At 31.5% G+C, this 57,671-nt stretch carries 50 protein-coding genes (2 of these 50 cut by a window edge); 36 read left to right on the forward strand and 14 right to left on the reverse strand.

Features of this window, described 5'->3' with window-relative positions:
• The 4 genes from ACWOBP_RS05230 to ACWOBP_RS05245 form a co-directional block, all read left to right on the forward strand.
• Positions 1 to 1,578, forward strand: the 3' portion of a protein-coding gene (locus tag ACWOBP_RS05230; protein WP_455337787.1) for a glucosaminidase domain-containing protein. It extends 210 nt beyond the left edge of the window; only the last 1,578 of its 1,788 coding nucleotides appear in the window; the start codon falls outside the window, past its left edge; the stop codon is at positions 1,576 to 1,578.
• 61 nt (positions 1,579 to 1,639) lie between these two features.
• Positions 1,640 to 2,656 (forward strand): glycosyltransferase family 2 protein, encoded by a 1,017-nt coding sequence (locus ACWOBP_RS05235; RefSeq protein WP_455337788.1) that lies wholly within the window; start codon positions 1,640 to 1,642, stop codon positions 2,654 to 2,656.
• On the forward strand, positions 2,649 to 4,163 hold the full coding sequence (locus ACWOBP_RS05240; protein ID WP_455337789.1) for a hypothetical protein: 1,515 nt from the start codon (positions 2,649 to 2,651) through the stop codon (positions 4,161 to 4,163). Before ACWOBP_RS05235 ends, ACWOBP_RS05240 begins: the two co-directional genes overlap by 8 nt.
• A gap of 119 nt (positions 4,164 to 4,282) precedes the next feature.
• Positions 4,283 to 5,686: a CHAP domain-containing protein gene (locus ACWOBP_RS05245; protein ID WP_455337790.1), complete on the forward strand. Its 1,404-nt coding sequence runs from the start codon at positions 4,283 to 4,285 to the stop codon at positions 5,684 to 5,686.
• A 152-nt stretch (positions 5,687 to 5,838) separates the two neighbouring features.
• Here the strand turns inward: ACWOBP_RS05245 and galE are convergent, their stop codons facing one another.
• Complete coding sequence (gene galE, locus ACWOBP_RS05250; protein ID WP_455337791.1) at positions 5,839 to 6,861, reverse strand: UDP-glucose 4-epimerase GalE; 1,023 nt, start codon at positions 6,859 to 6,861, stop codon at positions 5,839 to 5,841.
• A 203-nt stretch (positions 6,862 to 7,064) separates the two neighbouring features.
• Here galE and ACWOBP_RS05255 point away from each other — a divergent pair, with 203 nt between their 5' ends.
• From ACWOBP_RS05255 to ACWOBP_RS05290, 8 genes are all read left to right on the forward strand, one after another.
• A complete protein-coding gene (locus tag ACWOBP_RS05255; protein ID WP_455337792.1) occupies positions 7,065 to 8,471 on the forward strand; it encodes an N-acetylmuramoyl-L-alanine amidase in 1,407 nt (468 codons plus the stop codon).
• A 189-nt stretch (positions 8,472 to 8,660) separates the two neighbouring features.
• Positions 8,661 to 11,090, forward strand: coding sequence for a leucine--tRNA ligase (leuS, locus tag ACWOBP_RS05260; RefSeq protein WP_455337793.1), 2,430 nt, complete (start codon positions 8,661 to 8,663; stop codon positions 11,088 to 11,090).
• 10 nt (positions 11,091 to 11,100) lie between these two features.
• The gene (locus ACWOBP_RS05265) at positions 11,101 to 11,325 is read left to right on the forward strand and encodes a KH domain-containing protein (protein ID WP_003144479.1); all 225 of its coding nucleotides are present in this window, start codon (positions 11,101 to 11,103) and stop codon (positions 11,323 to 11,325) included.
• 180 nt (positions 11,326 to 11,505) lie between these two features.
• Positions 11,506 to 12,207 (forward strand): peptidoglycan editing factor PgeF, encoded by a 702-nt coding sequence (gene pgeF / locus ACWOBP_RS05270; RefSeq protein WP_455337794.1) that lies wholly within the window; start codon positions 11,506 to 11,508, stop codon positions 12,205 to 12,207.
• Between the two features lie 26 nt (positions 12,208 to 12,233).
• Positions 12,234 to 12,767 (forward strand): hypothetical protein, encoded by a 534-nt coding sequence (locus ACWOBP_RS05275; RefSeq protein ID WP_455337795.1) that lies wholly within the window; start codon positions 12,234 to 12,236, stop codon positions 12,765 to 12,767.
• A gap of 1,237 nt (positions 12,768 to 14,004) precedes the next feature.
• Complete coding sequence (locus ACWOBP_RS05280) at positions 14,005 to 15,309, forward strand: S1C family serine protease (protein ID WP_455337796.1); 1,305 nt, start codon at positions 14,005 to 14,007, stop codon at positions 15,307 to 15,309.
• 254 nt (positions 15,310 to 15,563) lie between these two features.
• Positions 15,564 to 16,439, forward strand: coding sequence for a UTP--glucose-1-phosphate uridylyltransferase GalU (gene galU / locus ACWOBP_RS05285; protein ID WP_455337797.1), 876 nt, complete (start codon positions 15,564 to 15,566; stop codon positions 16,437 to 16,439).
• A 57-nt stretch (positions 16,440 to 16,496) separates the two neighbouring features.
• Positions 16,497 to 16,967: an NUDIX hydrolase gene (locus tag ACWOBP_RS05290; protein ID WP_455337798.1), complete on the forward strand. Its 471-nt coding sequence runs from the start codon at positions 16,497 to 16,499 to the stop codon at positions 16,965 to 16,967.
• A gap of 129 nt (positions 16,968 to 17,096) precedes the next feature.
• Here ACWOBP_RS05290 and ACWOBP_RS05295 read toward each other — a convergent pair whose 3' ends face one another.
• From ACWOBP_RS05295 to ACWOBP_RS05305, 3 genes are all read right to left on the reverse strand, one after another.
• Positions 17,097 to 17,219, reverse strand: coding sequence for a hypothetical protein (locus tag ACWOBP_RS05295; protein WP_455337799.1), 123 nt, complete (start codon positions 17,217 to 17,219; stop codon positions 17,097 to 17,099).
• 56 nt (positions 17,220 to 17,275) lie between these two features.
• Positions 17,276 to 17,671: a sulfurtransferase gene (locus ACWOBP_RS05300; RefSeq protein WP_455337837.1), complete on the reverse strand. Its 396-nt coding sequence runs from the start codon at positions 17,669 to 17,671 to the stop codon at positions 17,276 to 17,278.
• 231 nt (positions 17,672 to 17,902) lie between these two features.
• A complete protein-coding gene (locus ACWOBP_RS05305) occupies positions 17,903 to 18,385 on the reverse strand; it encodes a rhodanese-like domain-containing protein (RefSeq protein ID WP_455337800.1) in 483 nt (160 codons plus the stop codon).
• 392 nt (positions 18,386 to 18,777) lie between these two features.
• On the opposite strand from ACWOBP_RS05305, the gene prdC reads away from it, so the two are divergent.
• The 8 genes from prdC (at position 18,778) to ACWOBP_RS05345 (ending at position 26,382) form a co-directional block, all read left to right on the forward strand.
• Positions 18,778 to 20,097, forward strand: a complete 1,320-nt coding sequence (gene prdC, locus ACWOBP_RS05310) for a proline reductase-associated electron transfer protein PrdC (protein ID WP_455337801.1) — start codon at positions 18,778 to 18,780, stop codon at positions 20,095 to 20,097.
• A gap of 20 nt (positions 20,098 to 20,117) precedes the next feature.
• Positions 20,118 to 22,046 (forward strand): D-proline reductase (dithiol) proprotein PrdA, encoded by a 1,929-nt coding sequence (gene prdA, locus ACWOBP_RS05315; RefSeq protein ID WP_455337802.1) that lies wholly within the window; start codon positions 20,118 to 20,120, stop codon positions 22,044 to 22,046.
• A gap of 26 nt (positions 22,047 to 22,072) precedes the next feature.
• Positions 22,073 to 22,360, forward strand: a complete 288-nt coding sequence (locus ACWOBP_RS05320) for a CBO2463/CBO2479 domain-containing protein (RefSeq protein WP_455337803.1) — start codon at positions 22,073 to 22,075, stop codon at positions 22,358 to 22,360.
• Positions 22,361 to 22,378: 18 nt separating this feature from the next.
• The gene (prdB, locus tag ACWOBP_RS05325; protein WP_455337804.1) at positions 22,379 to 23,104 is read left to right on the forward strand and encodes a D-proline reductase (dithiol) protein PrdB; all 726 of its coding nucleotides are present in this window, start codon (positions 22,379 to 22,381) and stop codon (positions 23,102 to 23,104) included.
• A 114-nt stretch (positions 23,105 to 23,218) separates the two neighbouring features.
• On the forward strand, positions 23,219 to 23,956 hold the full coding sequence (gene prdD, locus ACWOBP_RS05330; RefSeq protein ID WP_455337805.1) for a proline reductase cluster protein PrdD: 738 nt from the start codon (positions 23,219 to 23,221) through the stop codon (positions 23,954 to 23,956).
• Between the two features lie 14 nt (positions 23,957 to 23,970).
• Positions 23,971 to 24,444 carry a glycine/sarcosine/betaine reductase component B subunit gene (locus tag ACWOBP_RS05335; protein ID WP_455337806.1) on the forward strand — a complete coding sequence of 158 codons (474 nt, stop codon included), beginning with the start codon at positions 23,971 to 23,973 and terminating at the stop codon, positions 24,442 to 24,444.
• Between the two features lie 23 nt (positions 24,445 to 24,467).
• Positions 24,468 to 25,487, forward strand: coding sequence for a proline racemase family protein (locus ACWOBP_RS05340; protein ID WP_455337807.1), 1,020 nt, complete (start codon positions 24,468 to 24,470; stop codon positions 25,485 to 25,487).
• A gap of 13 nt (positions 25,488 to 25,500) precedes the next feature.
• Entirely contained in the window at positions 25,501 to 26,382 is an 882-nt protein-coding gene (locus ACWOBP_RS05345) for a TSUP family transporter (protein WP_455337808.1), read from the forward strand.
• Positions 26,383 to 26,428: 46 nt separating this feature from the next.
• On the opposite strand, the gene rarD is transcribed toward ACWOBP_RS05345, so the two are convergent.
• A complete protein-coding gene (gene rarD / locus ACWOBP_RS05350) occupies positions 26,429 to 27,346 on the reverse strand; it encodes an EamA family transporter RarD (protein WP_455337809.1) in 918 nt (305 codons plus the stop codon).
• A 593-nt stretch (positions 27,347 to 27,939) separates the two neighbouring features.
• Between rarD and ACWOBP_RS05355 the strand changes: the two genes are divergently transcribed.
• Positions 27,940 to 29,310 carry an APC family permease gene (locus tag ACWOBP_RS05355; RefSeq protein ID WP_455337810.1) on the forward strand — a complete coding sequence of 457 codons (1,371 nt, stop codon included), beginning with the start codon at positions 27,940 to 27,942 and terminating at the stop codon, positions 29,308 to 29,310.
• A 48-nt stretch (positions 29,311 to 29,358) separates the two neighbouring features.
• On the opposite strand, the gene ACWOBP_RS05360 is transcribed toward ACWOBP_RS05355, so the two are convergent.
• Positions 29,359 to 30,051, reverse strand: a complete 693-nt coding sequence (locus ACWOBP_RS05360; RefSeq protein WP_455337811.1) for a GTP pyrophosphokinase — start codon at positions 30,049 to 30,051, stop codon at positions 29,359 to 29,361.
• Positions 30,052 to 30,490: 439 nt separating this feature from the next.
• Here ACWOBP_RS05360 and nrdD point away from each other — a divergent pair, with 439 nt between their 5' ends.
• Together nrdD and ACWOBP_RS05370 are read left to right on the forward strand one after the other, a co-directional pair.
• Positions 30,491 to 32,641: an anaerobic ribonucleoside-triphosphate reductase gene (gene nrdD, locus ACWOBP_RS05365; RefSeq protein ID WP_455337838.1), complete on the forward strand. Its 2,151-nt coding sequence runs from the start codon at positions 30,491 to 30,493 to the stop codon at positions 32,639 to 32,641.
• A gap of 176 nt (positions 32,642 to 32,817) precedes the next feature.
• Positions 32,818 to 33,495, forward strand: coding sequence for a hypothetical protein (locus ACWOBP_RS05370; RefSeq protein WP_455337812.1), 678 nt, complete (start codon positions 32,818 to 32,820; stop codon positions 33,493 to 33,495).
• 104 nt (positions 33,496 to 33,599) lie between these two features.
• Here ACWOBP_RS05370 and ACWOBP_RS05375 read toward each other — a convergent pair whose 3' ends face one another.
• Both ACWOBP_RS05375 and ACWOBP_RS05380 read right to left on the reverse strand, forming a co-directional pair.
• Positions 33,600 to 34,025: an HIT family protein gene (locus ACWOBP_RS05375; protein ID WP_455337813.1), complete on the reverse strand. Its 426-nt coding sequence runs from the start codon at positions 34,023 to 34,025 to the stop codon at positions 33,600 to 33,602.
• Between the two features lie 15 nt (positions 34,026 to 34,040).
• Positions 34,041 to 34,865, reverse strand: a complete 825-nt coding sequence (locus tag ACWOBP_RS05380) for a purine-nucleoside phosphorylase (RefSeq protein WP_455337814.1) — start codon at positions 34,863 to 34,865, stop codon at positions 34,041 to 34,043.
• Between the two features lie 266 nt (positions 34,866 to 35,131).
• Between ACWOBP_RS05380 and ACWOBP_RS05385 the strand changes: the two genes are divergently transcribed.
• The 7 genes from ACWOBP_RS05385 (at position 35,132) to ACWOBP_RS05415 (ending at position 43,960) form a co-directional block, all read left to right on the forward strand.
• Positions 35,132 to 36,247, forward strand: coding sequence for a BMP family lipoprotein (locus ACWOBP_RS05385; RefSeq protein ID WP_455337815.1), 1,116 nt, complete (start codon positions 35,132 to 35,134; stop codon positions 36,245 to 36,247).
• Between the two features lie 420 nt (positions 36,248 to 36,667).
• On the forward strand, positions 36,668 to 37,771 hold the full coding sequence (locus ACWOBP_RS05390; protein ID WP_455337816.1) for a BMP family lipoprotein: 1,104 nt from the start codon (positions 36,668 to 36,670) through the stop codon (positions 37,769 to 37,771).
• A gap of 436 nt (positions 37,772 to 38,207) precedes the next feature.
• Positions 38,208 to 39,314, forward strand: a complete 1,107-nt coding sequence (locus ACWOBP_RS05395; RefSeq protein WP_455337817.1) for a BMP family lipoprotein — start codon at positions 38,208 to 38,210, stop codon at positions 39,312 to 39,314.
• A gap of 308 nt (positions 39,315 to 39,622) precedes the next feature.
• Positions 39,623 to 41,134: an ABC transporter ATP-binding protein gene (locus ACWOBP_RS05400; protein WP_455337818.1), complete on the forward strand. Its 1,512-nt coding sequence runs from the start codon at positions 39,623 to 39,625 to the stop codon at positions 41,132 to 41,134.
• A gap of 12 nt (positions 41,135 to 41,146) precedes the next feature.
• Positions 41,147 to 42,211: an ABC transporter permease gene (locus ACWOBP_RS05405; RefSeq protein WP_455337819.1), complete on the forward strand. Its 1,065-nt coding sequence runs from the start codon at positions 41,147 to 41,149 to the stop codon at positions 42,209 to 42,211.
• Complete coding sequence (locus tag ACWOBP_RS05410) at positions 42,212 to 43,132, forward strand: ABC transporter permease (protein WP_455337820.1); 921 nt, start codon at positions 42,212 to 42,214, stop codon at positions 43,130 to 43,132.
• A gap of 99 nt (positions 43,133 to 43,231) precedes the next feature.
• Complete coding sequence (locus ACWOBP_RS05415) at positions 43,232 to 43,960, forward strand: hypothetical protein (protein WP_455337821.1); 729 nt, start codon at positions 43,232 to 43,234, stop codon at positions 43,958 to 43,960.
• 218 nt (positions 43,961 to 44,178) lie between these two features.
• Here ACWOBP_RS05415 and ACWOBP_RS05420 read toward each other — a convergent pair whose 3' ends face one another.
• Positions 44,179 to 44,502 carry a YSIRK-type signal peptide-containing protein gene (locus tag ACWOBP_RS05420; protein WP_455337839.1) on the reverse strand — a complete coding sequence of 108 codons (324 nt, stop codon included), beginning with the start codon at positions 44,500 to 44,502 and terminating at the stop codon, positions 44,179 to 44,181.
• Between the two features lie 411 nt (positions 44,503 to 44,913).
• Between ACWOBP_RS05420 and ACWOBP_RS05425 the strand changes: the two genes are divergently transcribed.
• Together ACWOBP_RS05425 and ACWOBP_RS05430 are read left to right on the forward strand one after the other, a co-directional pair.
• A complete protein-coding gene (locus ACWOBP_RS05425) occupies positions 44,914 to 45,939 on the forward strand; it encodes a hypothetical protein (RefSeq protein ID WP_455337822.1) in 1,026 nt (341 codons plus the stop codon).
• A 673-nt stretch (positions 45,940 to 46,612) separates the two neighbouring features.
• Positions 46,613 to 46,717 carry a putative holin-like toxin gene (locus tag ACWOBP_RS05430; protein ID WP_081450717.1) on the forward strand — a complete coding sequence of 35 codons (105 nt, stop codon included), beginning with the start codon at positions 46,613 to 46,615 and terminating at the stop codon, positions 46,715 to 46,717.
• Positions 46,718 to 47,374: 657 nt separating this feature from the next.
• On the opposite strand, the gene ACWOBP_RS05435 is transcribed toward ACWOBP_RS05430, so the two are convergent.
• Together ACWOBP_RS05435 and guaA are read right to left on the reverse strand one after the other, a co-directional pair.
• Positions 47,375 to 47,845, reverse strand: coding sequence for a GNAT family N-acetyltransferase (locus tag ACWOBP_RS05435; RefSeq protein WP_448905503.1), 471 nt, complete (start codon positions 47,843 to 47,845; stop codon positions 47,375 to 47,377).
• A 414-nt stretch (positions 47,846 to 48,259) separates the two neighbouring features.
• Positions 48,260 to 49,804 carry a glutamine-hydrolyzing GMP synthase gene (gene guaA, locus ACWOBP_RS05440; RefSeq protein ID WP_455337823.1) on the reverse strand — a complete coding sequence of 515 codons (1,545 nt, stop codon included), beginning with the start codon at positions 49,802 to 49,804 and terminating at the stop codon, positions 48,260 to 48,262.
• Positions 49,805 to 50,107: 303 nt separating this feature from the next.
• Between guaA and ACWOBP_RS05445 the strand changes: the two genes are divergently transcribed.
• On the forward strand, positions 50,108 to 51,124 hold the full coding sequence (locus ACWOBP_RS05445; RefSeq protein ID WP_455337824.1) for a lactonase family protein: 1,017 nt from the start codon (positions 50,108 to 50,110) through the stop codon (positions 51,122 to 51,124).
• A gap of 70 nt (positions 51,125 to 51,194) precedes the next feature.
• Here ACWOBP_RS05445 and ACWOBP_RS05450 read toward each other — a convergent pair whose 3' ends face one another.
• Both ACWOBP_RS05450 and ACWOBP_RS05455 read right to left on the reverse strand, forming a co-directional pair.
• Entirely contained in the window at positions 51,195 to 51,482 is a 288-nt protein-coding gene (locus ACWOBP_RS05450) for a YutD-like domain-containing protein (protein ID WP_003144636.1), read from the reverse strand.
• 2 nt (positions 51,483 to 51,484) lie between these two features.
• Positions 51,485 to 52,684, reverse strand: a complete 1,200-nt coding sequence (locus tag ACWOBP_RS05455; protein WP_455337825.1) for a hypothetical protein — start codon at positions 52,682 to 52,684, stop codon at positions 51,485 to 51,487.
• Positions 52,685 to 52,936: 252 nt separating this feature from the next.
• On the opposite strand from ACWOBP_RS05455, the gene ACWOBP_RS05460 reads away from it, so the two are divergent.
• Both ACWOBP_RS05460 and ACWOBP_RS05465 read left to right on the forward strand, forming a co-directional pair.
• Positions 52,937 to 54,082 carry an NAD(P)/FAD-dependent oxidoreductase gene (locus ACWOBP_RS05460; protein ID WP_455337826.1) on the forward strand — a complete coding sequence of 382 codons (1,146 nt, stop codon included), beginning with the start codon at positions 52,937 to 52,939 and terminating at the stop codon, positions 54,080 to 54,082.
• A 121-nt stretch (positions 54,083 to 54,203) separates the two neighbouring features.
• Positions 54,204 to 55,130, forward strand: coding sequence for an alpha/beta hydrolase (locus ACWOBP_RS05465; protein ID WP_455337827.1), 927 nt, complete (start codon positions 54,204 to 54,206; stop codon positions 55,128 to 55,130).
• 75 nt (positions 55,131 to 55,205) lie between these two features.
• Here ACWOBP_RS05465 and ACWOBP_RS05470 read toward each other — a convergent pair whose 3' ends face one another.
• Positions 55,206 to 56,285: a M24 family metallopeptidase gene (locus ACWOBP_RS05470; protein ID WP_455337828.1), complete on the reverse strand. Its 1,080-nt coding sequence runs from the start codon at positions 56,283 to 56,285 to the stop codon at positions 55,206 to 55,208.
• Positions 56,286 to 56,466: 181 nt separating this feature from the next.
• Between ACWOBP_RS05470 and ACWOBP_RS05475 the strand changes: the two genes are divergently transcribed.
• A protein-coding gene (locus ACWOBP_RS05475; protein ID WP_455337829.1) for a peptide MFS transporter crosses the window boundary here: on the forward strand, positions 56,467 to 57,671 show its 5' portion. Its footprint extends 184 nt past the window's final position; 1,205 of the gene's 1,389 nt are visible here — the first part of the coding sequence; the start codon lies at positions 56,467 to 56,469; its stop codon lies beyond the right edge, outside the window.

Below are 57,671 nucleotides of genomic sequence, written 5' to 3' on the forward strand. Positions count from 1 at the left end.
ACCGGAACACACTATTTTTATAATGGGAAATATGCGAACTGGTGGTACAATGACGGACAAGCGTGGTATTTTTTTCAAAACGGTAAGAAGCTAACAGGATATGGAAAAGATGGCGCGGGAACACATTATTTTGTAAATGGAAAATATGCGAATGGAAAAATAGGGAATAAAGATTATAAAGATGGGAAAGAAGTTTCTGTAGAGAACAAAGTACCAATAAGAGGTTATGCGAATGGAGTATACTATGTAGATAGTAAACCAGCGAATTGGTGGTATAATGATGGTCAAGAATGGTATTTTTTCCAAAATGGAAGAAAATTAACAGGTTATGGGAAAGATAATAAGGGAACGCATTATTTTGTAAATGGTAAGTATGCAAATTGGTGGTATAGTGAAGGCCAAGATTGGTATTTCTTCCAAAATGGGAAAAAATTAACAGGATATGGAAAAGATAATAAGGGAACACATTATTTTGTAAATGGTAAGTATGCAAATTGGTGGTATAGTGAAGGCCAAGATTGGTATTTCTTCCAAAATGGACAAAAACTAACAGGATATGGAAAAGATAATAAGGGAACACATTATTTTGTAAATGGTAAGTATGCAAATTGGTGGCATAGTGAAGGTCAAGATTGGTATTTCTTCCAAAATGGACAAAAACTAACAGGTTATGGAAAAGATAATGCAGGTTCACATTACTTTGTAAATGGAAAGTATCAAAAAAATGATAATAATAGTTATTCGGGCTATTATAAAGTAACAGCATTATATATACCGGTATATGATGCAAATGGTCGTATCTTGTCTCATGTTTCTAAAGATACTGTACTATTTAGAGATAATAGAGTTTCTGTAAATGGTAGAATCCCTGTCCAAGTAGCAGGACTTACTGGTTATGTTAATCCAAGTCAAGTGATTGCAGTTAGCCATAGTGATACTTTTATCCCAGATTATGTGAGTGATGGAAGATATGTATATCATAGATATTCTCCATATGCTAAGGTGATGGTTGCTTATCATAATAAAAATATGCAAGTAGGTAAGTCATATTACTCTGCAGATGGCATCAATTTTGGAACGTTTAAATTAGATCATCCATTCCAATTCTCTAATTTAAAATCCAAAACAAACTATACAGCTTCTGATATTAATAGATTGTATAATTTGATGGGGGCTAGTGATAGTAGATTAGCAGGAAAAGGTGAAACATTTAAAGCTGCTGAGAAAAAATATGGTGTAAATGCGTTATACTTAGTAGCGCACAGTGCTCTGGAAAGTGCATGGGGAAGAAGTAAAATAGCTAGAGATAAAAATAACTTTTTTGGCATAAGCGCGTATGATGATACGCCATATACTTCTGCAACTAAGTTTGATAATGTTGATAGTGGTATTATGGGGGCTGCACGTTGGATTAATAATAGATATCTGCATAATTCAGGATATCCCGCTAATGGAGCATATTTAGGTAATAAAGCAGGTGGTATGAATGTTAATTATGCAACTGCACCGTATTGGGGAGAATCTATTGCGAGTTTGATGTTTAATGCAAATGAAAAATTAGGAAGAAAAGATAGATAGAAAAAGGATACAGCTAGGTTAGTATTTTAATCTAGCTTTCTTTTTGGTAAAGGAGATAATTATGTTAGTTTCGGTTGTAATTGGGCTTTTAAATGAGGAAAAATTTTTACCAAGATTAATAGAAGATTTTAAAAATCAGACATATAATCATAGTAAGATAGAATTAATTTTTATAGACGGGATGTCAACAGATAAAAGTTGGAAAATATTAGAGAATTTTAAAGGCAGTAACCATGATTTTTATGATATAGTATTGCTGAAAAATCCTAAAGTAATATTATCTGCTGGTATGAATGTAGGTATAAAAGCAGCAAGAGGAGAATGTATACTTAAGGTGGATTGCCACTCACATATTACTGAGAATTTCATTGAAAATAATGTTAAAGTTATTGAAAGCGGAGAAGATGTTTGTGGAGGACCGCGTCCAAATATTATCGAGAATGAAGATAATCTAAGTAAAACGTTATTATTAGTGGAAGAAAATATGTTCGGTAGTGGAATAGCGAATTATCGTAAACAGACTTCAAAACAATATGTAAGTTCAGTTTTCCAAGGAATGTATAAAAAGGAAATATTTGATAAGATTGGATTGTTGGATGAAAAAGTGGGTCGTGTGGAGGATAATGAATTACATTATCGAATTAGAAAAAATGGTTATAAGATTCGTTATAGTAATGACATACTATCATATCAGTATACTAGACCGACAGTAAATAGAATGCTAAAACAGAAATACTCTAATGGTTATTGGATTGGTAAGGTGAGTCATGTTTACCCTAAGGCTTTCTCTATCTTCCATTTTGTTCCTTTTTTATTTGTCTTAGGAATAATCTTTAGTATGTTGATGTTACCATTGACAAAGTTATTTGCTGTTCTTTTGGCGGTGTCTTATGGATTGTTTACGATTCTTGTTACTTTGATGACTATTATTAATAATAAGTTCAACGTAACGCTGTTGCTGATTCCAGTATTACTATTCTTAGTACACTTCAGCTACGGTTTAGGAACTTTGGTTGGATTAGTTAAAGGGGTTAAGTGGAAGAAGGAATATAATAATTTAGGAGGAGATGATGAATAGGTATAAAGATGATATATTGAGATATTCGTTTGTATCGATGAGTAGTATAATTTTCATAATATGCTTAATAGGCGGAGCATATTGGGATTATGCGTATAAATTAGATATATCAAAATCAAATATTTATATATTTTTACTAACTTGTTTTATTTTTGGATTAATTTTAAAGATGATATTTATTTTTAGTAATACTATTAGAAAATCGTTAAGAATTAATACTACTATTTGGATGGTTTTAATTTTTATTTTCTTCTTTATTGTTCAAACTCTATTGATATATAGTTATTATTTTAGAACAGGTTGGGATAGTTTTATGGTAGTGGAAGGAGCGTATACATTATCAGAACATTTACCACTGCCTGACGGGGCCATTAATTATTTCTCATATTACCCTAATAATTTATTTATAACAGTATTACTCTCAAAAATAATACTTTTGTGTAAGATTATAGAAATAGGTGATTTTTCATATTTTATAATACTAGTTTTACAGGCATTTTTAAATGTTCTTACAGGCTTTTTAGTATTTAATGCGATTAAAAAGATAACTCAAAATATAAATTTATCAGTGTTTGGTTATGTTTTTTATGTATTACTAGTAGGATTATCTCCATGGACGAGCATTCCATATTCAGATTCTATTGCACTAATTATTCCAGTATTAATACTATATTTATATTTAGGTTTAGAAGATAGAAAATTAAAGTATATTAGAATAGTTTGTATCTCTTTTTTAGGAGTGTTGGGATATATGTTGAAGCCTCAAACAACTATTTTATTTATTTCTGTAATAATAATTTCTATCTTATATTTAAAAAAACTATATTTTAAAGAAACAATAAAAAATATTTTTATTGGACTACTGTCAATATTGATTAGCTTTTTTCTTATTAATAATTTTATATCTGATGTAAATATAAAAATAGATGAAGAATCAGAGATGTCTTATATGCATTTTATTAAAATGGGATTGAATAATAAGACAGATGGAGGATACTTATGGGATGATGTCAATGAAAGTAAGTTGTCAAAATATAAAAATGAAAGAAGAGAAGAGAATATAGAAGTAATAAAAGAAAGAGTTAGAGAATATGGAAAGATTGGTTTACTAAAACATCAAATAAAAAAAACATTAAATAACTATAATGATGGGACGTTCGCCTGGAGTTTGGAAGGAAATTTTTATCTTGAAATTTATGAAAAGAAAAATAAAATAGTGAATAGTATACGAAACATCTATTATGAATCTGGAAGTAATAATAGTATATTTAAGTATATTGTTCAAGGAGCATGGTTGATTATATTATCAATACAGCCTTTAACTATATTTATTAAAAGAAAAAATATGGATAATAGTATGAGAGTCGTATTATTATCTTTAATAGGGTTGTTTATTTTTGAATCTATTTTTGAAGCTAGAGCAAGGTATTTATATACCTACGTTCCAATATTTATTGTTTCGGGAATGATAGGATTAAATGAATTTTTGAATAGAATGAAAAAATGATAATTACATTGAGTGTGTCTATATTTGTAATCAACTTGTAATGTTAATAAATATATCTAGATGATATAATAAAAAATGCGTGAATTTAATTAGAGCTTAGTGAGGAGTAGGAATTATTTATGAGAAAAAATAAATTAAAATTAGGATTAGGAGTATTAACTGTATTAACTACACCAATCTTTGTAAACGGGGTAGTAAATAGTGAAGTACAAGCAGAGTATAGAGGTAATGTTTTCTATTATAATAGTAAACCAGCAAATTGGTGGTATAATGATGGAAAAGATTGGTATTTCTTTCAAAATGGTAAGAAATTAACAGGGCAAGGAAAAGACAATGCAGGAGTACACTATTTTATAAATGGAAAGTATGCAAATGGAAAAGTAGGAAATAAAGAGTATAAAAATGGAAAAGAAGTTGCTGTAGAGAATAAAGTACCAATAAGAGGATATTTTAATGAATTATATTATGTAAATAGCAAACTAGCAAATTGGTGGTATGAAGATGGAAAAGATTGGTATTTCTTCCAAAATGGTAAGAAATTAACAGGACAAGGAAAAGATGATGCAGGAGTACATTATTTTGTAGATGGGAAGTATGCGAATGGAAAAATAGGGGATAAAGAATATAAAGATGGAAAGGAAGTCCCAACAAGAAGGTATTTGAATGGATTATATTATATTAATAATAAACCAGCAAATTGGTGGTATGAAGATGGAAAAGATTGGTATTTCTTCCAAAATGGTAAGAAATTAATAGGATATGGAAAGGATAATACAGGAGAACATTATTTCCAAAATGGTAAGTATGCAAATTGGTGGTATAATGATGGAAAAGATTGGTATTTCTTCCAAAATGGTAGAAAGTTAACAGGATATGGAAAAGATAGTACAGGAGAACATTATTTCCAAAATGGTAAGTATGCAAATTGGTGGCATAATGATGGAAAAGATTGGTATTTCTTCCAAAATGGTAAAAAGTTAACAGGATATGGAAAAGATAATGCAGGTTCTCATTATTTTATAAATGGTAAATATCAGCAAACTAATTTACAAAAAGTTTTAGATATTGCTCGTAGCTACTTAGGTGTAGAAACTGGCTCTAGTGAACATAAAAAAATAGTCGATGCATATAATTCTGTTAATCCAAAACCACTAGGCTACACGGCTAATTATGATGATGATTGGTGTGATATTTTTGTAACTACTGTGTTCCAACAAGCTGGATTAAGTAATCTTATTGGTAGAGAATGTGGGGTTCAACGTCATATAGGAATAATGGAGAGAAAAGGTATTTGGAAAGGTAAGTCTTATCCGAAACAAGGAGATATTGTTACATTTGACTGGGACGGTGGAGGTCTTGCAGACCATATTGGTATTGTTGAATCTGTAAATAATGGAGTGATTACGACAATTGAAGGAAATTCATCGTTATACGCAGGAAGTACTGCAAAAACAAGAGTAAATAGAAAAACGTATAATTGGGATTCTAGATATATTAAAGGATATGGAAGCCCGAGGTATTAATATATTTAATTATATGATTAGGATATAGTTAGTGATAAAAGCAAGATTGTGAAGTTTTCACAATCTTGCTTTTATGGTTGTGTAATAAATTTTGGTGATAGAAAAAAATTTCTATCACCAAATGTACTTATAATATTTTAAAAAAATCTTTATTAGTCAGCGAATCCATTTGGATGTTTACTTTGCCATCTCCAAGAGTCTTCACACATACGTTTTACGTCGTACTGTGCTTCCCAACCAAGTTCTTCTTTAGCTTTTGAAGCATCTGCATAACATGCAGCGATATCTCCCGCACGACGTGGAGCAATAACGTAAGGTAAGTCACGACCAACAGCAGCAGAAGCACTCTTAATAATATCTAGTACTGAGTATCCTACGCCTGTTCCTAAGTTGTATTTAGTTAGTCCACTACCTTTTTCTAATTTTTTAAGGGCAGCTACGTGACCGCGAGCTAAGTCTACTACGTGGATATAGTCACGTACTCCAGTACCATCGTGTGTATCGAAGTCATTACCGAAGACATTAACTTTTTCTAATTTACCAACAGCTACTTGCATAACGTATGGAAGTAGGTTGTTTGGAATTCCTGTTGGGTCTTCTCCGATATCTCCACATTCATGAGCTCCGATTGGATTGAAGTAACGAAGTAATACTACATTCCATTCATTATCAGCTGTGTAAATATCTCCTAAAATTTCTTCTAAGATTAGTTTAGTACGTCCGTATGGGTTAGTTACAGATAATGGGAAATCTTCTTTAATTGGTAATGCGTGAGGATCTCCGTATACTGTAGCTGAAGAACTGAAGATGATGTTCTTACAGTTGTGCTTTTCCATAACGCGGCATAGTGTTGTAGTTCCTGCTACGTTGTTATCGTAGTATTTTAAAGGTAATTGGCAAGATTCACCTACAGCTTTTAATCCAGCGAAGTGAATAACACCATAGATGTTTCCTTCTTTTCCAAAAATTTCGTCTAATTTAGCTTCATCACGAATATCAGCTTCGTAGAACGTTACTTTTTTTCCAGTTACTCTTTCTACAACGTCTAAACTCTTTTTGTTTGCATTATATAAGTTATCAATGACAACTACTTCATTTCCATTGTTTAATAATTCTATACAAGTGTGAGACCCGATAAATCCAGCTCCACCAGTTACTAGTATTTTTTCAGTCATAGTGTAATTTTCTCGTTAAAAAACGAGTCCTTCCTATAATTTTATATATTCATTTTATAGGAAGTAAGGTAGAGTGTCAATAAATATGTGAATAATATTAAGATTATGTTACAGTCAAGGTATTTCTTTGAAAAAGTATTAAATTTATATTAAAATAGTAAAATATGTATTTATTTTTAGAATAGGAGTTAAAGGAATATTTTATGAAAAAGAATAAAGTTAAATTAGGATTAAGTTTATTAATGGTGTTAGCTACACCAATCGTGGCTAGTGAAGTAGTTAATGATTATGTATATGCTTCTGAATATAAAGGGGAAACTTTTTATCATAATAACCAACCTGCTAACTGGTGGTACAATGATGGAACAGGGTGGTATTTTTTCCAAAATGGTAAGAAATTTACAGGGTATGGAAAAGATAACGCAGGAACACATTACTTTGTAAATGGGAAATATGGAGAAGAGAAAAAAGTTCCAACAACAGGATATGTGAATGGAGTGTATTATGTAAACGGAAAAGTAGCAAACTGGTGGTATGATGATGGAACAGATTGGTTCTTCTTCCAAAATGGTAAGAAATTTACAGGATATGGAAAAGATAACGCAGGAACACATTACTTTGTAAATGGGAAATATGGAGAAGAGAAAAAAGTTCCAACAACAGGATATGTGAATGGAGTGTATTATGTAAACGGAAAAGTAGCAGACTGGTGGTATGATGATGGAACAGATTGGTTCTTCTTCCAGAATGGTAAGAAATTTACAGGATATGGAAAAGATAATGCTGGAATACATTACTTTGTGAATGGGAAATATGGAGAAGAGAAAAAAGTTCCAACAACAGGATATGTGAATGGAGTGTATTATGTAAATGGAAAAGTAGCAAACTGGTGGTATGATGATGGAACAGATTGGTTCTTCTTCCAGAATGGTAAGAAATTTACAGGGTATGGAAAAGATAATGCAGGAGATCATCATTTTGTAAATGGTAAATATGAAAATATTAAAGAAGATAGCAAAAACACTAAACGCGCTATTTTCTTAGATCCTGGGCATGGTGGAAGTGATACAGGAGCAGTCGCTAATGGTGTCAGAGAAAAAGACTTAACTCTTAGTGTATATAATAAAGTGAGTAGCCGTCTTGCTTCTTTAGGTTATTTAGTATTAACAAGTAGAAATACTGATAAAGATGTAGGATTAGTAAACCGTGCAGATCAAGCGAATAAGTCTAATGCGGATATGTTTTTAAGTATTCACTTCAATGCAGGAGGTAGAGGGGCTGCGTATGGTATAGAAACTTATTATTATAGGGAACGCTCAAATTATATTCCTACTATAAATAAGGATAAGCATAATAATCCAGAAAGATTGGAGAAGAGTAGAAAATTAGCTCAGAAAATACAACAAAGTTTAGTAAATAAAACGGGAGCATATGATAGAGGTGTCAAAAGTGAATCATTTGCTGTGCTTCGTGAAACATCTATACCATCAATTCTAGTTGAACTAGGATTTATAGATAATCCATGGGAAGTAAGTAAAATTAAGACTAATGAGTACCAAGAAAAACTTGCTGATGGTATTGTTAACGGAATTGTAGAATACTATAAATAAATCTAAGATTATTATTTAGTTAACTTTAAAACAATAATGAGGATATCTCAGGGATTTTGATTTGAAAAATCATTTTCTGTGGGGTATCCTTATTTCTATGTATTAAATTATAACAGTTGTTGCTAAAAATCGCTAAAATTGGTATACTATAGATTAGAGAACTTGAAAGCGAAGGAGTGTGCTTAAATTATGGTATATAACCACAGAGTTATAGAAAAAAAATGGCAAAAATATTGGGATGAAAATAAAACATTCAAAACATTAGATGATCATACAAAAGAGAAATTTTATGCATTAGATATGTTCCCTTATCCATCGGGAGCTGGGCTACACGTTGGTCACCCAGAAGGGTATACAGCTACTGATATCTTAAGTAGATATAAAAGAGCAAATGGGTACAATGTACTTCACCCAATGGGATGGGATGCATTCGGATTACCTGCTGAACAATATGCATTAGATACTGGTAATGACCCAAGAGACTTTACTAAAACTAATATCGACACGTTCCGTCGCCAAATTAAAGAATTAGGATTTTCTTATGATTGGGATCGTGAAGTAAATACAACAGATCCTAACTACTACAAATGGACACAATGGATTTTTAAAAAACTTTATGAAAAAGGACTTGCTTATGTTGATGAAGTACCTGTAAACTGGTGTCCAGCATTAGGGACAGTACTTTCTAATGAAGAGGTTATCGATGGTAAATCTGAGCGTGGAGGACACCCTGTAGAGCGTCGTCCTATGCGTCAATGGGTACTGAAAATTACTGATTACGCTGAAAAACTTCTTGCTGATTTAGATATTCTTGATTGGCCAGAAAGTCTTAAAGCTATGCAACGTAACTGGATTGGTAAATCTGTTGGTGCTGAGATTGACTTCAAAATTGAAGGAACTGATAAAGTATTCACAGTATTCACTACACGTGCTGACACTGTATTCGGTGTATCTTACTGTGTGCTTGCACCTGAACACAAACTTGTAGAAGAAATCGTTACAGAAGGACAAAAAGCGGCTGTTGAGGAGTATCTTGACATCGTTAAACGTAAGTCTGACCTTGAAAGAACAGACCTTAACAAAGATAAAACAGGAGTATTCACAGGAGCTTATGCGATTAACCCTGTAAATGGTGAAAAAGTTGAACTTTGGATTGCGGACTACGTTCTTGCAAGCTACGGAACTGGGGCTGTTATGGCTGTTCCTGCACATGATGAGCGTGATTATGAATTTGCGACTAAGTTTAATCTACCAATCAAGGCTGTTATCGAAGATAATGGTGAAGTTGTTGTACCGTTCTACGGTGATGGTAAACACATCAACTCTGATTTCATCAATGGATTAAACAACGAAGAAGCTATTGCAAAAGTTATTGAATTCTTAGAAGAAAATAAAGTTGGACGTAGTAAAGTTACTTATAAACTACGTGATTGGTTATTCTCAAGACAACGTTACTGGGGAGAACCAATTCCAATTATCCACTGGGAAGATGGTACTATGACTACAGTACCTGATAGTGAACTTCCACTATTACTTCCAGAAACTGACAACATTAAACCATCAGGAACTGGAGAATCTCCACTTGCGAATATCGAAGAGTGGCTAAATGTAGTAGATCCTGAGACTGGTAAAAAGGGTAAACGTGAAACTAATACAATGCCACAATGGGCTGGTTCTTGTTGGTACTACCTACGTTACATTGATCCACACAATGATGAAATGTTTGCTGATCCAGAAAAATTAAAATACTGGTTACCTGTAGATGTTTATATCGGTGGAGCGGAACACGCTGTACTTCACTTACTATATGCTCGTTTCTGGCACAAAGTACTTTACGATTTAGGTCTAGTTCCGACTCGCGAACCATTCCAAAAACTATTCAACCAAGGTATGATTCTTGCGGAAGGTAAAGATGGTCGTCCGGAGAAAATGTCTAAATCAAAAGGTAATGTAGTTAACCCAGATGATATTATTGTATCTCACGGTGCTGATACATTACGTGTTTATGAAATGTTCATGGGACCATTGGATGCTTCTATTGCATGGAGTGAAAATGGACTAGATGGATCTCGTCGTTTCTTAGATAGAGTATACCGTCTATTCGTAGATGAAGAAACTGGTAAAGTAAATGACAAAGTTCAAGATAAAGATAATGCAGAATTAGAAGTGAGCTACAACTACACTGTTAAGAAAGTGTCTGAAGATATTGAAATTCTTGGATTTAACACAGCTATTTCGCAACTTATGGTATTTGTAAATGACTGTTACAAAGCTGAATACATTCCTCGTAAATATGCGTTAGGATTTATCCAACTTCTTGCGCCATTTGCACCTCACCTTGCTGAAGAAATGTGGGAAATCTATGGTAACACCGAGTCAATCTCATACGTACCATGGCCAACATTTGACGAAAGTAAACTTGTAAGTGACACTGTAGAAATCGTAGTTCAACTTATGGGTAAAGTTAAAGCTAAATTAGATGTTAAGAAAGACCTAACACCAGCTGAATTAGAGCAAATCGTTCTAGCTAATGAAGAAGTGAAAGAATTAATCGAAGGAAAACAAGTTATGAAAGTAATCGTAGTTCCTGGAAGATTAGTTAATATCGTAGCTAAATAAGGAGAGAGACATGGAAGAATTAATTTATAGTATTGTTAGCGAAATTGTTGAGCATAAAGATGAAATCAAAATCGAAAAATTCGTTAAAAATGCACGTGAACACTACATTTTAACAGTACATCCAGAAGATTGTGGGCGTATTATAGGGAAAAAAGGTACAGTGATTAACGCAATCCGTACTGTATTAAATTCAACAACATTTAGTAAAAAAGTTTACTTAGATTTAGTAGAATAATAAGATAAATGTTCCGATAGGAGTCTGAAAGATAGATATTTTTCAGATTCCTATTTTTGATAATTTAAAAATTATAGACATAGAAAATTTTGTGATAGATGATTTTCTAGAGAGCAGAGAAATGAGACATAATCGTTAATTTTGTGTATAATATTATTAGTATTAATTTAGGAGGACATTATGCAAGAAATAGTTGATGGGTATTTAATTAATGATGATAATGTAAAAATAGCATTCACTAATAGGAATGTTGATGCGAAGAATATTGAGGACATGAAAAACTTCTCTGCTAAATATAGATTTAACCATAATAACATAGTTTATAATACTCAGGTTCACGGGGCAGATGTTCGTATTGTTGAATCGGAAGATAATGTTGCTGAAAATGGGGAAGAAGCGGATGGTTTAATTACTAATCTTAAAAATACACCATTGTTGATTTTTACAGCTGATTGTGTGCCTGTTGTTTTCTATGATAAAAAACAGGGTGTAGTAGCCTTGGCTCATGCAGGATGGAGAGGGACATACGGAAATATTGCCGGGGAAATGGTAAATATCATGATAAATAAATATAATTGTAAGGTAGAAGATATTAAGACCATTATAGGTCCATCGGTTAGTGTTGCTAATTATGAAGTTTCTTATGATCTTATTGAGAAATTTGCCGTTTTAGAAGTAGAAGGTTATTATAAAGAAATCGATGGTAAATATTATTTAGATTTATGGAAATTGAATAAAGAATTGTTGAAAAAATGTGGTATACTAGAAGATAATATTAAAATTATTGATTTCTGTACGATAAGAGATAATGATAAATTTTTCTCATATAGACTGGATAATGCTACTCCAAAGCGTATTGGAACAATGATTCAATTAGATTAAATTCACATAGAATAGAGGAAATTATATTGGAAAAAGATATTAAATTAGTTGAGCAAGTAGCTACATTTAAAAGATTGCCGAAAAGTGATAGTAGATGGCGTGTAGCATTTTATTATATAGCGAAAGAATTCTGGGATTTAGAAGAGGTTTTTGTGATAATCGATAAAGCTCTTTATGAAGAACAAGGTCTTAAAATTCCAGTTTTTAGAGAGTATAAAGAAGCGGAAGGATTCCAGATTTTTTCTAGTTATATAAAAGCGAAGGAATTTGTAGAAAAGCAAGGTGATTTATTCGTTACAGCGAGTGGAGAAAAACTTATTGGTAGAATTCGTCAGGGTGCATTCAGAGAGGTTTTCGTTCCGTTTTTTGCTGAACAGAACTTCAACTATTTACTAAATGAAGATGAAGCGCTATTTGCTGATACTTTTAAGCGACTTCTTGCGGTTATGGAAGCCAGTGAGAACTATATTGTAGATCAAGAACAAGAAGATATGCTTAAAGCAGGTGATGTTCAAGGATTCTTCGCAGATATTTGTAAAAAATATATAGTATTAGTATAAAAAAACTTCAAACATATCACAAGGTATGTTTGAAGTTTTCGATTATTTTTCTCGGAAGGAATTTATACTATAGGCTATGACTGCAAAGAATATTATAATATATAGTGTATAGCTAGTGTATTTTGTAATTTCTAAGACATTAATTAAATAACTTTGCACTGTGAATGGAATAAATAGTGCTAATATTAGTGAAACTAATTTTTCTTTTCTAAATACAATAATAAGTAATATAAAAACTAGAAGTGTTATTATGAAGTATATAACTCTAGGGATGTTTATATAATATCCATCTGGACTAGGAAATGGATTATAGTAAAAGAATATTACTGCAGATAGTACTAATACCAAAATAATACCATTTCTTTCGTTATCTGTAATTTTGAGAATGTCTTTTATTAATAACAGGTACCCCAGAAGAAGCCATAGAAGTAATACTATAAATGTTATCGTCAAATTAATAATGTTTAGTTGTTTTGTCAGATCGAAATTAATTTTAAATGTGTACAAAAATGTAAAAACTAATACAAGTATGCTTAATAATATAGAATATCTTTTTGCTTTCATATTTACCTCATGTTAGGCAACAATCGTTGCAGATTTTTTATTTTTTTCATATAATTTATATATAGAATTATAACATTAAGATGAATTATACACAAGGAGGCAGGTAATGAATAGAATAAAATATAGAAAATTATATTTTTTATTTGCGATATTAGAAGCTTTATTATTAGTAATGATTTCTGGTTGGTATTATTTTTCAGAAAGGAAGATGGGAATGATAAGGCATATATTATTTAGGAATGTTTATAAATTTCCGAAATATTTCACTGATTTTAATATAAAATTACTGATAGCAATTTTTATAGTATTCTTAATAATTCAACTTAGATTATTTATTCGTACAAAAAAATATGTATTTAGTCTTATATTAAATATATTGTTTGTTAGTTTTTCAATATTTTTTATTTTAAAATACAATGCTGATGAAATATTTATATATTATTACTTAATAATATTTTTTGTGTTATTTAATTTAATTAGATTTTTACAGTATTTAATACTGAATCACAAGAAAGAAGAATAGTAGATTAATTAGATGGAATGTATATTAGTATTTAACTATATTTAAATTATTCTTTAAACTTTGTTTAAGTTGATGCTGATATTATAAAAATATAAATAAAAAAAATTTATTCTTAAAATAATTTAAATAAGATTTAAAAGGAGGATTCTTATGGAAAATCAAAATCAAATTAATGATGAGTTTGATAATCAAGAAAATTATGAAGAGGTAGGAAATTCTCAGTTTGATAATTATGAGGACTATAAAGAATTGAGTAATGAACAGGTACCTGTACAGCAGAAAAATAACTATGGGAAATTATTCCTAACGGTCTTTGCAGCGTTTGCTCTTGGAGCTACTAGTGTTTTTGGAGCGCAGGCAGTAATGGGAACTGGAAAAGCTTTAACTTCTTCAGTAACTGCTACAAAAGAAGATAAAGATAATGAAAAAATTACAGTTAATGCTATCTCGAAAGCAAAAGATGCGGTAGTTTCAATCGTGAACTACCAAAGCAATACATCTAATAACTTAGAGTCAATTTTAGGTGGTTCTAGTAGAGCTGGGAATGATTCTGACGATTTAAAAGCTGCTTCTAGTGGTAGTGGGGTTATTTATAAAAAAGTAGGTAATACAGCGTATGTTGTTACTAATAACCACGTTGTTAATGGTGCTAAGAAATTATCTGTTATTTTGAGTGATGGGACTAATGTAAATGCAGAAGTTGTCGGGACTGATGTTTGGACAGATCTTGCAGTATTAAAAATTAGTGGAGATAATGTAACTACAACGATGGATTTTGCTGATAGTGATAAAATCGCAGTTGGTGAAACAGCTTTTGCCATCGGCTCACCTTTAGATGTTAATTTATCTAATACTGTTACAAAAGGAATTGTATCAGCTGTAAATAGACAAATTCCTATGGATGTTGATGGAGATGGTAAAAATGACTGGAACCAAACTGTAATCCAAACGGATGCAGCTATTAATCCGGGTAACAGTGGTGGAGCGCTAATCAATAGTGAAGGTAAACTTATCGGTATTAACGAATCTAAAATTGCTAAAGCAACTGCAAACGTAAGTGCAGAGGGAATTGGATTCGGTATACCTTCAAATGAAGTTAAGCTTATTACTGAGCAGTTAGAACAATCAGGAAGAGTAATCCGTCCCGCTCTAGGGGTGCAATTAGTATCAGTAAATACTATTGATAGTGATACAGTTAGATCTCAATTGAACTATGATGGTAAGCAAGGGGTTGTAATACGTTATGTAGAAAACGGCGCTCCAGCAGCCCAAGCAGGATTAGAAAAATATGATGTCATTACTAAATTAAATGGTGAGGAAGTCAAGGATGTTGCAGCAGTAAGAAAATACTTATTTGAAAAAACAAAAATTGGAGATACTGTAAAAGTAACTTATTACAGAAATGGAAAAGAACAGACAACAAACGTAGTTGTTCAAGCTCTAAATACAAGATAGAATATGTGTGGCTTAAGATGAGGTTGTATCTTAAGTCACTTTTTATTGTTTGAAAAATGTTCGAAATATAATAAGAGAATAATAATGAAAGTTATAAAAAATTATAATATCAAGTTTTTATATTAGAGATATATTAAATCTTTAAATTTAGAATGTTATTTATATAGTTTGAAAAATCTAGAATAAGTTGCCAAAATCAAAAAAATATGTTATTATTAATTTGTAAAATTTTAGAAAAGAATATAGGTGAAAACATGAAAAAAGTAAGAAAAGCGATTATTCCGGCTGCAGGATATGGGACACGTTTCCTTCCTGCGACTAAAGCATTACCGAAAGAGATGTTACCTATTATCGACACTCCTACAATTCAATACATAGTAGAAGAAGCGGTAAAAGCTGGGATTGAAGATATAATTATTGTAACAGGTAAACAAAAAAGAGCTATTGAAGATCACTTTGATAGAAATGTAGAATTAGAAGTTGAATTAGAAAATAAAGGTAAGTTTGCGATGTTAGAGAAAGTTAAGTATCCAACGCAACTTGCTAACATTCACTATGTTCGTCAAAAAGAAATGGCGGGATTAGGAGATGCTATTCTAACTGCTCGTAGTTTTATAGGAGATGAGCCGTTTGCAGTATTGCTAGGTGATGATGTTGTAATTAATGATGAATATCCTGCAATCAAACAACTTATTGATAAAGCAGAAGAAACAGGATGTTCTGTAATCGGGGTTCAAACAGTTCCAGAAGATCAAACTCATAGATACGGTGTTATCGCGCCTAAGGCACAAGATGGGCATCTATATGAAGTTGAAACTTTTGTTGAAAAACCAGCTCCAGGAACAGCGCCATCTAACCAAGCAATTATGGGTAGATATGTTCTTAATCCAGGGATTTTTAAACACTTAGCTAAAAAACAAGTAGGTGTTGGTGGTGAAGTTCAATTAACAGACGCTATCCAAATGTTAAACGAAGAAGAAAATGTTTATGCATATGACTTCCAAGGTAAACGCTATGATGTAGGAGAAACAATTGGATTTGTTAAAACTACTATTGATTTCGCGCTTAAGTCTGATTTGAAAGATGAATTAGTGCCATACTTAAAAGCTAAATTAGAAGAATTAGAATAAGATTAAAGCGATGTAAGTTTTTACATCGCTTTTTTAAGGATTGAGAGAAGGTATGTTATGATTATTGATTATATTGGAATTTATGGAATATGTATTAGAGATAATAAACTTTTATGTATAAAAAAGGAAAGAGGACCGTACAAAAATAGATTTGATTTGCCTGGAGGTAGCCAAAAAGAAAATGAGGGGCTGACAGAAACCTTAGTTCGAGAATTTAGAGAAGAAACGGGGTATGCAATAGAAAACTACGGGAACTGCAGAGTTTATGATGTCTTTGTAGAGGAAACTAATCGTACAGTGCATCATATTATGGTGTTTTATGATGTTAATGTTAATTTTGAACAGCAAGATGCGATTTCAGAAAAACTAGAAGATGAATTAAATGATTCTAGTGGAATATATTGGATCAATTTGGAAAAGTTAGACATAACGAATTCTTCGCCGCTGATTTTAAAGTTGAAACAGGAACTTGGTAATGATGAAACTGTTTTTGAAAAGGTAGTATATAAAAATTGGGAAATATTATAAAAGAACTTATCCGTGAGAAAATATGGATAAGTTCTTTTGTTATTATTTATAATCGTTTTTAGCGTCTGGTTTTTGACCTTTATCTTTATTAATATCTACAGGTAAAGTACCATCTAATTGCCAATTGTTCTAACCGCCGTCATAGAAGTAAGTGTTGGTGCGACCTGTAAGTTGAGTCATAAACCATGGAACTGCGTTTTGCCATCCTGTACCATAATATAAAGCGATTTTATCTGTTTCTTGGATTTCCATAGATTTATAGATTTCTTGAGGATTTCTAAGAATTCCATCTGAATCGTCGTAGTCATTTACATTTCTCCAGAAAATCCGAAGACAGCCCCTTGAGGTTCACTAGCTTTTTCGATGTAATCATAACCACTAGTTTTACCAGTGTATTCATCCCAAGATCTGATACTTACGAGTTTAAGTCCTTCGTTTTTAACTTTTTCAGCAACATCTTTAGCACGAGAGATGTCATATTCTGGATGAGCAGGAATGTTTACTCCAAAGTTAGTTGCTTCTTTTGGAGTATTTACAGTAGTTTCTATTTCAAAACCTGCATCTTTCCATGTTTTAAGTCCACCGTTTATTACGCGAACATCTTTAACACCAGCCCATTTAAGAGCCCAATTTACCCTGAATCCTGCAGGTGCATCATTAGAATAAATGATTATAGTTTTATTACTTGTAATACCTTGTTTCAGTAAGTTTTTTTGATTTCTTCAGCTGATCGTAAGTTCTATACAGGACCATCCTCTATCCAGTCTGTGTTAAAGTGATATGTGTTCTTTATAATTTTTGTCTTTATCACCTTCCCCCCCATGAAACTTCAAAAATAGCGTAATCAGTATTTGTATATGTTTCTGTTTTTTTGCTATCTTTTATATCCTTAACCCATTGAGGTGAGATTAAATTTTGATATTCAGGATAAGATACTAAATTCGCTTTATTTGCATCATTATCTGCAAATTTTTATAATCATCGAATTTATAAACTTCATAGCCAAGAGAGGTTAATTTATCTGCAACTTTAGAAGTATTGTCTTTATTGGTATCGTAGACAACTGTTTTTTTCTTTTTGTCTAAGCCTTTATCGTTGATAAATTTATCTTCTTTCTCTTTGTTGATTTTACCAATAAATGATGTACTATATTGAATTGAATTTTTTAAGTGGCCACCATTTTTGATTTCATCAACTTTAAAACCATTATAGGCTTCGTCGTTGCGTGTATCTATATACTGATACTCGCTATTATTGATATTTTTAGTGAAATCCTCTAAAGAAATAGTTTTAATATCTTTGTTTACATTAGAACTTGTATGAACATCTTTTGTAGAACAGCCTAAAATAATCAAACTTGAACTAAGTAAGAGAACTCCAATTTTTTTAAAGTATGTCATATTTATAATATGCCACAACCTGCCGCTTTCCTCCCTTATTTTTCCAATTTAATTATAATATAAAAAATATTAAAAATAAATACGTTTTAAATTTTTTTTATAATTAATATTTTTTGTTTCGCATTGAAAATGAATACAATATTGATTTTATTGGTATTTATGTAAACTGATAACATGTTTCAATTAGACATAAATTGTAAAAATAAAAATTTTAAAAAAATTAGAATTAGAATCCATACATGAAAGTAATCTTAAAAAAAAATAGGATATTTATAAAAAAAAATTTAAATTCATGTTGATTTTTTAATAAAATAATCGTTTGCAAAAACAACAAAACTGTTATACAATAAATTCAGTAGAAGTTTTAGACTACTGCTTGTAAAGAAATCTTGAGGAAAGGAGGAAAAGGTATGTTAGAGTTTAATGTTGAAAAAATCAATATTCCGCTAAAACAACATGTTGGTGGACCATGTAAAGCTATCGTAAATGTAGGAGATCATGTAAAACGTGGTCAACTTGTCGCAGTACCTAATGGGTTAGGTGCTAATATTCATACTAGTTTATCAGGTGAAGTAGAAGAAGTGAACGATATGGAAATAATCGTTAAATTAGATAAAGAACAAACTGATGATTATGTGAGATTAGAACAAACTGATGACAAATTACAAAAAATCAAAGATGCTGGTATCGTTGGAGTTGGTGGAGCTGGATTCCCAACTGGAATTAAGTTATCCGCACAAATTCCTGGAGGATATGTTATTGCAAATGCAGCAGAATGTGAACCTATTTTAGGTCACAATGTTAAATTTATGGAAGAAAATCCAGAAACATTAGTACGAGGTTTAAAATATATTTTAGAGTTAACGGGTGCTAAAGAGGGGTATATTGCAATAAAAACAAAATATCGTAAAGCACTATTAGCACTAGGAAAAGCTTGTAAAGATGAACCTAATATTAGTATTAAAATATTACCTAATATGTATCCAGCAGGAGATGAGCGTGTTATCGTAAGAGAAACACTAGGTGTTATTTTAAAACCAGGACAATTACCTTTAGAAGCAAATGCTATTATCTCGAATGTAGAAACAATTAAACGTATAGTGGAAGCAATCGAGGAAGATAAACCATTAATAGACAAAGATATCACAGTAGGTGGACGTGTACAAAATCCAAGTATTTTCTTAGATGTACCAATTGGATTACCTATAAGTGTATTTATAGAAAAAGCTGGTGGTTATATTAATCCACATGGTGAAATAGTACGTGGTGGACCATTTACAGGTCGTCCTGCACAAGAAAATGATCCTATTAATAAAACAACAGGTGGATTACTTGTAGCAATGCCATATCCACAAGAAAAAGAAAAAGTAGGAATACTTATTTGTGAATGTGGGGCACAAGAAGAGCGCTTACGTCAAATAGCCGATGGAATGGGTGCAGAAGTAGTATCTGTTCAAATGTGTAAACGTATGAAACCAGACAAAAATGGAAGATTACGTTGTGAACTACCAGGTATTTGTCCCGGACAAGCGGAAAAAGTATTGAAAATGAAAAAAGATGGTGCGAAAGCAGTAATTACTGGTACTTGTCAAGATTGAACTAACACCGTGACAGGTGTAGCTCCTAGGTTAGGAGTAAAAGTTTATCATAGTACCGATCATGTACTTCGTGCCACTGACCATCATTTATACAGAAGCTATAAAAGCTTAGAATTACATAATAATAAATAATTAGTTGGAGGTTAGAAGTAATGTCAATTACAGTAGAAACTGCAAAAGAGCACTTAAATGATAAAGCGGTATTTTGTTGCAGAGCTGAGGAAGGGATCGTAATTGGTCCAGAAAACTTAGAAGATCCAGGATTATTCGATGATTTAGTAGATTCAGGATTACTATCATTCCCAGATGATGCATTAACAATCGGACAAGTATTAGGAGCCAAATTATTAAAAACAACAGACGCTCTAATACCTATTACACCAGGTATCATTGATGCCGTACAAGGTGGAGAAGAAAAAGCAGAAGAAAAACAAGAAGAAGTAGAAGAAGTGGCAGCTGAAGTTAGCGCTCCAGTTGCGTCTGTAGCCCCGGTTACGCCGGTAGCGCAGACACAAGCTCCAGCAGGAGTATTAAAACTACAAATCGGAAAAGGTGAAAATATTAATCTTGAAATTCCATTAGCAGCTATTGCAGGAGCAACTGCATCAGCAGCACAAGCACCTGTTCAAGCAGTGGAAGCTAAAGCAGTAGAAGCTAAAGTTGAAACAGTAGCAGCTAAAGTGGAAGAAAAACACGAAGGAGAACCTAAATTTATCCGTTCTCTACACACAAAACACTACAAAATTGAGAAAGTAGAATTTGGTGAAAAAACAGAAATTAAAGGTACTACTTTAGTTTTAAGAACACCAGAAGAATTATGTAAGGAAGCAGCTGAATCAGAAGCTTTAGTAGAAGACGTTAAATTAGAAATTATCACTCCTGATAAATATGACACTTATAGTGAAACAATCATGGACGTTCAACCTATCGCTGTTAAAGAAGAAGGAGAAATCGGACACGGAATTACTCGTGAACTTAAAGGTGTAGTAATGGTTCTTACAGGAACTGATGCTAACGGAGTTCAAATCGGTGAGTTCGGATCTTCTGAAGGTGAATTAGAACGTAATATTATGTGGGGACGTCCAGGAGCTCCAGATAAAGGTGAAATCTTCATTAAAGGTCAAGTTACAATTAAAGCAGGAGCTAACATGGAACGACCAGGACCATTAGCAGCTCACAAAGCATTCGACCACATTACAGAAGAAATTCGTAAAGCTCTTAAAGAATTAGACGATGAAAGTCTAGTAGTAGGAAACATCAACATTGAACAATATCGTCACCCAGGAAACAAAAAAGTATTAATCGTTAAAGAAATTATGGGACAAGGTGCGATGCACGATAACTTAATTTTACCAGTAGAACCAGTAGGGACACTTGGTGCTAAACCAAACGTTGACCTTGGTAACTTACCAGTAATGCTTGCTCCAACGGAAATCTTAGATGGTGGTATCCATGCATTAACATGTATTGGACCAGCTTCTAAAGAAACTTCTCGTCACTACTACCGTGAACCATTAGTACTTGAAGCTATGGCTGATGAAGAAATTGATTTAGTAGGGGTATTATTAGTTGGATCACCTCAAGCTAACTCAGAAAAATTCTATGTATCTAAACGTGTAGGTATGACTATCGAAGCTATGGATATCGATGGTGCTATCGTTACAACTGAAGGATTTGGTAACAACCACATCGACTTTGCTTCACATATCGAAGAAATCGGTAAACGTGGAGTATCAGTAGTTGGTATGACTTACTCTGCAGTGCAAGGTGCACTTGTAGTAGGTAACGAATACATGACAGCTATGGTTGATAACAACAAATCTAAACAAGGTATTGAAAACGAAATTCTTTCAAACAATACATTATGTAAAGAAGATGCTATCCGTGCTTTAGCAATGCTTAAAACACAAATGGGTGGCGGAATAATTAAAAAAGCTGAAAGAAAATGGAATCCTAACGTTAAATTAAATAACGTAGAAGTTATTGAAAAAACTACAGGACAAAAAGTAGAGTTACTTGATAATGAACAAGTATTACCAAAATCTAAAAAACGTCAAGAAATCTACGAAAAAGAAGATTAATTTTTAAAGAGGATAGGAAGTAAGTTATGATTGAAAAATTAAAATATGCATCTACAGAAAGAGTGTTCGAAGGGGTAATTGTTGATCATAACGATGCTAGCGTTACGATAGACATTAAAGGACGCCTAGGGCAATTTAAAATTCCTATGAGAATGTTAATTTCTGATTATCCAGTAAAAATCGGACAAGAAGTAGCATTTTTACTAAGTTATCCAGAAGTTATTAGCGAAGAACCTGACGAACATTATGTAAATGCAATAATAAATACAAGAAAATTACAAGAAGAAGTAAAAAACAGACTAAATGAAGAATAGTAGGAAGGAGAAATTAGAATGTCATTAACGATATTTGAAGGTCTACAATCAGAGATTTTTGTACCTATTACACCAAAACCAGTTTGGGCTCCAGTAACTAAAGAATTAAAAGATATGAAAGTAGCATTAGCTACAGCAGCAGGAGTTCACTTAAAAACAGATAAAAGATTTAACTTAGCAGGGGATACTACATTCCGTGAAATCCCAGATACTGCACATAGTACAGATCTTATGGTATCACACGGTGGATATGATAACGCAGATGCTAACAAAGATATCAACTGTATGTTCCCAATCGATAGACTACATGAACTTGCTAAAGAAGGTTTCATCGGAAGTGTAGCAGAATTCCACTACGGTTTCATGGGTGGTGGTGGAGACCAAGAGGCTTTCACAAACTCTACAGGACCAGAAATTGCTAAAAAATTAAAAGAAGAAAACGTTGATGCAGTTATTTTAACTGCTGGTTGAGGTACTTGTCATAGAACTGCCGTGATCGTGCAGAGAGCAATTGAGGAAGCAGGTATTCCAACAATCTTAATAGCAGCACTACCTCCAGTAGTGCGCCAAAACGGTACTCCAAGAGCCGTGGCACCACTTGTACCAATGGGTGCTAACGCAGGAGAACCAGGAAACGTTGAGCAACAAACACAAATTCTAAAAGCAACATTAGAGCAACTAGTTAAAATACCAAGTTCAGGTAAAATAGTTCCTCTTCCATTTGAGTACATTGCTCACGTGTAGGAGAAAGACTGAAGAGGGACGAAAAGTCCCTCTTCTTTTTTCAAAGAAAATCTGTACTAGTAAACAACTTACAACTGTATTATTGCAGATAATAAAAATCAAGGGATGATAGTTATGTCAAAAGAAAGATTGCAAATTAAAGCATTCCATATGAAAAATGTTGCTTTAGGAAGAAAAGTTAAAATTGAAAACAATGAGCTTATTATTCCGACTGAAATAGAATATGATAAAAATATTTTTGAAAGTGTAGAGGTAAAAATAATTAAACCTCGCGAACATAATTTTTATGTTAATACAATAATGGATATAGTACCAATATCTACGAAAGTCTTAGGAAGACTTGGTGAAGGTATAACACATACTTTAACAGGGGTATATATGTTGTTAACTGGAGCAAATACTGAAGGGAAACAAATGCATGAATTTGGATCATCTGAAGGTATTCTACAAGAACAATTAGTATTAAATAAAGCGGGTTCACCTGCAGATAGTGATTATTTAATACATATCGATGTTATTATTAAACCAGAAGTGGATTTCGATAGAGCTTTGGCCTTTTCTATATTTGAATTATCAGATGTATATTTACAAAATATACGCGAAGTAATGAAAGTTCTTAGTGGACGTGATGCAGATGAAGTTCATGAATTTTATAATACGAAAAATCCTGGAAAGCCTAAGGTAGCTTTAGTAAAAGAAGTTGCGGGACAAGGGATGATGTACGATAATCAACTGTTCCCGATAGAACCAAGTGGAATAGATAAGGGTATTTCTATTATTGATATGAATAATATGCCGGTGCTACTTACAGCAAATGAATATCGAGACGGTGCTATAAGAGCAATGGTATAGAAAGAGGTGTTATTATGGGGATTGGACCATCTACAAAAGAAACAAGTTTACACCATTTTAGAGACCCATTACTAGATACATTGGCAGAAGATCCTGATATTGATTTCCAAGGGGTAATTGTAGTAGGAACACCACAGGATAATCGTCTAAAACATTTAGTAGGATGGCGAACAGCAACATGGTTAGAAGCTATGAGAACAGATGGAGCTATAATTTCAGCTGATGGTTGGGGAAATAGTGATGTGGATTATGCTAATACTATGTTTGAAATAGGAGAACGTGGGATTTCTATCGTAGGTTTAAAATTTATGGGAAAACATAAATTTGTGGTAGAAAATCAATATACGAAGTTCGTTTTAGATTTTAACAAGTCTCAAGAAGGTGTAGAAACAGAAATAGTTTGTCAAAATAATATTGATTATACTGATGCTAGAAAAGCATTAGGATTATTAAAATTAAAAATGAGACAAGATGCAAATAATAAATAATATATTTTAAGGAGTGAATTATTATGAAACTAAATAAAATGATTTCAGTTATCGATACACATACAGCAGGGGAAGCTGCTCGTTTAGTTACTGCTGGGATTCCAAAAATTCCTGGTAAAGATATGGTTGAGAAAAAACAATACTTTATTGAGCATTTAGATGATGTAAGAAAATCAGTAATGTTTGAACCACGAGGACACCAAGATATGTTCGGAGCATTCTTATTACCTCCAACAAAAGAAGAAGCTGATTTTGGATTAGTATTCATGGATACTGGTGGTTACTTAAACATGTGTGGACACAATACTATCGCAGCAGTAACAGCAGCCGTAGAAACAGGTATGGTAGATGTTGAAGAAGGTGCTACAGAAAAAGAAGTGGTAGTAGAAACACCAGCTGGATTAATTTATGCAACGGCTAAATTAAAAGACAAAGGTGGAAAAGTTAAAGAAGTTTCATTCAAAAATGTTGAATCATTCTTATATAAACGTGATGTTGAACTTGATGTGGAAGGAGTAGGACATATTAAATTTGATATTTCATTTGGTGGAAGTTTCTTCTGTATTATTTCAGCAGATCAACTTGGTTTAGAAGTTAAACCTGAAAATGCTTCTAAGCTAAAAGAAGCTGGATTGAAAATTCGTGATGCTATTAATGCGAATATTGAAATTCAACATCCAACTTTAGAGCACATTAAAACTGTAGACTTAGTTGAAATTTATGATAAACCATCTCACCCAGAAGCTACTTTCAAAAATGTTGTAGTATTCGGAGATGGAAATATTGACCGTTCACCTTGTGGAACTGGAACATCAGCGAAATTAGCTACACTTTATGCAAAAGGTGAGTTGAAACTAGGTGAACCATTTGTATATGAAAGTATCTTAGGTACTTTATTCAAAGGAAGAATTGTAGAAGAACGTAAACTAGCTGGATATGATGCTATTATTCCAGAAATTACTGGATCTGGATATATTTTAGGATTTAGTAACTATGTTTATGATCCAGATGATTCATTAACGTATGGATTCTTATTAGGATAGGAGTGGAAAAAATATGAACTTAGTAACGATTTTATTAACATTACTAGGGCTGTCAGCACTATATTTTGTAGTGATGTGGGCGTTAGATATTATTAAGAATAAAGGTGAAGTAGGGGAAGATTCGAATCCTATAGTAGGGTTTGTAATTGGTTTTGTTACAGACTTTATGGATACATTAGGTATTGGTAGCTTTGCACCAACTACATTATTAGCGAAAGTAACAGGATTTATAAAAAACGATAGATTATTACCAGGAACATTGAATATTGGGCATACTATTCCAGTATTAATTGAGGCATTTCTATTTATTCAATCAGTAAAAGTTGATGCAGTTACTTTACTATCAATGATTATTTCAGCTGTTGTAGGTGCACTTATCGGTGGACGTATAGTAACTAAATTACCAGAGAAAAAAATTCAAATTGTTATGGGATTTGCGTTACTTATTACAGCAGGATTAATGTTTGCTAGTAAAATGGGATGGTTAGCGTTACTTGGAGCTAATAATACTGCACTACACTTAACTGGTATTGCACTTGTTGTAGGTGTTGTAGGTAACTTCATCTTTGGAGCATTAATGATGGCAGGTGTAGGACTATATGCACCATGTTTAGCTATGGTTTCATTATTAGGAATGGATCCAAAAGCAGCCTTCCCTATCATGATGGGATCTTGTGCGGCACTTATGGCTATTGGTTCTCCTAAGTTTATTAAAGAGGGATTATATCCAAGAAAAGGTACTATAGGATTAACTATAGGGGGAGTTATTGGGGTAATCGTTGGATACCAATTCATTACTTCTTTATCTTTAAATAGTTTATTATGGCTAATCATCGTAGTAGTAGTAATTACAGGACTAGATATGTTACGTAAAGGACTTAAAAAAGTAGCGTAGTAGATAATACAAAAACGAAGTTTGAATTTCAAACTTCGTTTTTGTATTATTTTTGATGGCTTTTATTAATCATATTTTGTTTTTTCATTGATATTATTGCTGAGTAACAAAATACGGCTACAGCTACCCAAATTATAGAGAATGATATTAATTTTTGTATACTTAGTTCTTCGTTGTATACAAAAATCCCTATGAAAAATTGCATTGTAGGTGGCAAATATTGAAGAATCCCTAAAATATAAAGAGGGATATCTGAGGCTCCTTTAGCGAATAACATTAAAGGGACAGCTGTGATAATACCAGATAAAAGTAAGTATATTAATGTAGTTGTTCCAAACTTATAAAATGTAAGTGAGTTATTTAATAGTAAGTAATACATATAAATCAGTGCAATAGGGGAAACAATTGCAGTTTCTATTAACAGACTTGCCTTTGGACTAAGTATGATTTTTTTCTTGCACAAACTATATAATCCAAATGTTAGTGCTAACATAATAGAAATCCAGGGTAATGAACCAAGTGAGATAAATAAATATAATAAAGATCCTCCTACACATAGGCATGCAATTGTCTGTACACGAGTTAATTTTTCTTTTAAAAATACTACAGCTAAAATAATTGTAACAATTGGATTTAAGTAATAACCAAAACTTGCTTCAAGCACATGGTCAGTATTTACCGCAATTATATATGTTAACCAATTTCCTGTTATTAAAAGCGATGCAAGTATAAGTAACAAGAATCCTTTTTTATCTTTCCAAAGATTTGAAATTTCAGAGAGAATAGCTTTTTTATTTTTTGCAATGGCTACTACTAAAACCATAAAGATAAAAGAGCATAATATGCGCATTGCTAAAACTTCATATGCGCCGATTTCTTTTAATAATTTAAAGTAAATAGGAAAGAGTCCCCATGAAAAATAGCATATTAATATAGCGATTAGACTTTTTTGAGTGTTATTCATAATATACCTCCTTATATAATGAATCATCATTTGTGGTAAATTAAGTATAACGAAAATATCTGTATTTTTCAATGAAAAATTTTCAAAATAATGAAAATACTAAATTTATTATATAGAGTAGGAAGACTATTTAAACAGAGAAGATTATTAGTATAAAAATGTGTAATTGGAATAATTTTCGAATGTTGATAAAATGTATAGTAGCAATTCAATTTAATTGGGTTTTATAAAAGTATAGCTCTATTTTTAAATGGTTAATCCTGTTTTAAGATATGATAAAAATGAAGGGAATATTTGAATAAATTAGTTTATGTAGTTATAATATAAATAATATTGTTGAACTATTATTTATACTTTTTTTACTTGAACGCCGGGAAATTAAGAAATATAGATTGTATTAAAGGCGATTTAGTGTAAAAGAATTTAGTATAAACTTTGATTTTATTGAAAATCTGTTAAGAAAATAAGAATTGAAAATTAGAGATTGAGATAGTAGTAATAATTGGGAAAAAATTTGAATACAGAAGAGAAAAAGGGTGTTTAGGGTTATCAAAGAAAAAATGATTGACATGAAAGGAGATTTATATTTATAAATGCAGATATTTAGAAAAAAAACATTAGTAAGAGTGCTTGGAGAAAGTGGGAAAAAGAGCTTAAGACCAACGCTTAGGACTCTTGATTTAATATTTCTCGGGATAGGTTCTGTTATTGGATCGGGTATATTGGTTTTAACAGGAGAAGTGGCATCAAAATCGGGCCCTTCGGTAATTTTTTCATTCTTAATAGCTGGATTAGCTTGTGGACTTACGGCCTTATGTTATGCAGAATTATCATCTATGATACCATCAAGTGGAAGTGTTTATACATATAGTTATATTACATTGGGTGAGGTTGTTGCTCATTGTATGGGATGGCTTTTAGCTGGAAGTTATATAATTGCAGGAGCCGCGATAGCTAATGGTTGGTCAAGTTATTTTAAATCTTTATTAGAAGGTTTTGGAATAATAATCCCTAAGGAGTTTACAACATTACCTAGCGAAGGTGGATATGGGAATATTTTAGCGATGGCTGTTGTTTTATTAATAATGATAGTCTTGTTTAAAGGGACGAATAGCAGTAAATTTGTCAATAATTTTATGGTTGCTATAAAAATTATAGTGATTTTACTATTTGTTTTTGTTGGTATGTTTTATATTACTCCGACTAATTGGACAGACAATTTTGCACCACAAGGAATATCAGGAATAATGATAGGTGCAACAACAGTGTTTTTTGCGTATTTAGGTTTCGATACAATTTCAACTTCAGCAGAAGAAACGATAAATCCACAAAAAGTGCTACCTAGAGCAATTATTATTACATTGTTTTTATGCACTGTATTTTACATAATTGTTTGTTTAGTTATTACTGGGATGGTTCCATTTACTCAGTTAGGAAAAGGAGACGCTTTAGCTTATGTATTAGGAGAAGTTGGTCAAGGGAAATTAGCAGGAGTGGTTTCTTTAGGAGCGGTAATTGGTCTTTTATCTGGACCTTTAGGGACAATGTTTGCTGCGGTTCGAGTTTTGTATACGATGAGTAGAGATGGGTTATTACCAAAACAATTATCAGTGATAAATAGAAGTGGTATCCCAGGATTAACAACAATTGGTGTTGGTATATTAATGTCTCTTTTAACTGGCTTCTTGCCATTAGGACAATTAGCTGATTTGGCTAACGTTTCATATATAATAGCATTTGCGTTGGTTAGTTACTCAACATTTGCTATTAGAAGAGATTACCCTAATGTTAAACGTGGGTTTGTAATGCCTGGTATGCCATATTTACCAATTTTATCAATATTATTATTTATTGTATTATTATATGGAATTCAATTATCTACATGGATAATATTTGGATGTTGGATTTTATTAGGTTTAATAATCTATTTTAGTTATTCAATGAATCATAGTATAGAAAAATAATAATAAAATAATCCTCTAGTATTAGTGATTTAATACTAGAGGATTATTTTATAGGAATTGTGAATCATCTTCTATGATTTCTTTAACTTTTTGCATTTGATTATCGAGTTTAGCACTTATCTCTGCACAGAGTTGTAGACGGCGTTCTATTTCTTTTTCTTTCTCTTCGCTCAGATTTTTTTTGTATCTAAGTTTATGTTCTAAGCTAGCCCAGAAATCCATAGCGATTGTTCTGAATTGTACCTCAACAGCCACATGTTCTACTTTGTCTGATAAAAAAATAGGTACTTTAACAATTAGGTGATAACTTCTATAACCATTGTCTTTGTGGTTTTTAATGTAGTCTTTTTCTGCGATTACTGTTAAATCATCTTGTTGTTTTAGAGCATCAACAAGTTTATAGACATCATTTTTAAATGAACATATAACGCGAACTCCAGCAACATCGTATATATTTTCTTTTATTGTGTCTATATCAAAAGGTAAATCTAAGCGTTTTAGTTTATTCATTAGACTAATAGGTGTTTTGAGTCTTGTGTTGACAGATTCGATGGGATTACTCTCACCATGAAGAGAAAATTCTTTGTCAAAGACATTAAGTTTTGTCTCGATTTCAAGCATAGCGCATTCATAATGCATAAATAATTCTACATAAGGTTCTAATTCATTAATTAATAGTGAATTATCATTTTCCATAGAAAATAATTGATCGGTTAGTTTTTCAATTTGTGTTTTTTTCATAGATATTTCTCTCTTTATTATTTACTTCAATTTTATCATAAATTAGTTTATTAAAATATAGTTTAAGTAACAAAATAATAATTTTTTTCATATATAGTGAACTTTTTTTATATCATTTTTGATTAGCTTAATATTAGGAAATAAAAGACTGTATTATAATTTTAAAAAATAAAATAGTAGTACAGAAGTATATGTCAATCTAATAAAACGTTGGTATTTCAATGTTCTTTTAAAATGAGTTTTAGAAACAGAAGAGCCAGAAAAATTCACAATTCATCTAAAAGGCTAGGTTATAAGGTTTTTAGATTTCCCGGAAATATTCATTGTAGACAGTGATATGATTTTAATATAAGATAGTATTATAATGTTTTTATTTGAGAAAAATAATAATGAAATGAGGGATAACATGCAAAAAGGAAATTTGTATTCTTACACAAAAATTAAAGTTGATAATCTAACAAAAAATTTATTAGTGATTAAGAGAGATGGACGTATAGTTAAATTTGATGCCGATAAAATCTATAAAGCGATAGAAAAAGCTATACATTCAGTATTTGGGAGAAATCACAGTGTAAATATTGCTGGAATTGTTGATAATGTTATTTTAGAGATTTCTAATAGATTTAAGGAAAATATTAAGATTTATGAACTTCAAAATATTGTAGAACATACATTACTTACCTTAGGGGAAGAAACGATTTACGAGGAATATGTTGGATATCGAAGTATGCGTGACATAGAGCGTGAGCGTAGTTTAGATATAAATGTAGCGATAGAGAAGTTAGTTAATCGAGATGAAAATGTTGTAAATGAAAATGCTAATAAAGACAGTTTAGTATTTAATACGCACCGTGATTTAACAAGTGGGATTGTGGCAAAAGCAATTGGGCTTAAGATGTTACCAAAACATGTAGCTAATGCGCATCAAAAGGGTGATATTCACTATCATGATCTAGATTATTCTCCTTACCAACCTTTAACAAACTGTTGTTTAATCGATTTTAAAGAGATGTTAACAAAAGGATTTAAAATTGGAAATGCAGATGTAGATAGCCCAAAAAGCATTCAAACTGCTACAGCACAAATGGCTCAGATTATTGCTAATGTAGCTTCAAGTCAATATGGTGGATGTAGTGCAGATAGAATAGATGAAGTGCTTGCACCATTCGCTAAGTTAAACTATGAGAAAAATTTAAAAATGGCACAAGAGTGGATTGATGATGAAGAAAAACAAAAGGCATTTGCTGATAAGAAAACTAAAAAAGATATTTTTGATGCGATGCAATCTTTAGAATATGAAATAAATACTTTATATTCATCTCAAGGGCAAACGCCATTTACATCTTTAGGATTTGGACTTGGTGAGGGTTACTTTGAAAGAGAAATACAAAAGGCGATTCTTAAGGTCAGAATTGAGGGACTGGGTAAAGAGAAAAGAACTGCTATTTTTCCTAAATTGATTTTTGTAATTAAAGATGGATTAAATCTTAAACCGACAGATCCAAACTACGAAGTGAAACAACTTGCATTGTCATGTGCAACCCAAAGAATGTATCCAGATGTATTGATGTATGATACTATTACAAAAATAACAGGTAGCTGTAAGACTCCGATGGGCTGTAGGTCATTCCTTCCTGCATGGAGAAATAAACAAGGTGAGTTAGTTGAGAGTGGGCGTATGAATCTTGGAGTAGTAACATTGAATCTTCCAAGGATAGCACTTGAATCAAAAGGGAATAAGGAAGAGTTTTGGGATATCTTTAAAGAGAGACTAGAAATTTGTAAAGACGCATTGGATTATAGAGCAAAACGCTGTGGTGAGGCGAAACCTCAGAATGCACCTATTCTTTATATGCATGGAGCTTTTGGGAAACGTCTTAAACCTGAAGATAAGGTAAAACAGCTTTTCGATAATAAACGCTCTACATTATCGTTAGGATATATTGGTTTATACGAAGTGGCAAGTGTCTTTTATGGAGGAGATTGGGAGAAAAATCCTGAGGCAAAAGAATTTACATTGGACATTATGCGTTATATGAAAGAATGCGTGGACAAGTGGACAGAAGAGGGAGATTATTGGTATAGCATTTACTCAACCCCTAGTGAATCTCTGACTGATAGATTTTGTCGTATGGATACTGAGAAGTTCGGTATTGTGGAAAATATAACAGATAAGGAATATTATACTAATTCTTATCACTACGATGTGAGAAAAAATCCAACTCCATTTGAAAAGTTAGATTTTGAAAAAGATTATCCATATTATGCTAGTGGAGGATTTATTCATTATTGTGAGTATCCGGTATTAAAACAAAATCCAAAAGCATTAGAAGCGGTTTGGGATTTTGCGTATGATAAGGTAGGGTATCTAGGGACAAATACACCGATTGATCGTTGTTATAAATGTGGGTATGAGGGTGAATTTGAACCTACTAAAAAAGGATTTAAATGTCCAGAATGTGGTAATAGAGATCCAAAAAGCTGTGATGTTGTGAAGAGAACATGTGGCTATTTAGGTAATCCTCAAGCTCGTCCGATGATCAAAGGACGACACAAAGAAATAGTAGCGAGGGTTAAACATTTAAAATAAAATAATTTTTAATAGAAGTGATCTTTTGAAATGAGTTCAATTGTCACTTCTATTATTCTTATATTATGAATATTAAAAAAATATAATGTAAAGAAATAAATAACCTTTAAATCCTTTACATTGTTTCATTTTTCTGATAAAATCAATACTGACAAGAAACTAGGAGGAATTCAAATATGGGTAAAATATTTAAAGGTGCTTTATTAGGAGCAGTGAGTGCATTAGGAGCTTATTATTATAAAAATCCTAAGGAATTAGAAAAACATAAGGATTTACTGAAAGAAAATACTAAAAATGGTATTGAAAAATTAACAGCAATAATTAATGAAAAAACTCAAGAATTAGGATCTAAAGTACAAGAAGAGCAAGATGTAGCTAAAGAAAAATTAGAAGAGTTAACATCTTCTGAAAAAGTAGAAAAATTAGAAGAAAATTTTGTGGAGTTAGGAGCAAAAGCTGAAGCTGTTAAGGAAGAAGTTGCCACAGAAGTAACTGAAAAAGTAGAAGATGTGAAAGAAGTTGTAGAACCTGTAGTAGAAAAAGCACAAGAAGTAGCAACGCCAGCTATAGAGAAAGTAGAAGAAGTAAAAGAAACTGTTGTACAAGCTACAGAACCTACTTTTACAGAAGTGGAAGAAGTAGTAGAAGATGCAGAAGAAACAATAGTGGAACATTTCGAAGAAAAAGTGGAACCAACATTTGAAGAAATTCATAAAGCTGTAGCACCAATAATTGAAAAAGCAGAAGAAGTAAAAGAAGACGTAGAAGAAGTAGTTGAAGAAAAACCAAAAACAACTTTAGATTCTATAGTATCTTTATTCGCTTCAAAAGAAGAAGAAAAGAAAAATAAATAATAATATAATGTATTCGGAGTAGGATAAAATTTTCTAACTCCGAATTATTTTTCCAAAAAATAACTAGATAATTAAATAATTACCTAGTTATTTTCTTACTATTTTTATAATCTATCTGAGATTGCTTTTCTAATCTCTTCAAATTCAGCAGGCTCAACTTTTTGAGGTGGCCATTTAACTTCTAAATTGTCGAAGTTTACATCTTTATCTTTATATCTTGGTACAATATGGAAGTGTAGGTGAAAAACACTTTGTCCAGCATATTCTTCGTTGTTTTGGAAGATATTTACTCCATCACAACCATATGCTTCTTTTACAGCATTAGCAATTTTTGGAAGAATACGTCCGATATTTGCAGCTGTCTCAGGTTCACAGTCGAAAATATTTCTACTGTGTTTTTTTGGGATTACTAGAGTGTGTCCTTTTGTAATAGGAAATACATCTAAAAAGCTATATACATGCTCATCTTCATATACTTTGTAACTTGGGATTTCTCCATCGATAATTTTTTCGAAAATAGTTTTTTCCATAATTATTACTCCTTATTATTTTAAGTTTTCTAATGTTTCAATTAAAAGTTTTTTCAGGTTTACACTAATTTTTTGTGCAGTTTGTAATACGTGTTCGTGGTCGTGTTTTTTCTCTTGAACACCTGTAGCCATATTAGTAGCACATGCTAACACTGCAACTGGAAGAGAAGCATGGTTTGCAGCGATTACTTCTGGAACTGTAGACATACCTACAAGATCACATCCCATAGTCTTAAATGCACGAATCTCTGCGCGTGTTTCGAAATAAGGACCTTGGAAGAATCCGTAAACACCAGTTTGTAATGTGATGTCTAATTTTTTAGCTGAATTATGTAAGTTTTCTACTAAGTATGGATCGAATGGAGTAGTCATATCAACGAATCTTTCTCCAAGACGTGGTTCGTTTTCTCCCATTAATGGATTATTGCTAACAAGAGAGATGAAGTCGTCAAGACAAACGATATCTCCTTCACTGAAATCAGTGTTGATAGCACCACATGCGTTTGTGATAAATAATCCTTTTACTCCAAGATGCTTAACAACATATGTCATAAAGGCTACATCTTTCATGCTGTATCCTTCATAGTAGTGAAGACGTCCATTTAATACTAGTACGTTTTTTCCAGAAATCTTTCCGAAAGTTAGTTTATTAGCGTGTCCTTTTACACGATTGGCATGTTTATTTCCTGGAAAAAGTGGGATAGCTTCATAGCCAAGTTCCTGTTGATTTTCTAATTCTAAAGTGATTCCACTTCCTAATACTACAGCGTAGTCAATTTGTTCTCCAAAATACTTTTTGATGTAGGTTGCCGTCTCTACAATATTTTCATAATATGTCATAATATAAATCCTCCTGAAAATGCTTTATCAAAGTTATTATAGCATAAAACATTCAGAAAATATATAACTTTATATTATTTATTCTCGATGACTGTAATATTAATATTAATGTGTTTATGTTATTGAAACATAAGAATGAATATTAATAGGTGCTATAATATTATGATTTATTTAATGTTATTTAAATATATTAAATAAATCATTTGCAAACGTTTTAAAAATATTGTATTATGAACTTAGTACATAAAGATTTTTAGGAGGAGATTATGAAAAAGTTACGTACTATATTTGCAATTTTAGTTGCATTATCATTAATTGTTGTTGGTTGTTCTTCAAAGAGTGCTAAGAACGATACGAAATCTGATGGTAAGAATGCCTATAAGATTGGTGTTGTAACTGGTGAAGGTGGAGCAAAAGATAAGAGTTTTAACCAAGCTAACGTAGAGGCGATTCAATCATGGGCAAAAGCAAATGGAGCAAAAGAGCCAGTTGTTATTGAAACGAAGAATCAAGCAGACTTAGCTGCAAACTTACAAAATGCTGCGAAGGTATCTGATATTGTATCTCTAGCTGGATTTGAATTTGAAAAAGAAATTACAAAAACTGCAGAACAATATAAAGATAAAAAGTTCATGTATGTAGATAGTTTTGTAGATGCTCCCAATATTGCTTCATTAATCTTTAAAGAACAAGAAGCAGGTTATTTAGCAGGATATGCAGCGGCTTTACAATCTAAAACAGGAAAAGTAGGATTTATCGGAGGTACTAAAATTCCGCCAGTAGAACGATTTGGAATTGGATTTGTACAAGGTGCTAAAGCAGCTAAAAGTGATATTAAAGTAATGTACAATTACAGTGGAACATTCTCAGATACAAATAAAGGGAAAACTTTAGCGGCTACTATGTATGATTCAGGAGCAGATGTAATTTTCGTTGCTGCTGGAAATACAGGTAACGGTGTAATCTCAGAAGCTAAAGAACGTGGAATAATCGATATGTCTAAGAGTGGAGAAATTAAACACTGGGTTGTTGGTGTTGATAAAGACCAATATGAAGAAGGTATCTTTAAAGGGAAAGATAAAGATGGCAAAGAATATCAAAAATCTGCTGTTTTAACTTCTGCTGTTAAAAATATTGAAGTAGCTGTAACAAAAATCTTAAATGAAATTAAAGAAGGCAAGTTTACTAAAGGTGAGCATATCTTTGGTATTAAAGAAAATGGGGTAGGAATTCCAAAAGAAAATCCTAACCTAAGTGAAGAAGCAAAAATAAAAATTACTAAAGCTATAGAAGAATTAAAATCAGGAAAAGTTGAAGTAGTAGCTACTGGAGATGAACTTAAAGCAAAAGGTGCTGTTACAAATATCGAAGGAGAGCTATAGGGTATAAGTATCTAAAATCTAAATTAATGGGAATCACTATTGTAGTGATTCCCATATTTTCAGATAACGAACATTTTAAAATTAAAAAAAGTTAAAAAAATATTTATTTTTAAAAAATATAGACAAAATTACTCTCTTAATAGACAGGAGTGATAGTTCGTATATAGCTGTTTAAAACGCTATATAAATTTAAAAAATATGGTATTGATTAATGAAAAAACGTAAAATAGAAAGTCAGAAAAATTTAAAATAAAGTATAGTTAAAACTTGGAATAATAGGTATTAAATAAGTTTCCTTAAAAAACGAACATTAAATTTAGAAAAGATAAAAAGATATGAAGAGGTTTGACTTTTTGTTTAATTATATGGTATTATCTTTTTTTAAAACAATTCTTAATCGTAAGGAGATTAATATTTAATATGAGAAAATTATTTTCATTTGTAGCGATAGTATTATCTGCTATTTTAGTTGTTACAGGTTGTTCGTCTAAATCATCAAAAGACAATTCTACTAATAAGTCTAACTTAAAAGTTGTTGTTGTAACTGATGAAGGTGGAGCGAAAGATAAGAGTTTTAACCAGAGTAATGCAGAAGCGTTAACTTCATGGGTAGAAAAAAATGGAGGTAAAGTATTAACTCCAGTTGAAACAAAAAATCATTCGGATTTAGCAGCTAATATGCAAAGTGCATCAAAAGCAGCTGATGTAATTTCATTGGCAGGTTTTTATTTTGAAAAAGAATTACCAAAAATGGCAGATGCATTTCCAGATAAAAAGTATATTTTTATCGATGGAGTAGTGGAAAAAGCTAACGTAGCTTCTGTTACCTTTGCAGAGCAAGAAGCAGGATATTTAGCAGGATATGCAGCAGCATTACAATCTAAAACTGGTAAAGTTGGATTTATCGGTGGAGCAAAAATTCCTACAGTAGCAAGATTTGGAATTGGATTCGTACAAGGTGCAAAAGCAGCAAATAAAGATATTAAAGTAGTATATAACTACAGTGGATCATTTAGTGATACAAATAAAGGTAAAACAATAGCAGCAACTATGTACGATACAGGAGCTGATGTAATATTTGTAGCAGCAGGTGGAACTGGTAATGGAGCAATTAAAGAAGCACAAGAAAGAGCTACGCAAGACCTTAAAGAAAGTGGAGAAATTAAACACTGGATTGTAGGTGTTGATAAAGATCAATATACTGATGGTGTCTTTAAAGCTAAAGACAAAGATGGAAAAGATGTTGAAAAATCAGTTGTTGTAGCATCAGTTATTAAACGTGTAGATGTTGCAGTAAAAAATGTATTAGATAGCATTAAAGCAGGAAAATTTGAAGGTGGAAAAGAACATGTCTTTACTATTAAAGAAGATGGAATTGAATTAACTTTAGGAAATCCTAATTTAAATGAAGATGCTAAGTCAAAAATTAAAAATAAAATTGAAGAGTTAAAATCTGGAAAAGAAACAGTTGTAGCAGAAGCTGATAAATTATCTGATAAAAATAATATTGACGGTGAATTATAAAAAATAGTTTAAAGAAAAATCTCTATAAAACTTTTTGTTTTATAGAGATTTTTCTATTAATATGTGATAATGTTACGGAAATAAAGTGAATTAATTTAATGTTCGAGATTTTAAAAGTTTTAATAACGCTTAAAAATAAACATTTATAACTACTTCGTAATAATGTGTAATAATTATAAAGATATAATAGTTCGTATAATAAATGAAAACGATATTAATGTTTTGAAAATGCTTTATTGTTGTTGGTAAGTTACAGATAAAGTATAGAAAATAGTTATGTTATATTCTATAAATACTATATTAATAAGCTTTTATAATTAGAAAACGAACATTATGAAAAAATGTTAACATTTTCTAAATATAATATTGATGTTTTAAAGATAATGTGGTATTATTTAGTTATAAACAATATACAAATAAAGGAGACTTTTTATTTATGAAAAAGGTATTTTCATTAATCGCAGTTGTCTTATCAGCAGCATTAATTATTGTTGGATGCTCTTCTAAATCATCTAACGGAAATTCATCTTCAAGCAACTCTGGGTTAAAAATCGGTGTTGTAACTGATGAAGGTGGAGCAAAAGATAAAAGTTTTAACCAAAGTAACGTTGAAACAGTAAAAGCTTGGGCAGAAAAAAATGGTGGAAAAGCACTTAACCCAATCGAAACTAAAAACCAAAGTGATATCGCTGCTAACTTACAAAATGCAGCAAAAGCTTCTGATGTAATTTCATTAGCTGGTTTCTACTTTGAAAAAGAATTACCAAAAGTTGCAGATTCATTTGCAGATAAAAAATTCATTTTCATCGATGGTGTAGTTCAAAATAAAAACGTTGCTTCTGTAACATTCTCAGAACACGAAGCTGGTTACTTAGCTGGATACGCAGCAGCTTTACAATCAAAAACTGGTAAAGTTGGATATATTGGTGGAGCTAAAATTCCTGCAGTAGTTAAATTTGGTGTTGGATTCGTTCAAGGTGCTAAAGCAGCTAAAAAAGACATCAAAGTTGTTTACAACTACAGTGGGTCATTCAACGACACTAACAAAGGTAAAACTTTAGCAGCAACTATGTACGATGCTGGTGCTGACGTAATCTTCGTAGCAGCAGGTGGTACTGGAAGTGGATCTATTAAAGAAGCTCAAGAAAGAGCAACTAAAGATCTTAAAGAAAGTGGAGAAGTTAAACACTGGATCGTTGGTGTAGATAAAGACCAATATTCTGAAGGTGTATTCAAAGCTAAAGATAAAGATGGAAAAGACGTTGAAAAATCAGTTATCTTAACTTCAGCTGTTAAACGTATCGACGTAGCAGTTGCTAACATCTTAGACGCTATCAAAGCTAACAAATTCGAAGGTGGACAAGCTAAAGTCTTCACTATTAAAGAAGATGGTGTTGGACTTCCAGCAGAAAACCCTAACTTAAGCGATGATATTAAAGGTAAAATTAAAACAGTTGTTGAAGATCTTAAAGCTGGAAAAGCAACAGTTGCAGCAGATGCAGCAGGTGTAGCAGATAAAGCTAATATTGACGGAGAACTTTAATTTTAGAAAATTTATGAAAAAGGCTAGCAGATGCTAGTCTTTTTTATTTAATAGTTTCACTTTATTTTACAACTCATCATAGAAAAAATAGTATTAAAAAATTCATATGATAATTATTATTATGTTAACGTTTAAATAAGTATGTTTTTGATATATATAAAACGAATACACTGTTATTATTATTAAATTTGCTGTATTGTTAACTAATGCTAAATATATATAAAAAAATACCTTAAAAAGCTATACTACTTTGTCAAAATATATTATAATATATAGTATGTAAGAATATATAAAAGAGAGGTAAAGATATGTACGCTATAGAAATGCTAAACATAACTAAAAAGTTTGGCGACTTCTACGCAAATAAAGATATCACTATTCAAGTAAAGAATAATGAAATTCATGCCTTACTTGGTGAAAATGGTGCTGGAAAATCTACGTTGATGTCGGTTCTTTTTGGTATGTACCATCAAGAAGCCGGTGCTATTAAGTTGAATGGTGCGGAAGTTGATATTAAAGATCCTAAGCATGCGAATAAACTAGGGATTGGTATGGTACACCAACACTTTAAACTTATTAAAAACTTTACAGTTGCTGAAAACATCATTTTAGGTATGGAAGAAGTAAAAGGTGGAAAAATTGATTTAGATAGTGCAGCTGAAAAAATCAGTGAGTTATCTAAAAAATATGGTTTAGAAGTTGACTCTAAAGCACTAGTTGGAGATATTAGTGTAGGGATGCAACAAAGGGTAGAAATCCTAAAAATGTTATATAGAGATGCCAACATCTTAATTTTTGACGAACCAACGGCGGTTTTAACTCCAGCTGAGATTAAAGAATTCTTAGCTATTCTTAAAAATCTTCAAGCAGAAGGAAAAACTATCTTATTAATCACTCACAAACTTAACGAGATTATGGCAGTTGCAAATCGTTGTAGTATTATTCGCCGTGGTGAGTACTTTGGAACTGTTGAAATAGCAGAAACTACAAAAGAACAATTAGCTAGTCTTATGATTGGTAAAGACTTAGAGATTATAAAATATGAACGTTCTAGAGACGGGAAGAAAAATATTCTTGAAGTTTCAGGGATATATGCGGATACTTCTGAGAAAAAAGACATTCTTCATGACTTCAACTTAAATGTACGTGAACGTGAAATTCTAGGTATCGCAGGGGTTGATGGAAATGGTCAACAACAATTTGTAGAAGTACTAAATGCTTTACTTAAAGAAACAAAAGGGAAAATTATTTTTGACGGAAAAGAAATCAATTCATTATCTACTGCAAAACGAAAAGAACTAGGGCTTGAAATTATTGCAGAAGATAGACACAAAGATGGTCTTGTACTGGACTTTAGTGTTGAAGAAAACTCAGTTTTAGAAAACTATTATACAGAAAAATTCTCTAATCGTGGATTCTTGAAGAAAAATATTATCTCTAAATTTGCGAAAGAAATCTGTGAAAAATACGATGTTCGTAAAGCTGGAGATGAGACGATTTCTGCACGTAGTATGAGTGGTGGTAACCAACAAAAACTTATCATTGGGCGTGCTTTAGAATTACATCCGAAATTATTAGTTACAACACAACCTACTCGTGGACTTGATGTTGGAGCTATCAATGGTATTCATAAAATGCTAATCGACTACCGTGATAAAGGTAATGGTGTACTTTTAATTTCATTTGACTTAGATGAAATCTTAACATTATCTGATAGAATTGCAGTTATTCACAATGGTAATATTATTGATATCGTGGATAACGATGAGAATGTAACAAAAGAACAACTTGGTCTGCTTATGGCAGGGGTTAAGAAGTAGAGAGGAGAACGTATGTTAAAAAAAGTTTTAACTAATGCGGTGCTACCGATATTAGCTTCATTTATTATAGGGGCGATTCTTATTTCAGCGATAGGGGCAGCACCAGGAGATGTGTTTGGAGTAATTGGAGATATTTTCTCAGACTCAAACAGTATAGCTGAAATTTTCGTATCAACAATTCCACTTATTTGTACTGGATTATCTGTTGCATTTGCATTTAGAACAGGTTTATTCAATATTGGGGCAGAAGGTCAATTCATTATGGGTGGACTTTTCGCTGGACTTGTTGCGATTAAAATGGAAGGTATGAACTTCTATTTAGTATTAATTACTAGTATTTTAGTTGGGATTGTAGTAGGTGGTCTTTGGGCTGCTATTGCAGGTTACTTAAAAGCTAGATTCAATATTAGTGAAGTAGTTGTAACAATCATGTTAAACTACACAGCTTTATATTTCGTACAATTTGCTGTACCTAAATATATTAAAGGAACTAATGATATCATTTCTAAACCTATTGTTTCAGCTGATGGAACAGGATACTTACAAAATAGTTTAGTAGAAGGTATTTTCAACAACTATCGTTTAGGAACAGATTTATTCTTAGCTATTTTTAGTGTTATTATTTTCTATATCGTTATGGAAAAAACAGTATTCGGTTATGAATTACGTTCTGTAGGTTTTAACCCGAATGCATCAAAATTCGTAGGTATGAAGGTTAATAGAAATACTGTATTATCTATGGCTATTTCAGGAGCTTTCGCTGGTCTAGGTGGGGCGCTTTACAACATGGGACCTGTAGGACAAGTAGTTGCAGGTTCGACATTCCAAGGATTTGGATACATGGGAATCGCGGTTGCTTTAATCGGTGCTAATACTGCGTTAGGAACATTATTAGGAGCATTATTATTCGGATTCCTAGGAGTATTAACTCCACAACTATCATTCATCGGTATTCCAAAAGATATCGCGAATATTTTAATCGGATTAATCGTATTATTTGTTGCAGCTAAAGCTATCTTTGATAACAAGTTGCTTGATAAATTATTTAGTAGTAAGAAACAGAAAGGAGACAAATAGATGGATACAGTATTATCACTATTAGACTCAATGTTACAATATACTGCACCTATTCTTATAGCTGCCATCGGTGGTTTCTATTCAGAAAAAAGTGGGGTTGTTAACATTGCCCTTGACGGTTTCGTAATTTTTGGATCATTCGTTGCATCACTATTAGCATTATCAGTGTTCGATGGATCTCCATCATTATTCCAATTAGTAATTTGTTTAGTTGTTGCGACACTTGCTGGTGGTTTAATGTCATTAATCCACGCATACATCAGTATTAACTTAAAAGCTGACCAAGTTATCTCAGGTACAGCGATTAACTTAATTACACCAGCTATAGCATTATTCTTAGTTAACCACTTTAATGGTACATATGAATTATTATTAGCAAGTGGTTTCCCAAGATATACAGTATTTGGTAAATTTACTATTTACCCTACAGTATTTATAGCTATAATCCTGGTAATTGTAACATATTATGTAATTTACAAACGTCCATTCGGATTACGTTTACGTTCTGTAGGGGAAAACCCACAGGCGAGTGATTCACTTGGATTAAACGTATTTAAATACCGTTACATTGGGGTATTTATCTCAGGATGTTTAGCAGGATTAGCTGGAGCTATCATTGCAACTACATTCTCTCAAGGATTTAACGCAGCAATCACAGTATACGGATTCGGATACTTAGCATTAGCGGCATTAATCTTTGGTAAATATAACCCAATTACAATCACATTAGCTTCGTTATTCTTCGGAGGGACTAAAGTATTCGCTGAGAAAGTTTCTATCTTAGCACCAGATTTACCAATTCCAGTATCATTCTGGAACATGTTCCCATTCGTAGCTACAATCATTGCACTTATCGTATTTTCTAAGAAAACTGCTACACCAGAAGCACTTGGTATTCCGTACGATAAAGGTTTAAGATAATAAATACAGTAGTCTTTGAAACTTATAGGTTTCAAGGGCTACTTTTTTATTATTAATATATAGTATAATATAGATATGTAAAATAAAGGAGATGTATTTATGAATAAAAAGTTATTAATGTTTCTTACGATTGGAGCGCTAGTTATAACAGGTTGTACAGGAAAAGGAAGTTCAAAAACTTCTGATCAGAAAAATAGCCCAGAGCAGAAAGAAAATAAAATAGAAAATAGACAGGAAAATGAAGGTAAAGAGGAAATCCCTAAAGCAATAAAAGAGTTTAGACATGATTTAATAGCAGTAGAAAGATTAGCTAATTTAGTTGCTGTTTCAGGAAATGATTTATCAAGGTTAAATAAGCAGACAAATTTATTAGCGTGGATTACTCAACATAAATCTACAGAATTTAATTCACCGGGAGGTGTCTTATTGGCTAAAGTTTCAATACAAGATTTTGTTGATGTAGTTAATGAATTTTCAGATAAAACATATTCTAAAGAAGAAGCGTTAAAGCTATTGCAAAGTCCAACATTCATAAAGTATGATAGCAAATCTCAAGCAACGACTACATTCCCTAAAGATAGTGAGATATACTACTATAAAGGTGATGATACACTCGTATTTGCGTCTATTGAAAAAGGTCATAACTATCCACAAGAATTAGATAAAAAAGAAAACTGGAAAATAGAAGGGGATAGCATAAAAATTAATGTGTTAGATGTTATGACAAAAACAAGAATTTCAACAATAACATTGAAATTAAATAATAAAAATTACACAGGTGGACATAGTAAATCAAAATACTATGTTGCTGAAGTAAAAAGTGAGTAATTAAAAATAGAAAAGTAGTTTATTAACTTTTAAAATGAATATAATTTTTATATTGCTACAATAATAAAAGAATTCAATAAAAGAGGATGTTTCCTGTATTATACAGGATAACATCCTCTTTTTTAAAAATATATTTGTGTTCAGAATTTTTTTTATGTAGTATTTTTTCTATGAATTATAGATTGATACACAGTAAGTACTATCGAATCCATTCTCCATTATGGTTTACATGGTAACCATCTGGTGTTATCGTCTTTATAAATTGTTTTAAAAGAAATATTTTGAATATTTTTTTCAGATTTATAAGTAGTTACTTTAGTTCCACGTCTAACAATTTTACCAACTTTTAATTCATAATATGATTTTGTTTCTAATTCAGTATAGTCTGAACTTGTAAGTGATGATGAGTAGTTGTAAGGTGAATAGTTGTAAGGCGAGTAATAACTAGCAAATGAAGTATTAAGAGTGGTTGTTATTGATACCCCAGTCATTCCAAGAGAAACGGAAGCAACTCCAATAGCTAGTTTTCTTATTGAGAAAATTTTTTAATATATATCTGTTCATTTATAGATACTTTCGTTCTACGATGTTTTAGATAATAATACAAGGTGCAAAAGATGGGATATCTTTTTAAATTGTGAACAATTAGTCTTATAGCAATAAATATTTGTGGTGATTTAAATATATCTTATTGATAAACTATAAATTTTAACACTTAATAAGAATTTTTGATTTTTTGTTTTTATTTATCATAAATAAAAAGATTTATTAGTTAACATAAGATTTATGTAACTACTTCAATCTTACAAGTAATCTATGTAATTAAAACTACAGAAAAGAATCATAGATTGTAGAAATTCTTTATGAGTTCTAAAATAATTTCAAAGAAAGTAATTGTTTATTGGTTATATAATGTTATAATTATAGCAATAACAAAAAAGGAGAATTAGTTTGTGAATAAAGTTAAGAAGTTTTTGAAGGATTTGAGAAGTAGTAAAAGTTTTAAAGAAACTCTAGATATAATTATAGATTTTAGAGCTAGTAATGGAGAAATGAATGTACCTGAAATTATTGAGATGATAAATATAATATCAGAAAATAGACAAGTATTTGGAGTTCTTAGGCCATGGGATAATGATAAGTTTTTCAAGAATAATGAGGTAAGAGAGTTTATTTCTAAGTATGTAGATATATTGATAAAAAACAAAAAGGACTTAAATCAAGATACTTTAAATGATTTAAATAAAGTATTTAGAGCTATTTATTTATCATATTTAAGAGCCGAGAATAATAAAGAAGATGTCTATTTGTATCATGGAAATAGTGTAATTACATCATTAAGTTTTATTTTAAATAAAAAATTATTTTCTAGGAAATATGGGGAAGACAATGCTATTCCTCAAACATTTCAAAAAAGTGATGATAAGGATAAAGAACAAGATATATATAATGATATATTTTTTGATAATTCCGATATAGGTGAAGTTAATATTTGTGCATATGGTCCAATAACGTTTGTTTTTAGTGCAGAGAAAATATTCCAAGTAGATAGAGAGATAAAGGTGACAAAGGAAAATCCGATTAAAATAGAAGAAATTAATGATATGTATTTTTCAGGATTATCAGAAATAAAAAAAGAAATAGATGAAGGGAAGTATAAATTTTATAAACAATTTAATTATCATACAACTATTAAAAATTGTGATTATATTGAGTTAACTAAAGAAAATTTGAAATACATAATTATTGAAAATTGTAAGAATCAGGATGAAGTCATTCAATTGAGTAAAGAATATAAAGTTCATTCGTCAATAGAATTAAAGAAAATGTTTGAGAGAGCATTAAGTAATGTAAATTTAAATGAAGTAGAAGTATGTATAAGGAATTTTAGAGAAAATAAGTTTATTCCAAATATGGCAACTGATATAGAAGAATTGTGGTCGAGTGATCTAGAGGTTTTGTTTAGAAAAGATAAGTAGTTATATATGAAATGAATCTGATAAAAAGACTCCATCAATAATTTTTGATAGAATCTTTTTGGAGACACTTTGGAGATAATCCAAAGTGTTTTAACTTGTTTTTAATCTATATATATATTGTTCTGTGGGCAGTTAGAACTAATAATCTTTTCCTCACTTTGTTCGTTAAGATTAAAGTTCTTGTTGCATACGCTGTACCTAAGAATTATGTCGTCGTTAAACTCCTAATAATTCAAATGTACACCGCATTATTCCCATTCGATAGAGGAAGAATCTATCCTGAGTGGTTGGTATCATAGGAAGTATCGATTTTATTTTTTATATTGGCAGGGGAAATGGCAGGGTATAAAAAGTATAATTATTTAGTAAAAAGTGTTGATATATTAGTATTTATAAATAGTTGATTATGATAGTTTAATTTGATATAATCAAAACAGGAGAGAGAAGTTAGGGAGTGTAAAACTTCCGATAAAGATTGCGGTAGTCGTTTATTTTTCAAAGTCATAGACTGAAGAAAAATATTACGAATAGCGTATGCAACAAGAACTTAAAAAGAAGGTGCTAAAAAAATAGCATCTTCTTTTTCTAGTTCTCACTGCTGTGGCTACTTCAATATGAAAGGGGATGGTGCTATGCTCGTATACACTAGAATCTGGATGAAAGGAGTAGCAAGTTGTCAGCTTACGAAATTGTACAAACGATTATTGGAATAAATCTATTGATTGTTTCAGTAGTTAGTGCATGTATTGTAGCATTAAAAAAAGACAATAAAAAATAACCATCTTTATACTTTGGCTAGGTAAGATGGTTATATAAAACTATTTCACGAGCCACCGTCTTTAAAACGGCTCTCTCTTTTCATAATTTTATTTTATCATAAACATAATTTAATTGCAATGATTTTGTCAGATTGCAATTGTACAGACGATTATTGGAATAAATCTTTTGATTGTTTCAGTAGTTAGTGCATGTATTGTAGCATTAAAAAAAGACAATAAAAAATAACCATCTTTAAACTTTGGCATAGGGTAAGATAGTTATTTAATAATTACATATTCGAGCCACCGTCTTTTAAGTTAGTCATTTGTTTTTCAAAGTCAAAGACTGAAGAAAAATATTACGAATAATTTATACTACGACTACTATAATTTCTACGAACGTAGTGAGTTAAGAAATTATTAGTAAAGTCAGTGCAAACGGCTATTTCCTCCATATCTTACCATATATGAAGAAAGAAATCAAAGATTTTAATAAAAATCCCCACCGAAAAATTATTAGTGGGGAAAATGTCAGGGTATAAATTTGTATTTATTTTGTATTTAGTTTTTAAAAGTAAACTATATCAAGTTTCTTGGTGAATATATTACTTTATTTTTACTCATCGAGCTTTTAGATACTAAAATATTTTATTTATAAATAAAACATTATTGAAGTATTATTCCCCTAAATATTTAATATATATTTGACATGGATTCCATTCGTCCCATAAGGTAGGGAAACATTCTAATTCTTTATAACCCATTGCGATATAGAATTCATTAGTAATATCATATTCTTTGTAGTGTCCCATTTTTACAGTTTTTACCTGTGAGTAGGAATATCCAAGATTTTTTGCCATATTTTCGAATTCTGTATTTAGTTTTGTTCCAATTCCCATTCTATGAAATTTTTTCTTTATACCCATTACAAAAATATCTGCAGTATCCTTACTTGTTGCGTTTAATACGATAAAACCTGCAACTTCATTATCTGCATAGCAAGCCAAAAATGGTTTATCTTGTGAATCTTTAATATACTCTTCTGTACTTTCAGGTAGACCAAACCATTCAGGAAGGTCGTAAAGGACCTCTTTAGATATTATTTCTTTTTCTTTCTTGTCTATTATTTCTTTAATTATTAAATCCATATTATTTTCCTCTTAAAATTATAATTCAATTTAATTATAACATACTTAATAAGTATAACAAAAGTAGTCAGAAGAAATTGAAAATGTTGCTATTTTGATAAAATTTGGTGTTGAATGTATTATTCTTGATTATCTATTTTTATATTTATATTTTAGTGTAGATAAGGTAAGAAATCAAAGATTTTTTAATAAAAAGACCTTATCAATAGTTTTTGATAAGGTCTTTTTGGAGACACTTTGGAGACAATCCAAAGTGCTTTAACTAATTTTCAATCTATATATTTTAACATATGGACAGTTAGAACTAATAATCTTTTCCTCACTTTGTTCGTTAAGATTAAAATTCTTGTTGCATACGCTGTACCTAAGAATTATGTTGTCGTCATACTCCTAATAATTCAAATGTACACCGCATTATTCCCATTCGATCGTTGCAGGAGGTTTACTTGTAATATCGTAGACTACGCGGTTAACGTGAGCTACTTCGTTTACGATACGAGCTGAAATCTCTTCAAGTACTTCAAATGGAATGTGAGCCCAGCTTGCTGTCATACCATCGATACTTGTTACGGCACGAACTGCTACTGTGTAGTCATATGTACGAACATCTCCCATAACTCCTACTGAACGAATGTCTGGAAGACATGTGAAGTATTGCCAGATTTCTCCTTCTAATCCACGTTTAGCGATAACATCACGTAGGATGAAGTCACTGTCACGAACGATTTGAAGTTTTTCTTCTGTTACTTCTCCAAGAACACGGATACCAAGACCTGGTCCTGGGAATGGTTGGCGCCAAACGATTTCGTGAGGAAGGCCAAGTGCTTCACCTAATGCGCGAACCTCATCTTTGAATAGAGTGTTAAGTGGCTCGATTAGAGAGAAACGCATATCTTCTGGTAATCCACCTACGTTATGGTGTGATTTGATTGTTTGTGCATTCTTAGTTCCTGATTCGATAACGTCAGTGTAAAGAGTACCTTGAGCTAAGAATGGAACATCATGAAGTTTAGCGCATTCTTCATCAAATACATAAACAAATTCATTACCGATGATTTTACGTTTTTGTTCTGGGTCACTTACACCTTTAAGTTTTCCAAGGAATCTTTCTCTAGCATCGACTTTGATTAGATTCATGTTGAATCCACCTTCGATTTCTTTACTGAATGTGTTCATTACAGCTTCAGCTTCACCTTTACGAAGTAAACCGTGGTCGATAAACATACAAATTAGTTGATCTCCGATTGCTTTATCTAGTAGGGCTGCTACAACCGATGAATCTACACCACCAGATAGTGCACAAAGAACTTTTTGATCTCCAACTTCTGCACGAATTTCTTCAATTTTTTCATCGATGAAGTTTTGGATAGTCCAGTTTTCAGTACATTTACATACGTTACGGATGAAGTTTTTAATTAAGTCATAACCGAATTCTGAGTGACGTACTTCTGGGTGGAATTGGAAGCAGTAGAAGTCTTTTTCTACGTTTTCAGCAGCAGCGATTGGGCAGTTATCACTTGTTGCTACAACTTTGAATCCTTCAGCAAGTTCAACAACTTTATCAGAGTGACTCATTAATACTTGTTGAGAAGCAGGAGTACCTTCGAATAATTTAGCTCCTGGAGTTACGTCAACATTGTGAGCTCCATATTCTCTACTAGTCGCAGATTCTACTTTTCCTCCTAGTTTGTGTTGCATAAGTTGCATTCCGTAACAAATTCCTAATACAGGAATACCTAGGTTGAAAATCTCATCATCAATTGTAAGAGAGTTTTCTTCATATACTGAGTTAGGTCCACCTGAAAGGATAATTCCTTTAGGGTTCATTTTTTTGATTTCTTCAATAGAAATTTCATTGTCGTGTAGTTCAGAATATACACCAAGCTCACGTACACGGCGAGTGATAAGTTGGTTATATTGACTACCGAAGTCTAGAACTAATATAAATTCGTGTTTCACGGTTTTCCTCCTAATATATACTTTTATTAATATAAACTATTATATCAAGAAGTTGAAGATATGTAAAATCTTAAATGTTAGAATTTTTATGAATTTTTCTGGTGAAATATTGATTTTTTAACGAAAAAACAGTTAAAAACGAATGTTAACTTTATGAAAGGGATAGAAAATTCGTAAAATGAGATTTTAACTTTTCAAAAAAAACGATAATTTTGATTTATACGAATTATAGGCGAGAGAAAATTTTATAAAATTTTTTTGGAAAATGTTATAATAAATTTATAGAAAGTAGGAGGAAAAATAATGGTAAGAGCATATATTGGAACATATACAAAACAAGATAGTGAAGGAATATACTTAGTTGAGTTATCTGAAGAAGGGAAAGTCCTAGAAGTTAGAAATGTAGCTAAGGTTGACAATCCAACGTATTTAGCATTGTCTAATGATAATAAATATTTATATAGTGTATCAAGAGTAGATGGAAAAGGTGCTGTTACAAGCTTTGAAGTTCAAGAAAATGGTGATTTGAAAGAATTAACATCGGTTGCCCAAGAAGGGAATCCTCCATGTTACGTAGAGTTAAACTCGGATAAAAATACTTTATTATCAGCGAACTATCATTTAGGTACGATCGATAGTTATTCTGTTGAAAATGGTGAGCTTGTAAAACACTTATCAACAGATCATCACGAAGGAAGTGGAGTGCATGAAAGACAAGAGAAACCTCACGTGCATTTTTCAGGATTTACTCCAAGTGAAAAATATGTTTTCTCATGTGATTTAGGAACTGATGAAATTACATCATACAAGCTTAAAGAAGGAATATTAGAAAAAGTAGCTACTTTTAAGGCTAAAGATGGAAGTGGAATTCGCCACATAGTATTTAGTAGTGATGAAAGACGAGCTTTTGTGATGACAGAACTTACTAGTGAAGTAATTGCTTTTGATTATGATGGAGAGGGAAATTTAACAAATCCAACATATTATCCTACATTGCCTGAAGGTTTTTCATTAGACAATAAAGGTAGTGCGATAAAAATTTCAAACGATAATAGATTTATTTATGTTTCTAATAGAGGACAAGATGCGATAGTTGTTTTTGAAAATACAGAATCAGGCTTAAAACACCTTCAAACTATTAGTACTTATGGGCAAGGTCCTAGAGATTTTGACCTTTCTAAAGATAATACTTTAGCAATTGCGACAAATGAAAATAGTGGGACAATTACTGTGTACTCTGTTAATAAGAAAACAGGAGAGTTAATTGTTGTTGCTTCTGAGGTAGTTGTACCTGAGGCAGTTTGTGCTAAGTTTATTTAAATAGATGCTTTATTAAGTTTAGAATAAGAAGAAACCTAAGGTGAGGATAATCTCATCTTAGGTTTTACTATTATGAATTTCGTTTTTTAACGACGAAGAATGGCGCCCCGAAATTACAGTATTCTAGTATGTAATCTTCAAGGTTGTTTATGTTTTTAGGATTGTTGTTATCCTTTGTTAAAATGAATCCAGTAAGTCGTAGTTTTTCGTGAGAAATATCTCCTACGATATATGGTTTATTTTTTAACACGTCTACTAGTTTTTCTTCAAATGTTTCTTTTTGAAAGGCATCTTTGAAGTTGTAAACAAGCTCATAAATTGTACCATCAACTTCGAAAACTAAATTATTTTGCTCCATAGTTAATCCTTTCTAACAACTTGTTTCATTACGTATAGCGCTGCAAAAACAAGTGTGTATATTGCAAGTATACCCGTAGCGAAGTATTTTGTACGATCTATAACGATAGTAGTTTTTTCGTAATTATCTTTCTTATCAAAGTTATCGTCATTGATGAAGTTTGATTTGATTTTTTCTAGATTACTCATACTATCATCAGAAGTAAAGTCAGAGAATACTGTTCCTTCATTTGCTGATACTGTTTCGTATTTCTGGAAAAGAAGTATTTTTTTATTCATAAGAAGATATGTTACATCTTTAATCGAATGTTTTTCATAGAATAGATCATAAATATCTCCGTTAAAAGTAATACGTTCATTGTTTATAGTATATGTTCCAGCTTTAAGAGCTAGTTTATATTTATAGTTTGAGAATAAGTAATCGTATGTTTTTTGAAGTTTATCAAAATAAGTAGCTTTGTCATCACTTTGGTTTAATACTGTGATAATTAATTTAGTGTTACCACTGTATGCGTAAGTTACACTATTTTTATCAGAGTAATCTAATCCTAAAACTCTAAACTTATCTGATTCTTTAAACTCAACGCTATTTTTGATTGTTTCACCAGATGATAAAGTGTGTTCTGGATTTTTTGTGATTTCTGTAATCTCAGGATAATTTTTAAGAATTAAACTAGTAAGATAAGAGATATTCTTAGCAGTACTAATATTATTCCCATTGTTATCTAGTGATTCTAATTTAGTGTCAATTAGAGACATGGTAGCTAATGTTTCTTTAGCTTTGTCAAGAGTTATGTTAAAGTGAGTAAATATTGCTTGATTAAGACTATTAGAATTTTCGTTTTCTAATAGAAAAATCGCATCTTTAACTGTAATTGACGATTCTATTTTGTATTTAGAAAGAATGTCGTCTCTACTAGTAATATTGATTTTGTCATCTACAGTTATTTTTTTATTTTTTAAATTGTCAGTAAGTAGGTAAAGCGCAAGATAGTTTGGTAATTTACCTACAGATAATTTTTCATTTTCTCCACGTTTAGATATAATTTTTCCTGTATTTAATTCCGAAACTACGAGATGAGTATTAACATTGCTTAAGTTTGTTACTGCATTGTTATCTAAAAATACATCATCTGCTTTGGTGAAGTTTGGAATTAAAAAAACAAGGAGTAAAATCAGAATACTAATTTTTTTAAATTTCATTATTTAAATCCTTTATTTTAAAATTGTCTAAGCTAGAATGTTAATATTTCGTTAAAATTTTGTTTAACACATACCCTTTAGTATATTACAAAATAGGTAAAAATTCCAATAAGAAGAAAGGAAATTTGTGAAATTTTAATTGTTATCATATAGTATAAATTTATGTTTGATAATAGAAAAATTTGAAAGTCATAGATTACATGTTATAATTAGATGATATTTGATTAAATTAAGAGAAAGTTGAGATTTAAGATGAAATATGATGTAATTGTGATAGGGCTTGGAAGTGCAGGGCTTATGATAGCGGATAGACTTAATGATAGTGGTTTAAAAGTATTAGTTCTTGAACAGAATAGACGTGCAGGAATAAAATTGCTTTTAACAGGTAATGGACGTTGTAATGTTATGAGTAGTGACAATGCTGAAGATTTTGTCGCGGCTGTACATAATGGTAGATTTTTAAGAAGTGCTTATCATAAATATAATGTTAAGAAGTTTTTTGACAAGCATAATTTGAAATTAAAACAAGAAAATAGAAGATTATACCCAGCTAGTGAAAAGTCTAGGGATGTCGTTAATGCGTTTAAAATAGATCATGCAAAGATTAACTATAAAGAGAAAGTAGAAGACTTAGTATTTGAAGATGATAAACTAGTGGGTGTAAAAACAAATATTGATACGTATTACGGAAAGAATATTGTAGTCTGTGCTGGAGGAAAAACATATCCTCAGAGTGGAAGTGATGGTTCATTGCATAGAATTCTTAAAAAACATGGCGTGAAGATTACTAAAATATATCCTAGTGAAGTAGCCTTAGTTTTTGAAGATTTTAGAGAATTGTCTGGGGTTGCATTACAAAATGTAAGAATGTTCCATAAGAAAAACGAGAGAAGCGGAGATCTTCTATTCACGCATAAAGGATTAAGTGGACCGTTATCAATTTCAATGGGAGAATTTGTGGCTCGTTATCCAGAAGATAGATTTTATCTAGACTTTTATCCTGACCTTAATGAGGAAGAACTTTTTGCTAAATTATGGGAAGATAACAAATTCTTACAAGGAAAATTACCGAAGAGTTTTTATAACTTCATGATTGAAAAACATTTCCCAGAAAATGTTAGTAAAAAAGAGTTAAGAAAGTTTGTAGCGAAAATCAAACGTTATGAGTTGGTTGATGTTAAGACGATGCCATTAGAATATGCTTTTACTACAGCAGGTGGAGTAGATCTTAAAGTAGTAAGTCCGAAGACATGTAGTCATAAAAAAATAGAGAATTTATATTTTGCAGGAGAAATTTTAGATTTACATGGAGAAATCGGTGGTTACAATCTTATGGTTGCCTGGTTCACAGGAATGATAGTGGCAGATGCAATTAAAGAGAAGTATGGAATAGAATAGAATAGAAGAATAACACTAATAGGGATATCTCAAGTCTCTATTAGTGTTATTTTTTGTTTACTTTTATTTCAAGTGATAGTATAATAGTTTTATCGAATTTGAAGATGAAAGGTAAAGACAAGTGAAAAAACATTTTAAAAAAATATTAGCGACACTGCTGATTTTAGTGGTTGTTGCATTTGGTTTTGTTGGAAACTATTTTTATAATTTTGGATTAAATCCAAAGGTTGATAAGGGTGCTATAGTTAATCAAGATAGTGATGGGAGTAAAGAAGATAAAACAGTTTTAAACAAGTGGTTTGATGAAACAAAGCAAACTGTTGAAATGGAATCTGTTACTAAAAATAAACTTGTAGGATACAAGTTTGTTAATCCAGATGCTAAAAAATGGATATTTGTAGTTCACGGATACACTAGTGACGCTAAGAAAATGGTTAATTATATCAAGAAATTCTATGATATGGGCTATAGTGTCTTTGCGCCAGATTTAATAGCTCACGGTAATAGCCAAGGTGAGTTTATTTCTATGGGGGGTTACGATTCTGATGATTTAGTTAATTGGGTGAAGAAAATATCATCAGAGAATAATAATGCCGATACTGCATTATTCGGAATTAGTATGGGTGCAGCTACTGTGATGAATGCAGTAGGTAAGGATTTACCTTCTAATGTAAAAACTTTTATTGAAGATAGTGGGTATGTGAATTTAAAAGTAGAGTTCACATATCAATTGAAAAAATTATTTAATTTACCGAGTTTCCCTGTAATTCCTGCAGCAAATACAGTAACGAAGATAAGAGCCGGATATTTCTTTGGTGATGTAGATGCAACAAAAGCTTTGAAAGAAACTAAACTTCCAGCATTAGTATTACATGGTGAAGAAGATGGTTTTGTTCCGTTAGAACATGGGAAAGCTGCTTATGATTTAATAACTTCAGAAAAAGAATTTCATAGTTTTCCAGGAATGAAACATGTTCAAGCTGAAAGGAAATTCAGAGAACAGTATTGGAATATTGTAGGAGAATTTTTAAAGAAACATTTTGAATAAAATGAAAAAGACGATTGAAGAAAGCTCAATCGTCTTTTTAGGATTAATTTATGAGATATTAGCTTGTTGAATTAACTATTCGCCTATAACAACTAATTCTTTGTTAAGTTTGTTTAAAACTTCGCAACCATCTTCTGTTACTAGAACTAAGTCTTCGATGCGAACACCGAATTCTCCTGGAAGGTAGATACCTGGTTCGATAGAGAAAATCATACCTGGCTCACATTTTGTTTCATTAACACTAGAAATATCACCGTATTCATGGCATTCTAGTCCTATATGGTGACCTGTACGGTGAGTAAAGAATTCTCCGTATCCTTTTTCTGTAATATAATCACGACAAGCAGCATCTATATCACAGAATCTAACTCCTGGCTTAACAAGAGCTACACCACGTTTTTGCGCTTCAAGTACTGTTTCAAATACTTCTCGTGCTTTTTCGCTTGGTTGTTTCCAAAATACTGTACGAGTCATATCTGAACAGTAATTATCCTTGATTCCCCCCATATCAATAATGATAGAATCACCAGGTTTAAGATATCTATCGCCTACTGTACCATGAGGGTTAGCTCCATTGGCACCATATCCAATGATTGGGTCGAACGATAAGCCTTCAACCCCTAAATCTTCATGAATAGCAAGTAAATCTTTAACAATGTCTTTTTCAGATTTTTCTTCCGAAATACTATTTATAACTCTTTGACAAGCTTCATCGTTTAGAAGTGAAGCGCGACGCATAAGGTCTTTTTCTTCTTCATCTTTAATCATACGAACTCGATCAACGATTTTAGAAACATCGACGAATTTATTTTCTGGTAGGTATTCCATAAGAGGTAGAAGGAATCTTGCAGGAAGAACTTTGTCAATTCCGACAACTGAACCTTTAGGGATAGCGTGTGATAGTGTTTCGATAGGTTTATCTGTATCAGAATATATAACTTTTTCTAATCCTAAGTCTTTTTCTAATGGGAAAAGGGCATTGATGAACAATTTGTGATTTCCATTTTCATCAAGAAGAACAGCGTAAAATCTTTCACCTGGATGTTCTAGGTGACCAGTAAGATAGAATATTGAATAAGGATCGCTTATTAAAGCCTGATTAATTCCTTGCTCTTTCATTTTAGATAAAATTTTGTTAGTTCTTGAAAGTTTCATATCATACAACTCCTTTAAAAATATTATGAACTTTAATACAATTATAACATCAATTACATTTGATTTCAACGTTATTAAATTAATAATTACAGCGTTTACTATAAAAATTATTGAATGATAAAATATGTTGTGATATAATAAAATAAAAAGTGGATTATCACATAAGAAAGAAGGGATTTTTATGTCTGAAGTTGCGGTAAAAAAAGGTAAACCGTGGGGATTCTATATGAGTTCGATTACTTTTGGTATCGAACGTTGTGCTTACTATTCTTCTAAGTGGCTTATTATTATTTATGTCACGGCAGCTGTAATAAGTGGGGGCTTTGGAGAAAGTGGTCTCGGATTAGGGAAAGTTGAAGGTGCGGCAATGCAGTCTAATTTAGTAGGGTTTACTTATCTTGCGCCAGTATTATTAGGATTTGTAGCTGATAAGTTGCTGGGAGCTAGGTACTTAATTCCTGTTGGACTTATTTTAATGGGACTAGGATATGGGTACGCAGGATTTGTAGGTTCATATTCATCGCTTTGGATAATGATTATTTTAGTTTCTATTGGAACAGGATTATTTAAAGGTAACTTGCAAGCTGTAGTTGGAAGAATATTTGAAGGTGATGAAAAACGTAAAGATGATGCTTTTTCAACAATGTATTCATTTATTAATATGGGATCATTTGTTGGTACAACTGCTGTAGGGGTCCTGTATGTTAAATTGGCAACTGCTAGCTCAAATGGATATCTACAATGTTTTAAAATAGCAGGCTTACTTTGTATAATAGCTGCGATTTGGTTTGTTTTAGGTTATAAACACTTAGGAGAAGTAGGGAAACGTCCTTTTGCTGAAGGTGAAGAGAAACATGAAACTAAGGTAAAGGCTAATCGTTCGTTAGAAAAATACGAGATTCGACGTGTTTATTCAATTGTAATTATTTCATTATTATCAGTAGTTTTCTGGATATTCTGGTATTTAACTTATGTAATTTTATATGATTATATGCCTAAATTTATAGATGATAAATTAGGAACATTTACAGTTCCGACGTCATGGTTAGATTCTCTTAATGGTTTAACATGTATTATTTTAGGCCCAATTTTAGGAGCTTTATGGTATAAACTAGCAAAACGTCCACAAGGGGACTGGAGCTTATATAAAAAAGCTTCAATCGCGTTATTCCTTCTTGGAGCAACATTTGGAGTATTGGCATTAACTGAAGTTAGTCGTGGAATAGGAGCGCCTGAAACTCAAAAAGCTAGTATCTTATGGGTTGTTTTATTCTTTATTGTATTAAGCGTATCTGAGATGTTTTTCTCTCCTTTAGGACCATCATTTGTTTCTAAATATTCTCCAAAGCATATTCTATCAATAATGATGGCAGTTTGGATTGTAGC

The organism is Gemella parahaemolysans, assembly GCF_053758945.1.

Coding starts and splice junctions, on each gene's coding strand:
- ACWOBP_RS05280 (WP_455337796.1), top strand. CDS start 14,005: ATGGAAAATCAAAATCAAATTAATGATGAGTTTGATAATCAAGAAAAT.
- ACWOBP_RS05240 (WP_455337789.1), top strand. CDS start 2,649: ATGAATAGGTATAAAGATGATATATTGAGATATTCGTTTGTATCGATG.
- ACWOBP_RS05340 (WP_455337807.1), top strand. CDS start 24,468: ATGAAACTAAATAAAATGATTTCAGTTATCGATACACATACAGCAGGG.
- ACWOBP_RS05455 (WP_455337825.1), bottom strand. CDS start 52,684: ATGAAATTTAAAAAAATTAGTATTCTGATTTTACTCCTTGTTTTTTTA.
- ACWOBP_RS05380 (WP_455337814.1), bottom strand. CDS start 34,865: ATGACATATTATGAAAATATTGTAGAGACGGCAACCTACATCAAAAAG.
- pgeF (WP_455337794.1), top strand. CDS start 11,506: ATGCAAGAAATAGTTGATGGGTATTTAATTAATGATGATAATGTAAAA.
- ACWOBP_RS05320 (WP_455337803.1), top strand. CDS start 22,073: ATGATTGAAAAATTAAAATATGCATCTACAGAAAGAGTGTTCGAAGGG.
- ACWOBP_RS05255 (WP_455337792.1), top strand. CDS start 7,065: ATGAAAAAGAATAAAGTTAAATTAGGATTAAGTTTATTAATGGTGTTA.
- ACWOBP_RS05295 (WP_455337799.1), bottom strand. CDS start 17,219: ATGGAAATCCAAGAAACAGATAAAATCGCTTTATATTATGGTACAGGA.
- ACWOBP_RS05385 (WP_455337815.1), top strand. CDS start 35,132: ATGAAAAAGTTACGTACTATATTTGCAATTTTAGTTGCATTATCATTA.
- galU (WP_455337797.1), top strand. CDS start 15,564: ATGAAAAAAGTAAGAAAAGCGATTATTCCGGCTGCAGGATATGGGACA.
- ACWOBP_RS05410 (WP_455337820.1), top strand. CDS start 42,212: ATGGATACAGTATTATCACTATTAGACTCAATGTTACAATATACTGCA.
- ACWOBP_RS05395 (WP_455337817.1), top strand. CDS start 38,208: ATGAAAAAGGTATTTTCATTAATCGCAGTTGTCTTATCAGCAGCATTA.
- ACWOBP_RS05400 (WP_455337818.1), top strand. CDS start 39,623: ATGTACGCTATAGAAATGCTAAACATAACTAAAAAGTTTGGCGACTTC.
- galE (WP_455337791.1), bottom strand. CDS start 6,861: ATGACTGAAAAAATACTAGTAACTGGTGGAGCTGGATTTATCGGGTCT.
- ACWOBP_RS05390 (WP_455337816.1), top strand. CDS start 36,668: ATGAGAAAATTATTTTCATTTGTAGCGATAGTATTATCTGCTATTTTA.
- ACWOBP_RS05375 (WP_455337813.1), bottom strand. CDS start 34,025: ATGGAAAAAACTATTTTCGAAAAAATTATCGATGGAGAAATCCCAAGT.
- ACWOBP_RS05435 (WP_448905503.1), bottom strand. CDS start 47,845: ATGGATTTAATAATTAAAGAAATAATAGACAAGAAAGAAAAAGAAATA.
- prdA (WP_455337802.1), top strand. CDS start 20,118: ATGTCAATTACAGTAGAAACTGCAAAAGAGCACTTAAATGATAAAGCG.
- ACWOBP_RS05245 (WP_455337790.1), top strand. CDS start 4,283: ATGAGAAAAAATAAATTAAAATTAGGATTAGGAGTATTAACTGTATTA.
- ACWOBP_RS05290 (WP_455337798.1), top strand. CDS start 16,497: ATGATTATTGATTATATTGGAATTTATGGAATATGTATTAGAGATAAT.
- leuS (WP_455337793.1), top strand. CDS start 8,661: ATGGTATATAACCACAGAGTTATAGAAAAAAAATGGCAAAAATATTGG.
- ACWOBP_RS05335 (WP_455337806.1), top strand. CDS start 23,971: ATGGGGATTGGACCATCTACAAAAGAAACAAGTTTACACCATTTTAGA.
- ACWOBP_RS05235 (WP_455337788.1), top strand. CDS start 1,640: ATGTTAGTTTCGGTTGTAATTGGGCTTTTAAATGAGGAAAAATTTTTA.
- ACWOBP_RS05450 (WP_003144636.1), bottom strand. CDS start 51,482: ATGGAGCAAAATAATTTAGTTTTCGAAGTTGATGGTACAATTTATGAG.
- ACWOBP_RS05265 (WP_003144479.1), top strand. CDS start 11,101: ATGGAAGAATTAATTTATAGTATTGTTAGCGAAATTGTTGAGCATAAA.
- ACWOBP_RS05460 (WP_455337826.1), top strand. CDS start 52,937: ATGAAATATGATGTAATTGTGATAGGGCTTGGAAGTGCAGGGCTTATG.
- ACWOBP_RS05345 (WP_455337808.1), top strand. CDS start 25,501: ATGAACTTAGTAACGATTTTATTAACATTACTAGGGCTGTCAGCACTA.
- ACWOBP_RS05360 (WP_455337811.1), bottom strand. CDS start 30,051: ATGAAAAAAACACAAATTGAAAAACTAACCGATCAATTATTTTCTATG.
- ACWOBP_RS05470 (WP_455337828.1), bottom strand. CDS start 56,285: ATGAAACTTTCAAGAACTAACAAAATTTTATCTAAAATGAAAGAGCAA.
- ACWOBP_RS05370 (WP_455337812.1), top strand. CDS start 32,818: ATGGGTAAAATATTTAAAGGTGCTTTATTAGGAGCAGTGAGTGCATTA.
- ACWOBP_RS05415 (WP_455337821.1), top strand. CDS start 43,232: ATGAATAAAAAGTTATTAATGTTTCTTACGATTGGAGCGCTAGTTATA.
- ACWOBP_RS05355 (WP_455337810.1), top strand. CDS start 27,940: ATGCAGATATTTAGAAAAAAAACATTAGTAAGAGTGCTTGGAGAAAGT.
- rarD (WP_455337809.1), bottom strand. CDS start 27,346: ATGAATAACACTCAAAAAAGTCTAATCGCTATATTAATATGCTATTTT.
- ACWOBP_RS05405 (WP_455337819.1), top strand. CDS start 41,147: ATGTTAAAAAAAGTTTTAACTAATGCGGTGCTACCGATATTAGCTTCA.
- ACWOBP_RS05445 (WP_455337824.1), top strand. CDS start 50,108: ATGGTAAGAGCATATATTGGAACATATACAAAACAAGATAGTGAAGGA.
- prdD (WP_455337805.1), top strand. CDS start 23,219: ATGTCAAAAGAAAGATTGCAAATTAAAGCATTCCATATGAAAAATGTT.